54 protein-coding genes (1 of these 54 running past the window's edge) are annotated in these 57671 nt (G+C 64.6%); 31 read left to right on the top strand and 23 right to left on the bottom strand.

The window, feature by feature from the left end; all coding sequences use genetic code 11:
• The 3 genes from B2246_RS22035 to B2246_RS22025 form a co-directional block, all read left to right on the top strand.
• Positions 1–467, top strand: partial view of a hemolysin family protein gene (locus B2246_RS22035; RefSeq protein WP_286881060.1) — the 3' end only. The gene continues 847 nt to the left of window position 1, outside the view; only the last 467 of its 1314 coding nucleotides appear in the window; its start codon lies beyond the left edge, outside the window; the stop codon is at positions 465–467.
• Positions 468–866: 399 nt separating this feature from the next.
• Complete coding sequence (locus B2246_RS22030; RefSeq protein WP_286881059.1) at positions 867–2204, top strand: EAL domain-containing protein; 1338 nt, start codon at positions 867–869, stop codon at positions 2202–2204.
• A 144-nt stretch (positions 2205–2348) separates the two neighbouring features.
• Positions 2349–2477 carry an entericidin A/B family lipoprotein gene (locus tag B2246_RS22025; RefSeq protein ID WP_008651235.1) on the top strand — a complete coding sequence of 43 codons (129 nt, stop codon included), beginning with the start codon at positions 2349–2351 and terminating at the stop codon, positions 2475–2477.
• Between the two features lie 118 nt (positions 2478–2595).
• Here the strand turns inward: B2246_RS22025 and B2246_RS22020 are convergent, their stop codons facing one another.
• The 3 genes from B2246_RS22020 to B2246_RS22010 form a co-directional block, all read right to left on the bottom strand.
• On the bottom strand, positions 2596–3237 hold the full coding sequence (locus tag B2246_RS22020; protein ID WP_286881058.1) for a bifunctional 4-hydroxy-2-oxoglutarate aldolase/2-dehydro-3-deoxy-phosphogluconate aldolase: 642 nt from the start codon (positions 3235–3237) through the stop codon (positions 2596–2598).
• A 79-nt stretch (positions 3238–3316) separates the two neighbouring features.
• Positions 3317–4252 (bottom strand): sugar kinase, encoded by a 936-nt coding sequence (locus B2246_RS22015; protein ID WP_011519201.1) that lies wholly within the window; start codon positions 4250–4252, stop codon positions 3317–3319.
• 57 nt (positions 4253–4309) lie between these two features.
• A complete protein-coding gene (locus B2246_RS22010; RefSeq protein WP_286881056.1) occupies positions 4310–5581 on the bottom strand; it encodes an amino acid deaminase in 1272 nt (423 codons plus the stop codon).
• Between the two features lie 132 nt (positions 5582–5713).
• Here B2246_RS22010 and B2246_RS22005 point away from each other — a divergent pair, with 132 nt between their 5' ends.
• The 5 genes from B2246_RS22005 to B2246_RS21985 all read left to right on the top strand — a co-directional run bounded on the left by B2246_RS22005 (position 5714) and on the right by B2246_RS21985 (position 11359).
• Entirely contained in the window at positions 5714–6619 is a 906-nt protein-coding gene (locus tag B2246_RS22005; RefSeq protein WP_286881054.1) for a MurR/RpiR family transcriptional regulator, read from the top strand.
• A 2-nt stretch (positions 6620–6621) separates the two neighbouring features.
• On the top strand, positions 6622–8085 hold the full coding sequence (locus B2246_RS22000) for an N-acyl-D-amino-acid deacylase family protein (RefSeq protein ID WP_286881052.1): 1464 nt from the start codon (positions 6622–6624) through the stop codon (positions 8083–8085).
• Between the two features lie 14 nt (positions 8086–8099).
• On the top strand, positions 8100–8492 hold the full coding sequence (locus tag B2246_RS21995; RefSeq protein ID WP_008651227.1) for a RidA family protein: 393 nt from the start codon (positions 8100–8102) through the stop codon (positions 8490–8492).
• 188 nt (positions 8493–8680) lie between these two features.
• The gene (locus B2246_RS21990) at positions 8681–10042 is read left to right on the top strand and encodes a GntP family permease (RefSeq protein WP_008651225.1); all 1362 of its coding nucleotides are present in this window, start codon (positions 8681–8683) and stop codon (positions 10040–10042) included.
• A gap of 135 nt (positions 10043–10177) precedes the next feature.
• Positions 10178–11359: an ABC transporter substrate-binding protein gene (locus B2246_RS21985; RefSeq protein WP_186425172.1), complete on the top strand. Its 1182-nt coding sequence runs from the start codon at positions 10178–10180 to the stop codon at positions 11357–11359.
• Positions 11360–11396: 37 nt separating this feature from the next.
• On the opposite strand, the gene B2246_RS21980 is transcribed toward B2246_RS21985, so the two are convergent.
• From B2246_RS21980 to B2246_RS21955, 6 genes are all read right to left on the bottom strand, one after another.
• Positions 11397–11864: a GNAT family N-acetyltransferase gene (locus B2246_RS21980; RefSeq protein WP_008651223.1), complete on the bottom strand. Its 468-nt coding sequence runs from the start codon at positions 11862–11864 to the stop codon at positions 11397–11399.
• Positions 11865–11967: 103 nt separating this feature from the next.
• On the bottom strand, positions 11968–12234 hold the full coding sequence (locus B2246_RS21975) for a hypothetical protein (protein WP_008651222.1): 267 nt from the start codon (positions 12232–12234) through the stop codon (positions 11968–11970).
• A gap of 234 nt (positions 12235–12468) precedes the next feature.
• Positions 12469–13170 (bottom strand): ABC transporter ATP-binding protein, encoded by a 702-nt coding sequence (locus tag B2246_RS21970; RefSeq protein WP_008651221.1) that lies wholly within the window; start codon positions 13168–13170, stop codon positions 12469–12471.
• On the bottom strand, positions 13163–13915 hold the full coding sequence (locus tag B2246_RS21965; RefSeq protein ID WP_008651213.1) for an ABC transporter ATP-binding protein: 753 nt from the start codon (positions 13913–13915) through the stop codon (positions 13163–13165). The genes B2246_RS21970 and B2246_RS21965 overlap by 8 nt, the downstream gene beginning before the upstream one ends.
• Positions 13912–14907 (bottom strand): branched-chain amino acid ABC transporter permease, encoded by a 996-nt coding sequence (locus B2246_RS21960; RefSeq protein ID WP_286881044.1) that lies wholly within the window; start codon positions 14905–14907, stop codon positions 13912–13914. The genes B2246_RS21965 and B2246_RS21960 overlap by 4 nt, the downstream gene beginning before the upstream one ends.
• Entirely contained in the window at positions 14904–15767 is an 864-nt protein-coding gene (locus B2246_RS21955) for a branched-chain amino acid ABC transporter permease (protein ID WP_411860109.1), read from the bottom strand. The genes B2246_RS21960 and B2246_RS21955 overlap by 4 nt, the downstream gene beginning before the upstream one ends.
• 171 nt (positions 15768–15938) lie before the next feature.
• On the opposite strand from B2246_RS21955, the gene B2246_RS21950 reads away from it, so the two are divergent.
• The 5 genes from B2246_RS21950 (at position 15939) to B2246_RS21930 (ending at position 21832) form a co-directional block, all read left to right on the top strand.
• Positions 15939–16862, top strand: a complete 924-nt coding sequence (locus B2246_RS21950) for an aldo/keto reductase (protein WP_286881040.1) — start codon at positions 15939–15941, stop codon at positions 16860–16862.
• 39 nt (positions 16863–16901) lie between these two features.
• Complete coding sequence (locus B2246_RS21945) at positions 16902–18263, top strand: NTP/NDP exchange transporter (protein WP_008651207.1); 1362 nt, start codon at positions 16902–16904, stop codon at positions 18261–18263.
• A gap of 110 nt (positions 18264–18373) precedes the next feature.
• On the top strand, positions 18374–19480 hold the full coding sequence (locus tag B2246_RS21940; RefSeq protein WP_008651206.1) for an S-(hydroxymethyl)glutathione dehydrogenase/class III alcohol dehydrogenase: 1107 nt from the start codon (positions 18374–18376) through the stop codon (positions 19478–19480).
• A gap of 11 nt (positions 19481–19491) precedes the next feature.
• Entirely contained in the window at positions 19492–20340 is an 849-nt protein-coding gene (fghA, locus tag B2246_RS21935; protein WP_286881037.1) for an S-formylglutathione hydrolase, read from the top strand.
• Between the two features lie 16 nt (positions 20341–20356).
• Complete coding sequence (locus B2246_RS21930; RefSeq protein WP_186425167.1) at positions 20357–21832, top strand: amidase; 1476 nt, start codon at positions 20357–20359, stop codon at positions 21830–21832.
• Between the two features lie 54 nt (positions 21833–21886).
• Here the strand turns inward: B2246_RS21930 and msuE are convergent, their stop codons facing one another.
• The 7 genes from msuE to B2246_RS21895 form a co-directional block, all read right to left on the bottom strand.
• Entirely contained in the window at positions 21887–22450 is a 564-nt protein-coding gene (gene msuE, locus B2246_RS21925) for an FMN reductase (RefSeq protein ID WP_008651203.1), read from the bottom strand.
• Positions 22451–22789: 339 nt separating this feature from the next.
• The gene (locus B2246_RS21920) at positions 22790–23602 is read right to left on the bottom strand and encodes a MetQ/NlpA family ABC transporter substrate-binding protein (protein ID WP_008651202.1); all 813 of its coding nucleotides are present in this window, start codon (positions 23600–23602) and stop codon (positions 22790–22792) included.
• 231 nt (positions 23603–23833) lie between these two features.
• Positions 23834–25324 (bottom strand): efflux transporter outer membrane subunit, encoded by a 1491-nt coding sequence (locus tag B2246_RS21915; RefSeq protein WP_008651201.1) that lies wholly within the window; start codon positions 25322–25324, stop codon positions 23834–23836.
• On the bottom strand, positions 25321–26307 hold the full coding sequence (locus B2246_RS21910) for an HlyD family secretion protein (protein ID WP_024569413.1): 987 nt from the start codon (positions 26305–26307) through the stop codon (positions 25321–25323). The genes B2246_RS21915 and B2246_RS21910 overlap by 4 nt, the downstream gene beginning before the upstream one ends.
• Positions 26304–26513 (bottom strand): DUF1656 domain-containing protein, encoded by a 210-nt coding sequence (locus tag B2246_RS21905; RefSeq protein ID WP_008651199.1) that lies wholly within the window; start codon positions 26511–26513, stop codon positions 26304–26306. The genes B2246_RS21910 and B2246_RS21905 overlap by 4 nt, the downstream gene beginning before the upstream one ends.
• Positions 26513–28492 carry an FUSC family protein gene (locus tag B2246_RS21900; protein WP_286881033.1) on the bottom strand — a complete coding sequence of 660 codons (1980 nt, stop codon included), beginning with the start codon at positions 28490–28492 and terminating at the stop codon, positions 26513–26515. Before B2246_RS21900 ends, B2246_RS21905 begins: the two co-directional genes overlap by 1 nt.
• Positions 28493–28497: 5 nt before the next feature.
• A complete protein-coding gene (locus tag B2246_RS21895; protein WP_008651197.1) occupies positions 28498–28956 on the bottom strand; it encodes a MarR family winged helix-turn-helix transcriptional regulator in 459 nt (152 codons plus the stop codon).
• Between the two features lie 271 nt (positions 28957–29227).
• Between B2246_RS21895 and B2246_RS21890 the strand changes: the two genes are divergently transcribed.
• Together B2246_RS21890 and B2246_RS21885 are read left to right on the top strand one after the other, a co-directional pair.
• The gene (locus tag B2246_RS21890; RefSeq protein ID WP_286881032.1) at positions 29228–29659 is read left to right on the top strand and encodes a type II secretion system protein G; all 432 of its coding nucleotides are present in this window, start codon (positions 29228–29230) and stop codon (positions 29657–29659) included.
• Positions 29660–30155: 496 nt separating this feature from the next.
• Positions 30156–30779 carry an N-acetyltransferase gene (locus tag B2246_RS21885; protein WP_286881031.1) on the top strand — a complete coding sequence of 208 codons (624 nt, stop codon included), beginning with the start codon at positions 30156–30158 and terminating at the stop codon, positions 30777–30779.
• A gap of 17 nt (positions 30780–30796) precedes the next feature.
• Here the strand turns inward: B2246_RS21885 and B2246_RS21880 are convergent, their stop codons facing one another.
• Together B2246_RS21880 and kbl are read right to left on the bottom strand one after the other, a co-directional pair.
• Entirely contained in the window at positions 30797–31801 is a 1005-nt protein-coding gene (locus B2246_RS21880) for an NAD-dependent epimerase/dehydratase family protein (RefSeq protein ID WP_008651186.1), read from the bottom strand.
• Complete coding sequence (gene kbl, locus B2246_RS21875) at positions 31798–33000, bottom strand: glycine C-acetyltransferase (protein WP_008651185.1); 1203 nt, start codon at positions 32998–33000, stop codon at positions 31798–31800. Before kbl ends, B2246_RS21880 begins: the two co-directional genes overlap by 4 nt.
• Before the next feature lie 99 nt (positions 33001–33099).
• Here kbl and B2246_RS21870 point away from each other — a divergent pair, with 99 nt between their 5' ends.
• Together B2246_RS21870 and B2246_RS21865 are read left to right on the top strand one after the other, a co-directional pair.
• Complete coding sequence (locus tag B2246_RS21870) at positions 33100–33705, top strand: helix-turn-helix domain-containing protein (RefSeq protein ID WP_029306362.1); 606 nt, start codon at positions 33100–33102, stop codon at positions 33703–33705.
• A 336-nt stretch (positions 33706–34041) separates the two neighbouring features.
• A complete protein-coding gene (locus B2246_RS21865; protein WP_008651183.1) occupies positions 34042–34275 on the top strand; it encodes a hypothetical protein in 234 nt (77 codons plus the stop codon).
• 36 nt (positions 34276–34311) lie between these two features.
• On the opposite strand, the gene B2246_RS21860 is transcribed toward B2246_RS21865, so the two are convergent.
• Entirely contained in the window at positions 34312–35679 is a 1368-nt protein-coding gene (locus B2246_RS21860) for a cytochrome-c peroxidase (RefSeq protein WP_008651182.1), read from the bottom strand.
• 240 nt (positions 35680–35919) lie between these two features.
• On the opposite strand from B2246_RS21860, the gene acpA reads away from it, so the two are divergent.
• The 4 genes from acpA (at position 35920) to B2246_RS21840 (ending at position 40391) form a co-directional block, all read left to right on the top strand.
• Positions 35920–38061, top strand: a complete 2142-nt coding sequence (gene acpA, locus B2246_RS21855; protein WP_286881029.1) for an acid phosphatase — start codon at positions 35920–35922, stop codon at positions 38059–38061.
• A gap of 158 nt (positions 38062–38219) precedes the next feature.
• Entirely contained in the window at positions 38220–39680 is a 1461-nt protein-coding gene (locus B2246_RS21850) for an MFS transporter (protein ID WP_411860103.1), read from the top strand.
• A gap of 121 nt (positions 39681–39801) precedes the next feature.
• Positions 39802–39993 (top strand): hypothetical protein, encoded by a 192-nt coding sequence (locus B2246_RS21845; RefSeq protein WP_008651177.1) that lies wholly within the window; start codon positions 39802–39804, stop codon positions 39991–39993.
• Positions 39990–40391 carry a PIN domain-containing protein gene (locus B2246_RS21840; RefSeq protein WP_035883700.1) on the top strand — a complete coding sequence of 134 codons (402 nt, stop codon included), beginning with the start codon at positions 39990–39992 and terminating at the stop codon, positions 40389–40391. Before B2246_RS21845 ends, B2246_RS21840 begins: the two co-directional genes overlap by 4 nt.
• A 208-nt stretch (positions 40392–40599) precedes the next feature.
• Here the strand turns inward: B2246_RS21840 and B2246_RS21835 are convergent, their stop codons facing one another.
• Complete coding sequence (locus B2246_RS21835; protein WP_286881028.1) at positions 40600–41319, bottom strand: SDR family NAD(P)-dependent oxidoreductase; 720 nt, start codon at positions 41317–41319, stop codon at positions 40600–40602.
• 242 nt (positions 41320–41561) lie between these two features.
• On the opposite strand from B2246_RS21835, the gene B2246_RS21830 reads away from it, so the two are divergent.
• Positions 41562–42365, top strand: a complete 804-nt coding sequence (locus tag B2246_RS21830; protein WP_224444937.1) for an EamA family transporter — start codon at positions 41562–41564, stop codon at positions 42363–42365.
• Here the strand turns inward: B2246_RS21830 and B2246_RS21825 are convergent.
• Positions 42362–42967 carry a GNAT family N-acetyltransferase gene (locus B2246_RS21825; RefSeq protein ID WP_286881027.1) on the bottom strand — a complete coding sequence of 202 codons (606 nt, stop codon included), beginning with the start codon at positions 42965–42967 and terminating at the stop codon, positions 42362–42364. The genes B2246_RS21830 and B2246_RS21825 overlap by 4 nt on opposite strands.
• A gap of 88 nt (positions 42968–43055) precedes the next feature.
• Between B2246_RS21825 and B2246_RS21820 the strand changes: the two genes are divergently transcribed.
• From B2246_RS21820 to B2246_RS21780, 9 genes are all read left to right on the top strand, one after another.
• A complete protein-coding gene (locus tag B2246_RS21820; RefSeq protein ID WP_008651171.1) occupies positions 43056–43526 on the top strand; it encodes a winged helix-turn-helix transcriptional regulator in 471 nt (156 codons plus the stop codon).
• 312 nt (positions 43527–43838) lie between these two features.
• Positions 43839–45164: an MFS transporter gene (locus tag B2246_RS21815; protein WP_008651168.1), complete on the top strand. Its 1326-nt coding sequence runs from the start codon at positions 43839–43841 to the stop codon at positions 45162–45164.
• 37 nt (positions 45165–45201) lie between these two features.
• Positions 45202–47763 carry a nitrite reductase large subunit NirB gene (nirB, locus tag B2246_RS21810; protein WP_286881026.1) on the top strand — a complete coding sequence of 854 codons (2562 nt, stop codon included), beginning with the start codon at positions 45202–45204 and terminating at the stop codon, positions 47761–47763.
• Positions 47764–47788: 25 nt separating this feature from the next.
• A complete protein-coding gene (nirD, locus tag B2246_RS21805) occupies positions 47789–48196 on the top strand; it encodes a nitrite reductase small subunit NirD (RefSeq protein ID WP_035883705.1) in 408 nt (135 codons plus the stop codon).
• 54 nt (positions 48197–48250) lie between these two features.
• Positions 48251–49492, top strand: coding sequence for an NAD(P)/FAD-dependent oxidoreductase (locus B2246_RS21800; RefSeq protein WP_051705462.1), 1242 nt, complete (start codon positions 48251–48253; stop codon positions 49490–49492).
• Positions 49493–49510: 18 nt separating this feature from the next.
• The gene (locus B2246_RS21795) at positions 49511–52258 is read left to right on the top strand and encodes a nitrate reductase (RefSeq protein WP_035883706.1); all 2748 of its coding nucleotides are present in this window, start codon (positions 49511–49513) and stop codon (positions 52256–52258) included.
• A gap of 131 nt (positions 52259–52389) precedes the next feature.
• Positions 52390–53016 (top strand): helix-turn-helix transcriptional regulator, encoded by a 627-nt coding sequence (locus B2246_RS21790; protein WP_035883708.1) that lies wholly within the window; start codon positions 52390–52392, stop codon positions 53014–53016.
• Positions 53006–53986, top strand: a complete 981-nt coding sequence (locus B2246_RS21785; RefSeq protein ID WP_286881024.1) for an ornithine cyclodeaminase family protein — start codon at positions 53006–53008, stop codon at positions 53984–53986. The genes B2246_RS21790 and B2246_RS21785 overlap by 11 nt, the downstream gene beginning before the upstream one ends.
• A 23-nt stretch (positions 53987–54009) precedes the next feature.
• Entirely contained in the window at positions 54010–54978 is a 969-nt protein-coding gene (locus B2246_RS21780) for a threo-3-hydroxy-L-aspartate ammonia-lyase (protein WP_186425151.1), read from the top strand.
• 66 nt (positions 54979–55044) lie between these two features.
• Here the strand turns inward: B2246_RS21780 and mdtD are convergent, their stop codons facing one another.
• Positions 55045–56499, bottom strand: a complete 1455-nt coding sequence (gene mdtD, locus B2246_RS21775; RefSeq protein WP_411860104.1) for a multidrug transporter subunit MdtD — start codon at positions 56497–56499, stop codon at positions 55045–55047.
• A 168-nt stretch (positions 56500–56667) separates the two neighbouring features.
• Positions 56668–57671: bifunctional UDP-4-keto-pentose/UDP-xylose synthase (locus tag B2246_RS21770; protein ID WP_286881759.1), on the bottom strand; the 1004-nt coding region annotated here is incomplete at its 5' end.

Raw genomic sequence — 57671 nt, 5'->3', positions numbered from 1 at the left:
CGGTGTTTGTGCCCGAAAGCGTGACCGGCATGGAACTGCTCGAGAACTTCCGCTCGTCCGGCGGGCAAGTTGCCTTCGTAATCGACGAGTACGGCGAAGTACTGGGCCTCGTCACGCTCCAGGATCTCGTGGAAGCGATCACCGGCGAGTTCAAGCCGGATGCGGCCGGCGACGAATGGGCCGTGCAGCGCGACGACGGCTCATGGCTGCTGGACGGACTGATCCCGATTCCCGAACTCAAGGACCGCATCGGCCTGCGGGCGGTGCCGGAAGAGGCCAAGGAGCGTTATCACACGCTATCAGGCATGCTCCTGCTGCTGCTGGGTCGACTGCCGCAAACCACCGACGCCGTGCAGTGGGAGGACTGGAAGTTCGAGATTGTCGACATGGACGGCAAGCGCATCGACAAGGTGCTGGCCTCTCGCGTACCGGCGGAGGACGGCCCCGAGCCCGACACCACCGGCTGATCGGCAATACTGATCGGCGATACCTGACCCGATCCGATCATTTCGATAGATCGATCAAAACGGACACTTCGGTGTCCGTTTTCTTTTGTTCCAAACCAAGTGTGTTAATCGCTCGCCACTGCCGTGTTCAAGATACGCGACAGCCGGGCAATCCCGATATTGCTCAAGATCAACTTTCGCTGCGACGATATGCCTGTGCCAGCATCGTCGAATTACGATCTCGCAGGTTCCTGCCGTATTATCTGACCAGCCGTGCATAGGTAGTGCGGCCGCGCACACCCAATAGACCCTGCCGCACCACCGGAGCGCGCCGGGCAAGAGAACATCAGGACGGAACGCAGTCGCGGTATCGCCGGCGGCTATTGCCTAACATGAACTTGCTGCCAGCAAACGTATTCGATGGACTCTGAAGCCAAAGACGCGCCTTGGGGGGACGACCACGACCGCGAGCCTGCGCTGTCCGAGTCCCAACCCGCCGCCTTTCTGGCAGCGCTTGCCGGGCATCGCGCCGAGATTGGAACCGCACACCCGCTGGCGATCGTGATCGTCCGCCTGGACCGTTTTCAGTTTGCCTGCGAAACGATCGGCAGCCGGCGCACCCGCCTGCTGCGGGCTGAGGTCAAATCCCGCATAGCCGGTGTCGGCGTCATGCCCGCCGTGATGCACTGGCTAAGTCCGGCCGACCTTGGCATCGCCTGCCTGCTGCCGGCAACCACTGAAGAGATGGCCGAACTGAGCCAAAGCATTGCGACGGCGCTGCGGCTCCCCTACTCGGTCGACGGATTCGAATTATTCCTCTCGTGCAGCATCGGCACTGCCATCGATAGCCCGGAAAGCGCCACCGAACGCAATCTGCAGCAGGCGTTCGATGCGATGCTACAGATCAACCGACGTGGCGGTGGTGGCATTGCCAATGCCAGTCAGCCCGTTACCCCGCGCATGGTGACTCTGCTGGCGGCCCTGCCCGAGGCCGTTTCACGCGGCGAGTTCAGCCTGCAGTTGCAGCCTCGTGCGCTATTCGACACAGCGGAGATTGCCGCCTATACAGTGCGTTTACGCTGGCATCACCCAGTGCTTGGGCGTATTTCGCCGCAGGACTTCCTGCCAGCCGTCGAAGCGCTCGGCATGATGCGCGAGGTCGGCCACTGGCTGGTGCAGCAACTGCTGCAATTGATCCAGGAATCCAAACATGTGGCAAAGGTCCAGTTCACGCTGCTGGCGTCCAGCCCGCAGCTCCTGGCCGACGATGCGATCACCATGCTGCAGCGCGCTGTGGAAACATCCGGTATCTCCCCGGACCGTCTCTGCGTGGAGGTGCCGGTCCAGTGCATCGGGGCAGTTGCCGATGCCACGCAGAAAGCCGCACGACTGCATGACTGCGGCATCCAGATTTCCCTCTCCGATTTCACGGATGACCAGGTCAGCCGGCACGCGCTGGCATTGGTCGCACCCGACATGGTGATGCTCGATGCACGGCATCTGGGTAGTTCGGCGCAGGCGCGCGATGCTGCCTCGTTGTTGCGCGCGGCATGTGTGTTCGCCAGGTCGCGGGGCGTGGCGGTCCATGCCCGGGGTGTGGAAACTCGCTCCCAGCTTGAGGCCGTACGCGATTGGGGTTGCGATGGCGTGCAAGGCTATCTGTTGGCGCAGCCCTTTCCCGCGCAATGGCTGGTGCAGACCCACGCAGCCGTGGCCGAGCGCGCTCGCCAGCTCCTTCGGCCAACCAATTTGGTCTAACCGGCATTGAGGTGTGGCGCAACGCGCGGATCACATCAATTGCAGTACAGATGGACTTACACTTTGGCACATATCCTGCATCGACAAGTATCGGCGCGGCGATAAAATGTGCCCGTTGATTACTATCCCTGAAAGGAGCCCCTCGTGAAGAAAGGATGGATCTGGTGCGTACTGGTCGCCACATTGCTGGCAGGCTGCAATACCATGGCAGGACTTGGCCAGGACATTCAGAAGGGCGGTCAGAAGCTTGAGAATTCGGCCGAGCGCAAGTAAGACGGCTGAGCGCTCAGGTTGTCCAACTGAAGCATGAAAAAGGGGCGCTCGTGCGCCCCTTTTCTTTTTCCTGTTGCGGCTTGCCAGTGCCGCATCCTTTCGACGACTGCCGTCAGGCTCAGACCTTCCGCAACTGGGCCGCCTCTTCGGCCAGCTTGCGGATTCGCCTCCAATCCTTCGCCGCAATCGCATCCTTCGGCACCACCCACGAACCGCCTACGCACACAACGTTGGGCAAGGCCAGATAGTTAGGCGCTTTCGCCAGATCGATACCTCCAGTCGGGCAGAACTTGAGCTGAGAGAACGGTCCGTGCAGCGATTTCAGCATCTGCACGCCCCCGGCTGCCTCCGCCGGGAAGAACTTCAGGAATGAGAAGCCCGCTTCGAGCGCGAACATCGCCTCGCTCGCCGTCGCCACGCCCGGCAGCAGCGAAATACCCGCATCCTGAGCGCCATCGGCCAGCTTCTGCGTCAGCCCAGGCGACACCGCGAACTGCGCGCCTGCATCACGCACGGCCTGGAGTTGGTCAGTCGTCAGCACGGTTCCAGCGCCAACCACGGCTTGCGGCAAGGCCTTGGCGACGGCTTCCATCGCCTGCAATGCCACCGGTGTGCGCAGCGTGATCTCAAGAAGCGGCAGGCCTCCGGCCACCAAGGCCTCGCTGATATGCAGCGCGTCGTCGACGGAGTGGTATTCGAGCACCGGAATCACCGGCACATTGGTCAGGCGTTCGAGCAGAGGGGAAGCTTGGATGGGCATGACGGATCTTCGATAAATTGGTGCGTTGGTGCAAGGGGCCGAATTGTCGTGAAATGGGACAAGGCTGTTGCCGAATGCATCAGGCAATAACTGTGACGCCCTGCTCCAGCCGGGCCCGCACGGTTTCGGCATGGGGGATGGGCGCCACGGCCCCGTAACCTGTGGTCGATAGTGCGGCGGCAATGTTGGCATAGCGTGCCGCATCGAACGGATCAGCGTCCGCAGCCAGCCGTGCGATGAAACTGCCGCCGAAGCAGTCGCCCGCGCCGGTGGCATCGACCGGACGTACGGGGAACGGCGCCACCAGCGCGCGCGACTCCTGCGTGGCGATGTAACTGCCCTCTTCTCCGAGCTTCAGCGCAACCAGTTCCACACCGCAACCCAGCAGGTAGTCGACGATCGCGTCGCGGTCATCGAGCCCGGTCAGGATCGTGATGTCGTCCCAGCTCGGCAGGCATATGTCGGTCAGTGAGAATGCCTCGCGCATGATGCCGCGCGCGCGGGCCAGCGACCAGAGCCGCAATCGCAGATTCGTGTCGAGCGATACTTTCGCCCCGGCCTTGCGCGCATGTTCCATCGCCGCCAGTCCTGCATCACAGGCGCTGGTGCTGATTGCCAGGCTGATACCGGAGAGATGCAGAAAGCGGGCCTGCGCGATGGTCGCCAGCGGCAACTGCTCATGGTGATAGCGGCTGGCCGCGGAACGCTCGCGCAGATAGTCGAAGCGATGGCCGTGGTTGTCGTGGGAGACGAAATAGACCCCGGTGGGCGCGGAGGCATTGACCACCACATGTCGGGTATCGACACGTTCCCGCGTCCACAACGCCAGCAACCGCTCGCCGAAGCTGTCGGCGCCTACGGCGGTGATGTAGCCCGTGGTCGCGCCCTGGCGCGCGGCGGCAATGCAGAAATTGGAGGTATCGCCGCCAAAGCCCTGCAGGTAACGCGACGGATCGTCGGGCTGCTGGTTGAACTCGATCAGCGGTTCGCCATAGGCAAGGATATCGATACTCATCTCGGCTTCATCTCCTCTTCATTCCATTCGGTCTGGCCACGGGGACTGACACCGGGGTCAGAAGAACGTCTGAACAATGTCGATGACCTGGAACTGGCTGTCCAGCACAGGAATATGGCGCCACTTGTCGAAGGTCAGGCAAGGATGCGAGATATCGAAGGCAATCATATCGCCGACGCGGATGTCATCGCCAGCCTCGATTTCCAGATAGGCGTGCTGATCCATCATGCCCGTCACTTTCCAGCGCGCGGGCGTGGCAACAGGGCCGGCCGCACCCGGACGATACATCTGCGCCGGTATCGGCATGCCCGCATCGAACGCGGCATCCCGCTTGCCCATGCCGATGATGGCGCGGTTTGGCTCGGGAATCGACTGCACATAGGCCCAGAGCTGCAGCGCGGGCAACAGGCCCTCCCGCATCTTCTGCGCCACCGGATTACTCGCCAGGATGCGTTCCTGCGCCGCTCGATAGACGCCGACGTCGTGCGTCAGGTAGCACCCGGGACGCAGCACGATATCGATCGGCATCCCAATATCGGTGCGCGCGAACTCTTCGGCCACCACGTCGTACCATGCCGAGCCCGCGCCGGACATCACCACCGGGCTGCGTCCGAAACGCTCCGCCGCGGCCAGTTCGCGCGTTACGGCCACCGTGCGCTGCAGAAGCTTGCGGATATCGGCTTCCTGCTGCAACACGCCTTCATAGATCTCGACGCCAGCCAGCTTCAGGGCGTTCGGCCAGCGTGACAGCGCATCGAGCACGTCCGCCTGCTGCGCGGCATCGCGCACACCGGTCCGGCCGCCCTCGACACCCAGTTCCAGCAGCACCTGCAGCGTCTGACCACGCGCGTCGAAGAACGCGCCAAGCTGGTCGACGAGCGCGGCCGAATCGACCAGCGAGAAGAACTCGAATGACGGATCGGCTGCCAGCAGATCGGCAACGATCTCCATATTGCGCCGCCCCACAAGCTGATTGGCCATCAGCACGCGCTTGACGCCGTGCGCGGCTGCCGCCGCGGTCTGATGGGCGGTGGCCAGCGTGATGCCCCACGCGCCCTCGGCAAGCTGACGCGCGAACAGTTTCGGCGCCATCGTCGTTTTGCCATGCGGTGCCAGCTGCACGCCGTATGCGCCCATGAAATTGCGCATCCACTGCAGGTTGTGCGTCAGACGGTCTTCATAGAGCACTGCTGCCGGGAGACTGAGCTCTTCGGCCAGCAGACGCCAGCCCGGCTGACCCGCCTCGGACGGCGTGAGCGGCGCGTCCAGACGCCCCATCGCCTTGTTCAGCGGATCGATCATACCGGTCTGGTACTTTATTTCACGCATGACTGACATCACCCCGTCAAAATTCAATTGACGTAATGATAGCCTTGAAACTACGATATTTCATCCTTGTTAGAAAGTAACATGCTTCGTCGGCAGAGGTAACCGACGGGGCCCGCCCACCCACCGTACGCCATGACTGCGCCCTTCGATATCCTGACCCGCATCGCCGAGCGTGGCCCGTCATTGCGACTGGCCGAGCAGAAAGTGGCGCAGGTGATTCTTGAGGATCTTGCCGGGGCCGCGGCGGCCAGCATCAACGAACTGGCGCGCAAGGCGGCGGTCAGCGAGGCAAGTGTCACGCGCTTTGCAAAAGCCATCGGTTGCCGTGACGTCCGCGACCTGAAGCTGCGCCTGGCACAAGCCACGGCAGTGGGATCGCGTTTCCTGCAACCGGCGCCGGGCCCGGTCGATACCGACGCGCCGGCCGCCCTGGCCGAGCGCATCCACGGCGACGTTCTCACCACGCTCGAAGTCAACCGAAAGTTGATCGATCCCGAGCGGATCGACATTGCCGCGCGCCTGTTACTCAACGCACGCATGGTCTACGCTTTTGGCATGGGTGGAGGCTCGACCTTCATGGCCGACGAGGCGCGGTATCGGCTGGCGCGATTGGGGCACCCGGTGGCCACGTATCACGACGCACTGCTGCAGAAGATGGTCGCCGCAACGCTGACGCGCGATGACGTGGTACTGGCGTTCTCGGCCAGCGGCAGCGTGCCGGAGATACTCGCCAGTTGCGACATCGCGCGCGAGTATGGCGCGCGGCTGATTGCCGTGACCGCGCTTGGCTCGCCGCTGGCCGCGCGCGCCGACGTGCTCCTGCCCGTGCGGACGCTGGAAACGGATTTCATCTTCAAGCCGTCGGCCTCGCGCTACGCGATGCTGATGGTGCTGGACGTACTGGCCACCCGCTTTGCGCTGCTGCAACAGGAGCAAAGCAAGGAAAAGCTGCGCCGGCTGAAATACGTGCTGGATGCCCACCGTGGCATCAGCCAGGACAGTGACGGGCCGGACAGCCGCCAGCCGCTCGGAGACTGACGATGCCACACCTGTTCGATACCCTGATCCGCTGCGTGCTGCTGCTTGATGGCTCGGGCGCCGCGGCGCGCCTGGCCGACGTGGCAATTCGCGATGGCCGCATCGCCCGCATCGATGAGCCAGGCGCGATCGACCCCGATTCGGCGTCGAACGTCGTGGAGGGTCACGGTCTGGTGCTCTCCCCCGGGTTCATCGATGTCCATACGCACGACGACACCAATGTCGTGCGTGAGCCCGCGATGACCCCGAAGATCTCCCAAGGCGTGACCACCGTGGTCGTCGGAAACTGCGGCATCAGCGCCGCGCCCGTCACGCTGGCCGGTGATCCACCCGACCCGATGAACCTGCTGGGCCGCGCCGACGCCTTTCGCTACCCCGACTTCAAAACGTACGTGGCTGCCGTCAACGCCGCGCAACCAGCCGTGAACGTGGCCGCACTGGTCGGCCATACCGCGCTGCGCAGCAATCATATGGATCGGCTGGACAGGCCCGCGACCGAGGCCGAGACCGCCGCAATGCGCGGCCAGCTTCAGGAAGCCCTGGATCATGGTGCGCTTGGGCTTTCCACCGGCCTGGCATATGCCAACGCATTCCACGCTCCCACCGATGAAGTGCTGGCGCTGGCCGAACCGCTGGCCAAGGCAGGCGCGATCTACGCCACCCACTTGCGCAGCGAGTTCGCCGAGATTCTGGACGCGATGGACGAAGCCTTTCGCATCGGCCGCCACGCGCGCGTGCCGGTGGTGATCTCGCACCTGAAATGCGCGGGCGTGTCGAACTGGGGCCGTAGCGGCGAGGTGCTCGCCGCGCTCGAAGGCGCGGAACGTTGGCAACCGGTCGGCTGCGACTGCTACCCCTACACCGCCAGTTCGTCGACACTCGATCTCAAGCAGGTCACCAGCGACTTCGACATCCAGGTCACCTGGTCCGAGCCACATCCCACGATGGGTGGCCGGCTGCTGGCCGATATCGCCGCCGAATGGAACGTCGACCTGCTTGAGGCGGCACGCCGCCTGCAGCCCGCCGGCGCTGTCTATCACTGCATGGAGGATGCGGACGTCGATCGCATCCTGAGCCATCCGGCCACCGTAGTTGGATCCGACGGGCTACCCAACGATCCGCTGCCACATCCGCGCCTGTGGGGCGCATTTCCACGCGTGCTGGGCCACTACGCGCGCGATCGCGAACTGTTCCCGCTCGCGGTGGCCGTCAACAAGATGACGGGCATGTCGGCCGAGCGCTTCGGCCTGACCGGTCGCGGCTTCGTGCGCGAAGGCTACTGGGCCGATCTCGTTCTGTTCGACGCCGCCACGATCCGCGACGCGGCGAGCTTCACCGATCCACAGCAACCGGCCGAAGGCATTGCGGCCGTCTGGGTCAACGGCGAGTTGACATGGCGGCAACGCGCCGCCACCGGCGTACGCGCCGGCCGCTTCCTGCCGCGCGGCACCCAGCCACCACACTGAAAACAGGAGTTTCCATGGATATCAAACGATTCGGCGTCGAAGGTGGCACCGGCCAGGGCGGCTCGCACATGCCGTTCGCACGCGCCGTGCAAGCGGACGGCTGGCTCTACGTATCGGGCCAGGTACCGATGGTCAACGGCGAAGTCATCGACGGCGGCATCGTCGCGCAGAGCCACCAGGCCATTCAGAACGTCATGGCCATCCTGGCGGAAGCCGGCTACGGCCCGGAGCATGTGGTTCGCTGCGGCGTCTGGCTGGACGATGCCCGCGACTTCACGTCGTTCAACAAGATCTTCAAGGAATACTTCGGCGCCAATCCGCCGGCCCGGGCCTGCGTGCAATCGAGCATGGTGGTCGACTGCAAGGTCGAAGTGGACTGCATCGCTTACAAGAAGCCGGCGGCCTGAACCCGGCCGGCGTGGGCGTGGTCGGCGAGCCAGCCGAGCCAGGGCCACAGCTTCATAGCTTTTAGCTTCTTAGCTTTTCTGCTTTTTCAGCTTTCTCAACCCGCCGCTACGCGACACAAGGCATAGCGGCTTTTTCACACGCGGAAGCGGACCGTCCGGACCGACGGCACCCGCAAAAAGGAGACGACATGGGTGCCGTTACCGGAACCACGCTCTTGGTCTATGCGCTGATCGCCGTGATCGCGCTGGTGATCCTGATCGCCAAATTCAAACTGAACCCATTCATCACGCTCGTGGTGGTCTCGGTGGCCCTGGGCTTCGCCGTAGGGATGCCGATGGGCGACATCATCAAGTCGTTCGAAGCGGGTGTGGGCGGCACGCTCGGGCATATCGCGCTCGTGATCGGGCTCGGAACGATGCTTGGCAAGATGATGGCCGAATCGGGCGGCGCCGAGCGCATCGCGCTGACGCTGATCGACTTCTTCGGCGAGAAGAACGTGCACTGGGCGATGGTGGTCATCGCCTTCATCGTCGGCCTGCCAGTGTTCTTCGAGGTGGGCTTCGTGCTGCTCGTGCCGATCGCCTTCAACGTGGCCAAGCGCACCAATACCTCGATGGTGCTGGTTGGCATCCCGATGGTGGCCGGCCTCTCGGTGGTGCACGGGCTGATTCCGCCGCACCCTGCCGCGCTGCTGGCCGTGCAGGCCTACGGCGCTGACATGGGCAAGACGATCATGTACGCGCTGATCGTCGGTGTCCCGACAGCCGCCATCGCTGGCCCGCTGTTCGCCAAGCTGATCGACCGCCACGTGAAACTGCCCGAGGTCAACCCGCTGGCCGCGCAGTTCACCGAAGAAGCCGAGAACATCAAGGGCACGCGCCAATTGCCGGGCTTCGGCATCACCATCTTCACGATCCTGCTGCCGGTGATTCTGATGCTGATTGGTAGCTGGGCGGACCTGATTGCCACGCCAAAGACCTTCGCCAACGACTTCCTCAAGCTGATCGGCAACTCGGTCATGGCACTGCTGATCGCCGCGCTGGTCAGCTTCTATACCTTCGGCAAGGCCCGCGGCTTCGGTCGCGATGCAATCCTGAAGTTCACCAACGAGTGCGTGGCACCGACCGCCATCATCATCCTCGTGGTGGGTGCCGGCGGTGGCTTCGGCCGCATCCTGCGCGACTCCGGCATCTCCACCGCCATCGTCGACGTAGCCACCCACGCAAACGTCTCGGTGCTGGTACTCGGCTGGCTGGTGGCCGTGATGATCCGCATCGCCACCGGCTCGGCCACCGTGGCCATGACCACCGCCGCCGGCATCGTCGCCCCGATCGCCGCCAGCGTGCCGGGCACGCGCCCCGAACTGCTGGTGCTGACGACCGGCGCCGGTTCGCTGATCCTGTCGCACGTCAACGACGGCGGCTTCTGGCTGGTCAAGGAGTACTTCAACATGACAGTGACCCAGACCTTCAAGACCTGGTCGGTCGCCGAAACGATCATTTCGGTCGTGGCGTTGCTACTGACGCTGGGACTGGCGACGGTGACCTGAGGCTTCGCGGCGGTGTTTTCTCCCCCTGTTCCGCCCGGCGGCGGGGGAGAAAACCCGGGGTAGCACAAAGCCCCCACCCCTCCTACACTCCCTCTTCGATGCAGCCGTCCGATGCTGCACTTCCGGGAGACTCTCATGACGTTCAGTCCGATGCGGCGTGCCATCACGGCGTGCAGCGCCTTCGCCGTCCTCACGTATCCCCTCCTCACCCTTGCAGCCGATCCCGTGAAGATCGGCCTGATCGCCCCGTTTTCTGGCAGCTTTGCCGACTACGGCAAGCAGATGGAAGGCGGCATCAAGGCCTGGCAGAAGCTGAACGGCGACGTCGTGGCGGGCCGCAAGATCGAAGTGATCATGAAGGACACCACGGGTCCGGTTCCCGAGGTCGCCAAGCGGCTGGCGCAAGAGCTCGTGGTGCGCGACAAGGTCGATATCCTGGCAGGTTTCGGCCTGACGCCCGAGGCGCTGGCCGTTGCGCCGGTCGCCGAGCAGGCGAAGAAGCCGATGGTGATTTTCAATGCGGCGTCGTCGGTCATCACTACCAAGTCGAACTACATCACCCGCGTGTCGATGACGCTGCCGCAGATCTCGGCGCCGATGGCGACGTGGGCCGTTCGCAATAACATCCGCAAGGTCGTGACGCTGGTCGCAGACTACGCCCCTGGCATCGACGCCGAAACGGCCTTCAAGACCAACTTCCTGGGCGGTGGCGGCCAGATTGTCGAATCGATCCGCGTGCCGCTACGGAATCCCGAGTTCGCCCCATTCATCCAGCGCATCAAGGATGCCAAACCCGAGGCCGTGTTCCTGTTCCTGCCCGCAGGCGAACAGGGCGTGGCGTTCATGAAGGGCTTCCGCGAACGTGGGCTGGCCGATGCCGGTATCCGCGTCATCGCCACGGGCGACCTGACTGACGACCACGTGCTACCGGCCATGGGCGATGCCACGCTGGGCGTGATCACGTCGTTCCACTACTCGGCGGCGCATGATTCGAAGGAGAACAAGGCGTTCCTGAAGGCCTTTGCCGATGCCAACCCAGGGGCCGGACGCCCGAATTTCATGGCCGTGGCCGCATACGACGGCATGGCCGCCATCTACGATGCGCTGAAGAAGACCAACGGCGCGACGGACGGCGACAAGCTCGTTGGCGCGCTGAAGGGCATGAAACTGCAGAGCCCGCGCGGCGCCATCACGATTGACCCCGCCACCCGCGACGTGGTCCAGACGGTCTATATCCGGAAGGTAGAGAAGGTGAACGGCGAACTCTACAACGTCGAATTCGACAAGTTCGATGGCGTGAAGGACTCGGGAAAGTAGCCCCAGGGCGCTCGGCGTGGTTCCCGCGCCCGGGCCATCACGGCGCGGGTGGGGCAATCACCTTGGACATCTCCGAAGTCTGATTCCAGCCGCTCCGTTGATAGAGCGGTCGACCTGCCTCGGTAGCGTGGAGAATGGCAAACTCCACGCCGCGTCCCGCGAACTCCGCCTCGGCCAGCGCCATCAACTGCTGCGCCAGACCCCGGCGCCGGCGCGTCGGCTCCACATAGACGTTGAGGACATAGCCCCGGCGATCCTGCGTCGGATGCGCGGGATGCGGTGGCCAGTCGACCAGCATCAGGCCGATACCCGCTACAGGCTGCCCCACATCTATCAGCAGAAAGCCGAAGTAGCTGCCATCCGCCAGGCGTGGCCGCAGCCAGGCGCGAAAGTGGTCTGTCATCGTGCGCAACGTGCCCGGGGCAAAGCCTGCCTCCTGAAACATCGCCTCCCGATGCTGGCAAATCAGGTCGAGGTCATCGACACCGATGGTACGAACATCCATGGACAAGAATCCTGTTACCAATTGCGATCCAGGATTGGATCGGATGCACTGACGGGCATTGGCGGAGCGGATACCACAAGCCGTGAATCCGCCCCGGCGCCAATCAGTACGGCGACAGCTCCTCGAGAGCCCTGGCTGCCTCCTGCCTCAACATGCGCAGGATCAGCGCAGCCCCTTCATTCGAAAACTCCGGCGCGGCGGCGTGCTCGACTGCAACCGTCACCACACCCATTGCCCCTTCGACGCGCTGCAACTGCCGGAACGCCATCACATCCGGCGATGGAAAGCCCGCATTGGGTTGCCCTGGTGGCCCGGCCTGCCGCTTGCCGGCGGGCTTGCGCGAAGCGGCTCCGGGTACCGGCTTATCCATGCCCCGGCCTCCCCAGGGGGAGGGAGACCGGAACGGCAAGTAAGATGCAGACATCGTGGCGATGCATGGCGTGACTCCTTTCTTTCGACAAAGCGTTCAGGCGGGCGTGTGGCCCGCGTCGCCACCCTTGCAGCGACCCATGCATTGTCAAAGCCGGGAGACCACGCGGATATAAGACGATTCCGAAAACGTTCGGAATCGTCCGAGCGCTACTGCGAACGCCCCGCCCCTCGGCTATCGGACCGAAACCAGCCGATCCAGCAACGCCTTGTCGGCCAGCAGTGTGGCGCTATCCGACCGGTGCACCACTCGGCCCCGGTCCAGAACAATCGCCTGCCGGGTCATGCCCAAGGCCAACCGCGCGTGTTGCTCCACCACGATCACAGCCATCCCCGCATCTGCGATCAGCCCCGCGATCACGCGCTGCAACTCCTGCACGATGACCGGGGCCAGCCCTTCCATCGGCTCGTCCAGCAGCAACAAGGCGGGGTTGACCATCAGTGCCCGGCCAATGGCCAGCATCTGCTGCTCCCCGCCAGACAACTGGTTGCCGAGATTACGCCGGCGCTCACCCAACCTCGGAAAGGTCCGATACACACGCTGGACATCCCATGGCCCGGGCCGGGCCACCGCGCCGAGATGCTCCTCCACGGTCAGCGAGGGAAAGACCCAGCGCTCCTGCGGCACCCAACCGATGCCGCTCTGGGCACGGCGATGCGGCGGCACCCTGGCCAGATCCCGCCCTTGCCAGAGCAGCTTGCCCCCACGCAATCGCGTGAAGCCCATCAGCGTGGACAGCAACGTCGTCTTGCCCACACCGTTACGGCCCAGCAGCGCGAGGCTGTCGCCGGCGCCCAGCGCCAGATCAATCTGCTCGAGCACCGTCGCCTCGCCATACCCGGCGCTGACGGCCTCCAGCCGTAGCAGATCACTCATGGGCGGCCTCCCCAAGATAGACCTCACGCACTCTTGGGTCGGTGGAGACTTCAGCCGGCGTCCCTTCCATCAACACGCGCCCGGCCACCAGCACCGTGATGCGTTCTGCGAAGCGGAACACCAGATCCATATCGTGCTCGATGAAAACGATGGTGATGTCGCGGGGCAGCGCTGCAATCACCGCGAATAACTCGGCACTCTCACCGGTCGGAATGCCGGCGGCGGGCTCGTCGAGCAGCAGGATCGAAGGCCGCGTGGCCAGCGCGAGCGCCATCTCCAGCAGGCGCTGTTTGCCATAGGGCAATTGCCGGGTCTCGACATCGGCGTCGGCCTCGAGCCTGAGCATGGCCAGCACTGCCATCGCCTCGTCGACGAGTGCCGCCTGCGACGCCACCGTGCGCCTCCAGACGCGCCCCGCCCCCGTGCGTTCGGCGACCGCCAGCACTACCGATTCGAGCACCGTCAGCCCGGGGAACAGCGTGTTGATCTGGAATGTGCGCGTCATGCCCAGCTTCACGCGCGCGTGCTGCGGCAGCGTGGTGATGTCACGCTCGCCGAGCCAGATGCGTCCTGCCGACGGGGCCAGCGCCCCGGTCAGCAGGTTGACGAAGGTGGTCTTGCCCGCCCCATTGGGTCCGATCAGCGCATGGCGGGCACCCGGTTCGAACGTCAGCGCGATGTCGCTGTTCGCCGCGAACGGGCCCCACGATTTGCTCAGCCCTTCCGTGCGCAGGATCGCGGTCATGCGTCGGCCTCCTTTCGCGCAGGTACGGACGGATGCCTGCGCCGGCCTAGCGCCGACAGCGCCCCCATCACACCACCTCTCGCGAACAGCACGATGACCACCAGTAGCAACCCGATCCAGAATTGCCAGTACACGGGGTTGATACCAGCCAGGACGTCCTGCGCGATCATGAACAATGCCGCACCGACCAACGCGCCGTAAAGCCGCCCAGTGCCACCAAGCACCAGCATCACCAGCAATTCGGCCGAGCGCGGAAAGCCGAGCACATCCATGCCGACAAACTGCGTGGTCTGGGCCAGCAAGCCCCCCGCCACGCCGGCAATCGCCGCCGCCACCGTGAAGACCGCCCGAAGCCGTGCGGGCACGTCGGTCCCCAGCGCTGGCATTCGCCGCGCGCCCTCGCGAATGCCGCGCAGCGACAGACCGAATGGCGAGGCCACCAGCCTTCGCACCAGCAGGAAGATCACAAACAGCACCACCAGGCTGTAGACATAGGCGGTCTTGCCGAACAGGTCGAACTCGAACATGCCAAGGAGCTTGTTTATCGTCACGCCGGAGAGCCCGTCGACGCCACCCGTCAGAAGCGCCGCCTTGTTCGCCGCCTCGAACAGCATCAGACCGATGCCGAGCGTCACCATCAAGCGGGTCAGATCGCCGCCCCGGATTACGAGGAAGCTGCACAGCCATCCGGCCAGCGCCGCCACCGCTGCCGCGGCTAGCAAGCCCGTGAGTGGCTCACCCCAGCCATGCGCGCCAAGCAGACCGGCCATGTACGCGCCCAGGCCAAAGAACGCCGCATGGCCCAGCGACACGATGCCCGCATAGCCCAGGATCAGATCGAGCGATAGCGCGAAGAGTCCGACGATCAGGATCTGGCTGCCGAGGATCAGATAGTCGGGCAGCAAGAAGAACGCCATGACCGGCACCAGCCAGAACACGATCTCCGCCGGATGCCAGCGGCCATCGGGCAGACGATGCACACGGGTCTTCATGCGCGCCTCCCGTAGAGACCTGCCGGAAACGCTACCAGCAGCAGCACCATCATCGCGTAGATCACGAACGCGCCGATCTCGGGCACGTAGTACTTGCCTCCCACGTCCGCCACGCCCAACACGATCGCAGCGACCAGCGAGCCACGGATACTCCCGGCACCGCCAACGGCGACCACGAGCAGGAAATACACCATGTACTTGAGCGGGAACGTGGGATCGAGGCCCAGCACGTCGATGCCCAGCCCACCGCCAAGACCGGCCAGACCCGATCCCAGCGCGAAGGTCAGGCTGAACACGCGTTCGACGTCGATGCCAAGCCCGCGCGCCGCCTGCTGATGATCGACTGCCGCGCGCACCTGCGCGCCAAAGCGGGTACGCGCAACAAGCCACCCAAGCGCCAGCGTGATGACGATCACCACCGCGATCAGGAACAGGCGGTAGGCGCCGAGGTCGACCCCGCCCACGCGAATCTGCCCGATCAGGAAATCCGGCAATACCACGGGCTGCTGGCCCGGCCCGAATAGCCACGTCGCGCCCGCCATCGCCATGAACGTCAGGCCGATCGAGAACAGCACCTGGTCCAGGTGGCTGGCCCGGTACAGCCTGCGATAGAGCGTGCGCTCAAGCACCCAGCCGGCTGCCGCCGCGCCCAGAAACGCCAGCGGCAATGCTGCCAGGAACGGCACCCCGGCCCGGTTCATCAGCACCACCGCCACGTAGCCGCCAAGCATCGCGAACGCGCCATGCGCCAGGTTCACGAAGTTCATCAGCCCCATCGTCACGGACAGCCCGATGCTGATAAGGAACAGCAGGCTGCCGTATGCCACGCCATCGAACAGCACGCCAGGCAAGCTCGATATCACAATCCGGTCCTTTTTATGGATGACCGCGGGTTCGGGAAGGTTGGCGGCGATTGTTCCGGTCTCGCCGCATTTTTGCAATCGGGCGCGACCCGCGCAGCACCCGGCGCCGGTTTACTTCGCCCCCCACAAGCGCTAAGGTCGTTGCACCTGACAGCCGGGGACATCGCCATGTCGATTGACCGCCGCACCTTTCTGGGAATCTCCGCCTCGCTGGCCGCGCTGCCAGCCGGCCTCACGCTCGGCAACACCGCCAGCGCCGCAACCGTCGACGCGCCGATGCGGCGCAAGATTCCGGGCTCAACCGTGCAATTGCCCGTCATTGGCATGGGCACGGCCCGTACGTTCAACACCGGCAAGAGCAGCGAAGAACGCGCGCCCCTGACCGAAGTCATGTCCGTGCTGCTGCAACGCCTGCCAAGCGCCGTCGTCGATACCGCGCCGAGCTATGGCAGCGCCGAAGCGGTGACCGGCGACCTGCTACAAGCCGCCGACGCGCGGCGCCGCGTCTTCCTGGCCACCAAGATCTCAGCCAACGCAGCCAGTGCGCCAGCGCAGTTCGCCAGTTCGCTATCTGATCTGCATACGGATGCAGTCGATTTGCTGCAGGTGCACAACCTGATCGACTGGCGCGACAACCTGAAGCTGCTTCGGCAGTGGAAGGAACAGCGCAAGACGCGGTATATCGGCATCACCCACTATCGCGAAGACGCGCAGGATGCCGTCGCGCAGATCGTGCGGGCCGAGAGGCTCGACTTCGTCCAGATCAACTATTCACTGGGCGAACGTGGTGCCGAGCGCGTTTTGCTGCCGCTATGCCAGGAGCGCGGCGTGGCTGTGCTGATCAACCGCCCATTCCAGGACGGGCGCCTGTTTGCGGCCGTCAAGGGCAAGCCCGTGCCAGACTGGGCCGCCGAGGTTGACTGCGAGTCCTGGGGGCAACTCTTCCTGAAGTTCATCGTCAGTCATCCTGCCGTCACCGCCGCCATCCCGGCCACTTCCAATCCGCGCAATATGCTCGACAACGCTGGCGCCGCGTTCGGGCGGATGCCCGATACGCCCGAACGCGCCCGCATCGCAGCGGCGCTGGCCTGACTGCTGACCTGACTGCTGGCCTGACCGTCGGCCCTCGCCATGGACACTCCGGACCTGTCTCCCAATCCCGCCGGCCCCAGCGGACTGCTTGGCATTGATCGGAGCGAAACCCCGGCCGTGGTGGCGGCCTTCCTGTTCTTCTTCTGCCTGTTCGCGAGCTACTTCATGCTTCGGCCCGTGCGGGAGACGATGGGCATCGCTGGCGGCGTGCAGAATCTGCAGTGGCTGTTTACCGCGACGTTCGTGGTGATGCTCGTGGCCATTCCGTTCTACGGCGCATGTTGCAAGTGGCTGCCGCGCCGGCGCTTCGTGCCGTGGGTCTACGCATTCTTCATCGCCAACCTCGTGGCGTTCGCGCTGGTCACCCGCGCCCTGCCCGACAGCGTCTGGCTGGCCCGCGTGTTCTATGTCTGGATCTCGGTCTTCAACCTGTTTGTGGTATCGGTGGCGTGGAGCCTGATGGCCGATGTATTCCGGCCCGAACAGGCCAAGCGACTGTTCGCAATCATCGCGGCGGGTGCCAGCGCAGGCGGGCTCACCGGACCCGTGCTCGGCGGCTGGCTCGTGGGACACATCGGGTTGACTGGCCTGATGTTGCTGTCGGCCGCGTTGCTGGCCGCGACGCTGCCCGGGGTCGGCTACCTGTTCGCCTGGCGACGCAGGTATGGCGCGGGCGAGCCCGGCAGCGAGACGGCCTCGACGCCGGACCCCGCGCAACCGGTAGGCGGCGGACTTTGGGCGGGCCTGTCTCTGGTCCTCCGTTCCCGGTACCTCATCGGTATCAGCCTGTTCGTGATCCTGCTGGCCACATCGAGCACGTTCCTCTACTTCGAACAGGCACGACTGGTGGCGGCCACCTTCCACTCGCGCGCGCAGCAGACACAGGTATTCAGCGCGCTCGACGCCACCGTGCAGGCGCTGACGATCCTCGTGCAGATCTTCTTTTCAGGACGCGTGGCGCGGCGCTACGGCGTGACCGCCCTGCTGACCGCCGTGCCGCTGGCCGTGACCGGCGGCTTCCTGCTACTGGCGATGTGGCCCACGTTCGGCGTGCTGGCGGCCGCCATGATCGTGCGGCGCGTCGGGGAGTACGCGATGCTGCGCCCCGGCCGGGAGATGCTCTTTACGGTGGTCGACCCGGAAACGAAGTACAAGGCCAAGAATGTCATCGATACCGCGATCTATCGTGCCGGCGATGCCGTCAGCGCCTGGGTGAAAACGGCGATCGACGCCTTGTCCGGGCACCCCGCAGCCGTGGCGCTGGCGGGCGCGGTACTTGCCATCGTGTGGGGCTGGCTGGGCTGGTGGCTTGGCCGCCAGCACGAAGGTCAACTGACGGAACTGACGGTCGAGAAATCCTCACCGGCAGTCCTCGCCCGGGGCCAGACCGGCAGCCGATAATCGCCCGCCGGTCTGGCTCGTGTGCGCGGTTCGGCTTATAGTCGTGGCCTTGGTATTGGCCTGTCACGCGGACACGTGCCGCCTCAATTCATTCGCTCGGGAGTTGCTTCATGAAAACCAAAGCCGCCATCGCCTGGAAAGCCGGTGCACCACTCACCATCGAAGAGGTGAACCTCGACGGTCCGCGCGCGGGCGAAGTCCTCGTGGAGATCAAGGCCACCGGCATCTGCCATACGGACTACTACACGCTGTCCGGCGCGGACCCCGAAGGCATTTTCCCCGCCATCCTGGGTCATGAAGGCGCGGGCATCGTCACCGACGTCGGTCCGGGCGTCACGTCGCTCAAGCCGGGCGATCACGTGATTCCGCTCTACACGCCGGAATGCCGTCAGTGCAAGTTCTGCCTGTCGCGCAAGACCAACCTGTGCCAGGCCATCCGCGCCACGCAGGGCAAGGGCCTGATGCCGGATGGCACCTCGCGCTTCTCGATCGATGGCAAGCCGATCTTCCACTACATGGGCACGTCGACGTTCGCGAACCATATCGTGGTGCCGGAGATCGCGCTTGCCAAGATCCGCCCCGACGCACCGTTCGACAAGGTCTGCTACATCGGATGCGGCGTGACCACGGGCGTGGGCGCGGTGATCTTCACGGCCAAGGTGGAAGCCGGCGCGAACGTGGTGGTGTTCGGCCTGGGCGGCATCGGCCTGAACGTGATCCAGGGCGCAAAGATGGTGGGCGCCGACAAGATCATCGGCGTGGACCTCAATCCCGCCCGCGAGGCAATGGCGCGCAAGTTTGGCATGACCCACTTCGTGAATCCGAAGGATGTCGACAACGTGGTGGACCACATCGTCCAGCTGACCGACGGCGGCGCCGACTACTCGTTCGAGTGCATTGGCAACACGCAGGTCATGCGTCAGGCGCTGGAGTGCTGCCACAAGGGCTGGGGCAAGTCGATCATCATCGGCGTGGCCGAAGCGGGCGCTGAAATCTCCACCCGTCCGTTCCAGCTCGTCACGGGCCGCGAATGGAAGGGCTCGGCCTTCGGCGGCGCGCGCGGGCGCACCGATGTGCCCAAGATCGTCGACTGGTACATGGACGGCAAGCTCAACATCGACGACCTGATCACGCATACGCTGCCGCTCGACCGCATCAACGAAGGCTTCGACCTGATGAAGCGCGGCGAGTCGATCCGCTCGGTGGTCCTGTACTGAGGTCGCGATCCATGGAACTGCTGTCAGAACACGGCTGCCACGGCGGCGTCCAGCGCTTCTACCAGCACCAGTCGGTGGCCATCGGGCTGCCGATGCGGTTCTCAGTCTATCTCCCGCCGCAGGCGCTGCAACCTGGCGCGAAACCGCTGCCAGCCCTGTTCTATCTGGCCGGCCTGACCTGCACCGAGGAAACCTTCGCGATCAAGGCCAACGCGCAGCGCTTTGCCGCCGAGCACGGCCTGATCCTGGTGGGCCCGGACACGAGTCCGCGCGGCGCGCGCGTGCCCGGCGAGGCCGATGCGTGGGACTTCGGCGTGGGCGCCGGCTTCTACGTGGATGCGGTCGAAACGCCATGGCGCATGCACTGGCGCATGGAGAGCTACGTTGCGGATGAGCTGTTCCATCTGGTGACCCGCGAGCTTCCCGCCGATGCGGCACGGGTAGGGATCTTTGGGCATTCCATGGGCGGACATGGCGCGCTGGTGCTGGCCCAGCGCTACCCGCAGCGGTTCCGTTCGGTATCGGCGTTTGCGCCAATCGCCGCGCCGTCGGACTGCCCGTGGGGCGTGAAGGCGTTCACCGGCTACCTCGGCGAGGATCGCAGCCGCTGGGCCCAGCACGATGCCAGCGCCCTGATGCGCGCGCAGTCGTCGGCCCCCTTCCCGGCCGGCATCCTGATCGATCAGGGGCTCGCCGACAAATTCCTGGCCGAGCAACTGCATCCGGAAGTGTTCGAGGCCGCCTGTGAAAAGGCCGGGCAGCCCCTGACACTACGTCGGCACGACGGGTACGACCACGGGTACTACTTCATCTCGACGTTCATTGCCGACCACGTGCGGCATCACGCAGAGCGGCTTTAAGCACTCACCTCCCGCCATGACTTCCTACCGCCCCCACCCCATCGTCATGCTGTCTGCCCGACAGCTTTCCGAGGCCATTCACAAGAAGGAGGTATCGAGCCGGGAAGTCATGACGGCCTATCTGGCGCACATCGCCCGAGTCAACCCGGGCAGCAACGCCATCGTCGCCATGCAGGACGAGGAAGCGCTGATGCGCGAGGCATTGGCGGCCGACGAAGCGCTGGCGGCGGGCAAGTCTTCCGGCTGGATGCATGGCTTCCCGCAGGCGCCGAAGGATCTGGCGATGACGCGCGGCATTCGCACAACGTACGGATCGCCGATCTTTCGCGACAATATCCCCGCCAGTGATTCGGTCATCGTGGAGCGTATGCGACGTGCCGGCTCGATCCTGATCGGCAAGACCAACACGCCTGAGTTCGGGCTGGGGTCGCACACGTTCAATCCCGTCTATGGCGCCACGCTGAATCCCTACGATCCCACGCGGTCGGCTGGCGGCTCCAGTGGCGGTGCAGCGGCCGCGCTGGCGCTGCGTATGCTACCGGTTGCCGACGGCAGCGACTTTGGCGGATCGCTGCGCAATCCCGCTGCGTTCTGCAATGTCTATGGGTTCCGGCCTTCAGCGGGACGCGTGCCTTACGGCCCGACGCCGGAGTTGTTTCTGCCCCAACTGGGCAGCGAAGGGCCGATGGCACGCAATGTCGAGGATCTCGCGCTGCTGCTGGCCACGCAATCCGGCCCCGACGCACGCACGCCGCAGGCGCTGCCACACGATCCGACGGTGGCCTCGCTGGCGCCAGCGAACGTCGCGGACATACTGAAGACGGATCTCACTGGCAAGCGTGTTGCATGGCTGGGCGACTGGGGTGGTTACCTGCCGATGGAAGACGGCATCCTGTCGCTCTGCGAGCAGGCGCTGCGTTTCTTCCCGGATTTCGGCGTGGACGTCGAGGCCATCAAAGCACCCTACCCGCCCGAGAAAATCTGGCAAACCTGGCTCGTCTATCGCCATTTCCTGACCGGCAATTCGCGTCTGGGGCTGTACACCAATCCGTCCACGCGTGCGCAGCTCAAGTCCGAGGCGATCTGGGAAATCGAAGGCTCGCTGGACCTCAAGGCCAGCGATCTGTACGCCGCCAGCACCGATCGCAGTGCGTGGTACCAGGCGCTGCAACGGACGTTCACCCAGTTCGACTACATTGCCGTGCCCACCGCACAGGTGTTTCCGTTCGACGTCACGCAACACTGGCCGAAGCAAATCGCCGACAGGCAGATGGACACGTACCATCGCTGGATGGAAGTGGTGGTTGCGTGGACGCTATCGGGCTGTCCGGTGATCAGCGTGCCAGTGGGATTCAACGCGGTCGGATTGCCAATGGGGATGCAACTGATCGGCAGGCCGCGCGACGATCTGGGTGTGCTGCAACTGGCAGCGGCCTATGAGAAGGTGCGCGACTGGGTCAATGATCGCCTGCCGCCGGCTATCGAAGGCTGAGGGTCCTGCTCCCCTCTCACGTCGTGCAGGGAGGGGAGAAAGCAATACGGTACTTCAGGCCACCCGCCGCAACTGCCTCGCTGCATTGGCAAACAACGGCGCGGCACGTTCGACCGCGAGGGTGATCCTGTCGGCCAGCGACTTGCTGCCCACCTGATACCCATCGAAATCCGCCGTGGACGCGTACACACCGATTGGCAACGTCAGCGCCTGCAGGAAGCTGAACAGCGGACGCAGTTGGTGCTCGAGCACCAGTGCATGGCGGTCACTGCCACCGGTGGCTGCCAGCAGTACCGGCTTGCCTGCCAGCGCATCCATGCCCACCAGGTCAAACAGATGCTTGAAGTGGCCGGGGAACGAGCCGCGATACACCGGCGCCGCGGCAATCACGAGATCAGCCGATTCGATCGCGGCCAGTTGTGCCTCGATGTCGGGCGGCAGTTCGTCGCGGGTCAGCGACGCGCCGAGCGGTCGGGCGATCTCGCTGAGGTCGACAATCTGCGTATCCAGCACGAGCCGTTGATCCAGTTCGGCCAGCAGTGCCTGCACCAGTACCAGGGTGCGGGACGGTTGATGAGCACTGCCATTGACGGCAACGACTTTGAGCGGGGTTGACACGGTAAGTCTCCGGGGCGGGAATCGGTCCCCTACCTTAGCGCCCCGTCCGTGCGGTGCGAACGAAGCAATTCGACTATGGATAGATGCAAAAACGGCGACCATTGGCCGCCGTTCCGCATCAAGCCAAGGTAATGGGACCTTGCTGCTTGGAAGCTGCTTCAAAATGAAGCGAAGCGGTTCTGGCTAGGGTGAAGCAGGGATTTCGGCTCGCATGCGAGCCGCCTGCGGAACGGCATGTGCCTGCAAGCACATGCGCGCCCTGCAAGGGCGGGGCCGCAGACAGTACAAGTAGTACGGCAAGGCCCCGCAACGACGCCAGAATCTTTTTGAAGCGGCTTCTTAGAAGGACGGCACCATGGCGCCCTTGTACTGGGCCTTCATGAACTGGCGTACTTCTTCCGACTGATAGGCGGCCACGAGCTTCTTCACCCACGGCTTGTCCTTGTCCTGCGTGCGCACGACGATGATGTTGGCGTAGGGGCTGTGGATGTCTTCCAGCGCGATCGCGTCCTTCGTCGGCTGCAGGCCGGCGGCCAGTGCGTAGTTGGTATTGATCACGGCGGCGGCCACGTCAGGCAGCGCGCGGGCAAGCTGGGCAGCGTCGAGTTCCACGATTTTCAGTTTCTTCGGGTTCTCGGCCACGTCGAGCGGCGTGGCGTTGACGCCATTCGTGCCCACACCCGGCTTGAGCTTGATCGCGCCCTGGGCGGCCAGCAGCAGCAATGCGCGGTTCTCGTTCGACGGGTCGTTCGGCACGGCCACCTTGGCGCCCTGCGGCAGATCCTTCGACGATTTCAGGTTCTTCGAATAGATGCCCAGCGGCGAGATATAGGTGTAGCCGACGCTGGTCATCTTGTAGCCACGCTGCTTGATCTGGCTGTCCAGATACGGCTGGTGCTGGAAGCTGTTGGCGTCGAGGTCGCCCGCGTCGAGCGCGGCGTTCGGCTGCACGTAGTCGTTGAATTCGACCACCTTCACGTTCAGGCCGTTCTTCTTGGCCACCTTCTGCACCACTTGCCAGACTTCGGCGTCGGGGCCACTGACGGTGCCCACGCGGATCGTCTGTTCCTGAGCCGCCGCGTTGCCGGCGGCTACGATACCCAGCGCCACGGTTGCGGCAGCCAGGGTCTTTGAAATCGAGAGCATTTTCATAGGTCTTGTTTTCCTGGGAATCGAGGAGCCGCCAAGAGCAGATGTCATGGCGGTCGGGCCTCGCCGGGTAAGCGGCGCTATCAAACTGAAGCGAAGCGGCTCTGGCTTGGCGCCTGGCCGCAGCCAGAGCAAATCGTGCGGCGAAGCCGCGCAACGACGCCGGAATCAGTTCGATAGTGCAGCCAAGGCGTGGCCGAGGCCGAAGCTTACCTTATTGTTCCTCGGCGCTCCTCAGTGCTCCTCGGTGTGTTCCGTGGCCTGTCCGGGCTCCTTGCCCACCGGATGGCTGGCAATGGCCGGCGCATTCTGCCATCCACCACCAAGCGCCAGGAACAGGTTGATCTGATCCATCGCAACCTGCGCGTCGGATGCGGCCAGCGCGGCATCGGTATTGGCCAGCGTGCGGTCGGCATCCAGGCTCTGCAGATACGGCGATCGGCCTGCCTGCCACAGCAGCCGGTTCTGGCGAGCTGCCTCATTGGCCTTGTCGCGCGCCGAGCGCAGCGACGCGTTCCGGTCCAGTTCGTGTGTATAGGCCGACAGCGCCGTCTGCGTCTCCCGCAGCGCCTTCAGCACCACACCGTCGAAATGAGCCAGCGCCCCTTCGGCCCCGTACTCCATGTTGTGGATGCGCGCGCGCGTGCCGCTGGTCGGGATCGTCCACGAAATCGCGGGGCCCCAGCCCCAGTGCGCGGTCGGCGCCTGACCAAGGTGGTCGAGAATACCGGTGAAACCGGCCGATGCACCGATGCGAATCTGCGGGAACAGGTCCGCGGTAGCCACGCCGATCTTGGCCGTTGCCGATGCCAGCTCGCGCTCGGCCTGGCGAACGTCCGGTCGGCGCTTGAGCAACGCCATGCCATCGCCAACGGGCAGCGCCTGCTTCAACGCCGGTACGTGCTCGCACGCCACGCTGCTGACATCGAGCGCAGTCGGCGGCTTGCCCAGCATTACCGCCAGGCGGTATGCCGCGCCTTCCTGCTCCGCACGATACTTCGGCAGTGCCGAACGCAGGGTGTCGGCTTGCGCCTCGGCGCGCAGCAGATCGGTCGGCTGACCTCGGCCAGCATCGACCAGTTTCTGCGCCAGCTTCACGCCGCGTTCCTGCAGGTCGAGCTGATGCGCGGCCACATGTAGTTCGTGCGTGGCTGTGCATCCTTGCACATACGCACGCACGGTCTCCGCCACCACGCCCACGCGGGCTTGGTCCAGCGCCGCATGGCTGGCCTGCGCCGATGCCAAGGCGGCTTCGTCGGCACGCTTGAGCTTGCCCCAGAAGTCAATCAGGTACGAAACATTGAGACCAATGTCGCCGAAGTTCATCACCGGAATCTTCTCTTCGTGCAGCAGCGGTTCGCCAGCGATCTGGCCGCGCTCCGCACTGGCCCGGAACTTCGTTTCCGGCAGATTCTCGGCTTCCACCTCGTGATACACGGCGATCGAGCGCTTCAGATTGGCGGCGGCTACGCGCAGGTCGGTGTTGGCCACCAGTGCCTGCTGCACCAGCTCGTCGATGCGAGGATCGTCGTACAGACGCCACCAGTCGTTCGGGACGTCGCCGATCGACACCGCATCGCTGTCGGTGCCGGCAAACGGTCCATTGGCGGCCGATGACTTCACGACCGCATCGTCGGGCACCTTGTGATCAGGGCCGACGGTCATGCAAGCGGCCAGCGCAAGCGGCAACATCGCCGCCAGCGAGGCACGGGCAAAGCGTTTCACTGCACTGCTCCGGTTGAGGGCGCGCGCTTGCCGGCCAGCGCAACCTTGTCCTGCGAGGCACTACGGCCGGCCGCCGGCGCGGTCGGCTTGTCTTCCGTTTCCCCGATGTTCTTCTCGTCATCGGCCTTCACCGATACGGTGGCCGTGCGTCCTGCCACCAGGCGCACATCCTCGGGCATCTGGTCGAACTGGATGCGCACCGGCACGCGTTGCGCCAGACGCACCCAGTTGAACGTCGGGTTCACGTTCGGCAGCAGGTTCGAGCCATTGGTGCGATCACGGTCTTCGATACCGGCTGCGATGCTCTGCACATGGCCGTGCAGCACGCGCTTCTCGCCCATGACGCGGATATCGACGGGGCTGCCGATATGGATACCCTTCAGCTTGGTTTCCTCGAAGTAGCCTTCCACGTGGAACGAGTTCGAATCGACCATCGACAGCACCGGCTTGCCGGTCACGACGTAATCCCCGAGACGCGGCAGGCGGTCGTTGACGTAGCCTTCCACCGGGCTCACCACGTGGGTGCGCTCCAGATTCAGCTTCGCCACGCCGATCGCGGCCTCGGCCTGTGCCAGCTGGGCCTCGCCCTGCTGCACCTTGGCCAGCCCCTCTTCGACGATTTCCTTCGAGACCACCTCGGAAAGCGTCTGGCTGCGCTTCGCCTCGCGGCGTGCCTGGGCCAGATTGGCGCGCACCGCCGCCGCCGTGGCTTCCGCCTGACGCAGCGCCAGCGCATAGCGTTCGTGGTCGATCTCGAACAGGACGTCGCCGGCCTTCACATGCTGGTTGTCCTTGACCGCGATCCGCGTGACCAGCCCGGAGACATCAGGCGCCACCTGCACCACCTCGGCGCGGATGTGGCCGTCGCGCGTCCACGGCGCCACGGTGTAGTAGTCCCACAGGTGTTTGACGACGACCGCGCCAACGGCGGTGACGGCCAGCGTCAGCACGACTGGCCCGAGCGAGGAGAGTCTCAGTTTCATGATTGCAGCGAGGGCACCAACGCAACCACCCCACCGAGGACGATCGCATACAGCGCCAGATTGAAGAGGGAACGGTGCCATACGAGCTTGTAAAAGCCGACACGCGTCAGCACCGCCCGCGCGGCGCTCGTAATGACGAAGGCGGCAAGCATCCACACCAGCAAGCTGGGGATGTACACGCCATAGATACTGATTTCACCGGGCATCATGCATTTCCGGAAACGGTTGCCGGCACCAGGACCGGCGGATACAGGGCAACCTGAAGGTCCACGAGAGCCGCCAGCGCGATACGCGAACGCACCTTCTGCTGAGCCTTGCCCAGCCGCGTCAGCAATGCCGGCGGCGGCGCATCGATGGCACCTTTCAAACGTGACTGGTAATAGCCGGACACGCTGCGCAGCACGCGATTCACGGCATGTTGCTCATCAGCTTCCAGCCCGGCCATCTCGCGTTGCAGCGCCAGCGTGCAGAGTTCCACACGCACTTCGCTGAAGCCGTCGGCAGACACTTCGCTTTCGCTGGCAGCCAGCCGGGGCACGAGTTGCGCCAGACGATCGAGCATCCGCGCGCGCAGCGTCGAATGAGACTCCGGACGCGTGCTCACCGCGTTCTCGGCGATGTCGCTCCAGCCGGAGCGCACCAGCCGGTGTGTTGCGGCTCGCGTGCCGAAAGGCCGCACCGCGAGCGTCCAGACCAGGGCGAACGCAATCCCGGCGATACCTGCCAGGTTGCTGTTGAAGAAACTCTGGAAGTTCGCGCTGTAGGCGCCCGAGATACCGATGTCGTTTGCCGTGACCACGGCCAGCGGCATCCCGATCATCGCCAGGCGCGGCTGCGCCACCAGCAGGCCGATGATCAGGTACGGCACCGCGAACATCAGCACCAGCATCTCGAAATCGTGCGCAACCGGCAGAACCGCGAACAGCATCACCATCGAGATCAGCAAGCAGACCACGTTCCAGTTGAAGAACGACTGGATCATCGGCGCGGGCTCGTCGAGCGCGGCGAAGAAACAGCACGAGATTGCACCAAGCGCCACAGCACCGGCGCCATCGGCCCAGCCTGTCTGAATCCAGATCATGCCCATCGCGAAGATGGCCAGCGCCACCGTCACGGTCGAGAACAGCAGCATGCCGTGGTCGTAGTGGCGGGCGCGGCCGACATCCCAGCGCAGGAATTCCGGCAGCCATTCGCCTTCGATGTGCTTTTCACCAAGGCGCCGACACAGCGAGACGCAGTCGTGCCACAAGGCCGCCATCTGTTGCAGACGGTCTTCGGCCGCTGCGACCAAGGCGGCGTCCCAGCCCGCCTGAACGGGCGTGGACGTCAGTTCGGGACGCTCCCCTTCCGCGGCGCCAGCCTGAATCCAGGCCTTCACCGCCCGCATCTGCGCGGCCAGGGGTTCCGGCACGCCGCCGGCCGACTGCAACGATTCGACGACGGTCGCCAGCGACGACATCACGGGCAGCAGCATCGTCATGCGGCCACGCAGTTCACGTGCGGCACGCACGCGCTGGGCGCTTTCGGCGTCGTAGCTCAGTTGGCTGATGAGTTGGTCCAGCGCCAGGATATCGGCGGCCAGACGATGGCGACTATGGTGGCGCGACACCTGCTTGCCGGGGCTTGCCGACAACATGTCGCTCGCCCACAGCGTGGCATCGGCCATCCATTGGCGAGACTTGTCGCGCAGCACATTGGCTACGCTAGCCGGAAACACGACCGCGCCAACCACGCTGGCGCACAGGATGCCCAGGCAGATTTCCTCGGACCGCGCGACGGCAAGATCGAAGATACCGGCAGGATTGTCGACCGAAGGCAGCGCGACGAGCGGCAGCGTATAGGCCGCCAACATGAAGACATAGCTGCGCGGCGTGCGATGCAGCAGCGCCACGTACAAGAGACAGGCGGTCCAGATCGCCACAGCGCCCATCAGCAGAGGCGGCGCGTTGACCAGTGGCGGGACCATCAGAATGCCAGCGGCGGCGCCCAGCAGCGTGCCCAGCACGCGATACAGCGCCTTGGAACGCGTGGCCCCGGTCAGCGGATGCGCCACGATATAGACGGAGCCCATCGCCCAGTAGGGGCGCGGCAGGCCGAGATACATCGCAATCCACAATGCCAGCATCGCTGCGACGAAGGCCTTGATGGAAAAGACCCAATCTCTCGCGGACGGCCAACTACCCATGTTGCTCAGGACTCCTGCTTGCCCGATGTAGATGCGGCCGCGCGCGCCAGGGCATCGAACACACGCAACGTGGCCGCCATGTCCGATTCGCTGATATCGGCGAACACCTCGGTCCGCAATTGTTTCAGCGCCACCTCGATCAACTCCGCCATGCGCTCGCCCTCTTCCGTCAGGGATAGCACATTGGCCCGGCGATCACTCGAATCCACCTCGCGACGCACCAGCCCAGCGGCGCTGAGCTGGTCGACCAGACGCACCAGCGTCGCGCCTTCCACGCCCACGTAGTCGGCCAGGGTCACCTGGCGCACACCACCGCCCAGGCGGCGAATGAACAGCAGCGGCGCGGCGGCCGCGGCGGAAATCCCGTGCGCGGTCACTGCGGCCTGGCTGATCTGCCGCCACTGGCGCCCGGCCAGCATCAACTGGCCGGTGAAGGCGAAAAGAAGGGCATCGATCTTTGGCATGGGCAGAATGATAGATGTGAATCTATTAGGATGCAAATGATTTCTTTGCGAACTAGTTCATGTGCTTTATGAGGAATCCCATGCCGCGCGGAAATGTAGAGATGGGACGCAATCGTCGCCCCGGCACCGCTGCAATCGCCTCAGGAATATCTGAAAACACCCATCGGCAGCAACCTTACGGGCACTTCCGCAGATCGGCGATATCCGCCTCAACTTCATGGAAATACAGTCCCTCAATCAGGCCCGCATGGCCTGCCCACGAGGACCGACGATGACAATCACCATGGCGACCGCCCGGCGCCGAGCAGGGGTCACGCTGGCGACGCTGCTCGCGGCGCTGCTCGGGATTGGGCTGATAGCGCTGATGGCGCTGATGACACCCCACCACACCGCAGAGGCAGAGCCCTCCCAGGAAGTGGCGCTGCGTTACAACCTGCAGGCAATGAGAGAGGCGATCGCCCGATTCCACATAGACCATGGCCACTATCCGCAGTCCCTCGACATCCTCGTGCAACGCGCCTATTTGCACAGGATTCCGCGGGACCCAATCACCCATACTGCGGACAACTGGGAAATCATACCGCCACCAATCGACCCACAATCACCATCGATGCTGGAAGACCGCGCGATTGCGGGCGTGTTCGATGTCCGCAGCGGAGCGCTCGGCGTAACGCATGAAGGCACACCGTATCGCGAGCTTTAGGCTCTTCAAACTCCGCGAGGACCCGTCCCATCCAGAGATCGCAAGCAGCACCGGGCAACCGGGCTGGACTTTCCCCGGGCAATATGGCATAAGACCCATTGCCCCATAACGCCTGACGCCGGCTGACTACCAGTCGAGCGCCCCCGATTAGAAAGCCAATGCCCCGCTTCCAGCGCCTCGCCGCAGTTTCCCGCCGTGCTCCGCATGGCAGGACTGCGTGCGCCCGCGGAATGCAGGCTGGCATTGCCGCCACACACCTGACCGCCCCGGTCCCGCGCGCCGTGCTTTTCCTGGCCGTGCGGGCAACTCGGGACACCGGCATCCGGACCTGAGCTTTCCCGCACGGCACTTTGCATTTGGACGCCATCCCTGGCGCTGCAATTCATTGTGCATCCTGGAGAAAGCCATGACCCCCATCTACCAAAAGACCATCTGCGCCATCGTGGCCGTCGCCGCGCTCTACGTCCTGATCAATAGCTGACGGAAGAGGCGCCTCATGACACTCACGCTTGCAATGCCCTCCTGGGGGCAGGTACTGGCACGCATACTCGAGCTGCGCATCGACGTCAGTCTGTCGCCCGGCGAAGTGGAGCGCGAACTCGACACGCTGCACGACCGCATCCGCCAGCCCGGTGACAAGCTGCACGATATGCCTGTGGTGCCAACCGCTCTGCCGGGCGTGCGCCTGCGTTATCGCGAAGCCGATGGCGAGTATTACGTGTATGTCGAAGACACGCGATATGGACGCATCGCCGGCTATACGGTGTTCAATCGTCTGATCGAGGTCAGCCGACGCACGGACCGAGTGGTACGCGCGCCCCACACGAAGCTCGGTCCGGCCTATCAGCGCTGCGGCCTGGCCACGTCCATCTACGGCTGGGCGCTGGACGGCGGTCTTTGCCTGATCAGCGGCGCGCGGCAGTCTGCCGGCGCCAATGCCTTGTGGGGGACGCTGGCCAGGCGTCACACCCGCGGCTACGTGGATCTACGCGACAAGTCGATGACCTATCTCGGCGAGTCCGTCAGCGAGACCGTGCAAGCCGATCTGCACACTCGCATGATCCTGCTGGGTCAGGGCTGGACACTCTCATCGTTCGCCAACGCCACCGGTATGCATTGATCCCTGCGACGGCGGCTTCAGACCGCCGTCGCTACCGGAGCTACCGGAGCCGGCTCGACGGCGAGGCTCTTGCGCAGATTGTCGAGCATATCGTCGACCATCTCCTGCAGGCCGAACCGTGGCTGCCAGCCCCAGTCCGCACGCGCCGCGCTGTCGTCGATCGAATCAGGCCAGCCCTGTGCAATCGCCTGACGGTAGTCTGGCGCGTAGCGGACTTCAAATTCAGGCACGCGTAGCCGGATCGCCGCCGCAATCTCGGCCGGTGTGAAACTCACGGCGGCCAGGTTGTAGCTGCCACGTTCGCGCACCTGTTCGCGCGGGGCCTCCATCAGTTCCAGCGTGGCCCGGATGGCATCAGGCATGTACATCATCGGTAGCCGCTCGTCTTCCTCCAGGAAGCAGGTGTAGGGCTCGCCGCGCACCGCATGGTGGAAGATGTCGACGGCATAGTCGGTCGTGCCGCCGCCCGGCGGGGTCTTGTGCGAGATCAGCCCGGGATAGCGCACGCTGCGAACGTCGACGCCATGGTTCTCGAAGTACCAGCGACACCAGCCCTCGCCGGCCTGTTTCGAGATGCCGTACACGGTGGTCGGCTCCATGACCGTCTTTTGCGGCGTGTCGATGCTCGGCGTGGTGGGCCCAAACGCGGCAATCGAACTGGGCCAGAACACCCGCTCGATGCCATGATGCCGCGCGGCTTCCAGCACGTTCAGCAGACCTGTCATATTCAGGTTCCAGGCCCATTGGGGCGCCTTCTCCCCCGTCGCCGACAGCGCGGCCGCCAGCAGATAGATCTGCGTGATGCCGTGCCGCTCGATCACAGTCGTCAGTTCACCGCGATCCGTCACGTTAAGCATCTCGTGCGCGATATGGACGTGGCGGCCGGTCGGCACCACGTCCGACGTCACCACCTGCTCACGCCCATGACGTTCCGCCAATGCCAGAGCCAGCTCCGATCCAAGTTGCCCGTTTGCGCCGATGATCAGGATTTTCGGCACGGCTGTTGCGGTGGCTGCTGTCATGGAATCAGCCCCAATTCACGGCCCGCCTGGCCGAAGGCATCGAGAGCGGACTGCAGCGTCACCGCATCGTGCACGGCGCTCATTTGCACGCGGATACGCGCCTGCCCCTTCGGGACCACGGGATAGAAGAAACCAACGACGTACACACCGAGTTCCAGCAGTCTGTCAGCCAGCTTCTGCGCCTTTTCGGCGTCATAGACCATAATCGGCACGATCGGATGATCGCCGGGCTTGATGTCGAAGCCAAGCTTCGCGATGCCCTCGCGGAAGAACCGCGTGTTCTGCTCCAGCCGGTCCCGCAGCTCGGTACTGCCTTCCAGGATATCGAGCACGGCAATGCTGCCGCCAACAATGGCCGGCGCCACGGTGTTCGAAAAAAGATAAGGTCGGGAACGCTGGCGCAAGAGCTCGACGACTTCCTTGCGCCCGGAAGTAAAGCCGCCCGACGCGCCACCGAGCGCCTTGCCCAGCGTGCCCGTGATGATGTCGATCTTGCCGAACACCCCACGCGCCTCATGCGTGCCTCGCCCGCGTGCGCCCATGAAGCCCGTGGCGTGGCATTCGTCAATGCCGAGCAGCGCGCCATGCTCGTCGCAAATCTTCCGGATCTCGTCCAGCCGCGCAACGGTGCCGTCCATCGAGAACACGCCATCGCTAAAGACAAGCTTGAAGCGTGCGCCATCCGCATCGGCCTGCCGCAATTGGGCGCGCAGGTCGTCCAGATCGTTGTGCCGATAGCGAAGGCGCCGTGCCTTGGACAGGCGGATGCCGTCGATGATCGATGCGTGGTTCAGTTCATCGCTGATCACGGCGTCTTCGGGGCCGAGGATGGTCTCGAACAGCCCCCCGTTCGCATCGAAGGCCGAGCCATAGAGGATGGTGTCCTCGGTGCCCAGGAACCGGGCCAGACGCCCTTCCAGCTCCTTGTGCAGATCCTGCGTGCCGCAGATAAAGCGTACAGACGACAGTCCGTAGCCATGCGTGCGCAGCGCCTCGTGCGCGGCTTCGATAACCTTGGGGTGCGACGACAGCCCAAGGTAGTTGTTGGCGCACAGGTTGATCACCTCGCGACCGTCCGCTGTGCGGATCCTGGCGCCCTGCGGCGTGGCGATGACGCGCTCGCGCTTGTACAGGCCCGCGGCGCGGATCGAATCCAGCTCCGCGCGGATGGATGCATAAAAGGCCTCGGCACTCGACATGGCCAGACTCCCGGTGGTAGTGTCTCGGAACGCTCAATTCGATAAATCGAACGTGTTCTGTATAACGAACGTGTCGTGCACTATAACGAACAGATGACGATGTCGCAACCCTCCCCCGCCAAAACGCCGATGACGGCCGAGGGGCCGCCAGCCGTAGGCAGCGCGCTGCAGGCGCTTCGGCAGAGCCAGCAACTGTCCCTGGACGAGCTGTCGCGCCGCGCCGGTGTCTCCAAGTCTATGCTTTCGCAGATCGAACGAAACCTGGCGAACCCGACCGTGGCGGTGCTGTGGCGGCTGGCCAACGCACTCGGCGTCAGCCTGACGGACTTCCTGGCACAAGGGACTGCTGCGCCACAGGCGCCCGCCATCACAGTGGTGCCACCCCATGCCACACCGGCGCTCAAGAGCCCCGATACCCGCTGCGAACTGCGCATCCTCGGTCCGATCGACATGGCGGGGCGCTTCGAATGGTATGAGCTGTCGATCCAGCCGGGCGGCGTGCTGGCGTCGGAGCCACATGAAGCAGGCACGCAGGAGCATCTGTCGGTGCTGACCGGGTCGATGACCGTCCGGTCAGGTGGCGACGAGAAGAAGCTGAAGCACGGCGATACCGCACGCTACGGCGCGGATGTGGCGCATGCCATCGGCAATCCGGGTAAAAGCGTGGCAACGGCCTTGCTGGTCGTGGTCCACCCGGGGACCTGATCCGGACATCGCGCTCGCCGCGTATGTCCCTGCGCCGGCTGAGGTTTTTTGATCGGCCGTATGATCATCCGCATGCGACGGATACGCGCCTGATGGGCACTCAACAAGCGCGTATCACATGAGTACCCGCTGAAACGTTTTGACATGTATCTGTCGTGTATCGGCCGGAACCCGTAGCGGGCGGTCCCGTCCAACCCCTTGACTGTCGACCGGCCATCACGATGCGATGCAGCGTGAACGGTTCGTGAAGATGGCTCAACATCCCGCCGAGGGCGTGCACTACAGATGCGTCCCCGAGTCCCCAGCAACCGCTCCCCTCTCGCCAAGGAGATGACTGTGCTGAGTCCACATGAGTTGGCCACGCTGATGCTGATCGGCAATGGCCCCCACACCCGCGACGACACCGCCGCGACCCACGCACGGGAAATCGATCCCGTGGATCTTGACGCCCTGATCACCCAACGGCTCGTCGTGCTGGAGTCCATCCAGGACGATAGCGGGCAGATGGCCTGCCCGCAAATCACCGCGCACGGCATGTCGATGCTCAAAGCCGTAGGACGTCTGAACTAACGCTTCAACCGCAGCCCCCGGGTACCTGGGCCGGCATCATCGCACCGACGCTGCTGCCGGCACCTTGTATCCATCCGTCAACGTGTTCAGGAACGCGATCACGTCGCGCATTTCCCCTTCAGTCATCAAGGGCTTGTCGCCAGGCTTGCCGCCGAACGGGGCTTCCATGTTGACGTTGGCCTGATACGGCTCGGGCAGGTCATCGAACTTCCACACCTTGCCGTCCTTGCCGCGCGGGTACCACTTCTGCGGCTTCACATCGCGTTCGGCGTAGAAGTGCAGCACTTCGTCCAGAGAGTGGAAGACGCCATTGTGAAAAAACGCATGACGCAGTGCAACGTTCCGCAGTGACGGCGTCCGGAACAGGCCGCAGTAGTCGGCACGATCCTTGAGATCGGTGCGATCCGGGCCGCAGAGCCCCAAATCGTGGAATTCTGGATCGGCGTTGCCTGCAAGCTTGCGATTGCGTGGCGCACCCACGGCGATGAATCCGAAATCCGAGAAAGCCGGGAATGCGCCCTCGCGAATATCGCCCGGATGGCACGCGGCGCAGTTGCCCTTGTTCGGATCGTTGAAGACGCGCAGGCCGCGTGCCTCCTGGGGAGTCAGCTTTGCCTGCCCGCGCAGCACGGCGTCGTACTTGCTGGTATAGGGATAGAACTCCGACGGCGTCTCCTGGAATACCTCCAGGGCCATCAGCACTGCATTGAACGCGGTATCGTCGTCATCCAGCACATCCTGCCCCAGCACCTTGCGGAAGGTTTCCCCATGGGGCCCCTTCCGGATCTTCTCGACCACCACGCGCGGCTCGCCATTGGCCATCTCGTGCGGCGACAGCAACGGGATGCGCGCCTGCTCGTGTGCGGAATTCGCGCGACCATCCCAGTTGTGCCCACCGGTCGGACCCTGATCCTCGGCGTCGTTGCCGTCGTTCTCGTGATAGTGGTCGGTATAGGCCGGCACGTTCTGCACGTACCGCAGCGACGGCGCGGCACGCACGCCCGTGCGGCTCATATCGACGCCGCCGAGCTGCACGGACAGATCATTCGGCGGCCCGTAGGCGTGATCGGGGCTATGGCAACTCGCGCACGACTGCTTGCCTGACGCCGAGAGCGCCGGATCGAAGAAGAGCGTCTTGCCGAGGGCCGTCAGGGCCGGAATGTTGGGCCGACGCTCGGCCATCATCGCGTAGAACGGCTTCGGACTAGCGGGCTTCGGCGCGCGAGCCGCGCTGACAACTGCCACCGGTTGCGCTGCGGCGGCCGGCGTGCCCGCGGCCGCCTCCTGCTTGCCACAGCCCGAGGCCAGGCTGACCAGAAGCGCGATCAACAGACCGCCGGCGGCGCGCAGCCACGTGATCGGCGAGGGAAACGCGGCATTCCAAAGCAGCGGCGGCAGGGTCATGACGGAACGATGACGGCAAGGATGAGGATTGAATGGCGCAGCGAGGCTACGCCAAATCCGTGACACACACGTGTCAGGTCATCGAAATGACATCGCGCCACACCACTCACGTCGGCCGCCACCGTCCGTTTCCGCCTCATCATCAACTTGACACATGCCGCATACACACTCGCGGCGCACCCAGTAGTACCCCTCTGCTTTCCAAGCATTGAATACCCACACATAAGAAAGAGGAAAACCATGAGCCGTCTCACTCGTCTGTGGCCATTGGCCGCAATCGCCGCCGCATCGCTGACCGCCTGCGGTGGCAGCGATTCCGGCAACGCCGACAGCACCGCCAACACCCCCGCCGCCGCCACCTCCGGCGTTGTGACTGGCAGCTACTTCGAGCACGCGAAAGTCTGTATCGACGCCAACGCCAATGCCCAGTGCGATAGCGGCGAAGCATCGACCTATACCGATGCCAAGGGCGCTTTCACGCTGACGGGCCAGGGCGCCGTGGTGGCCGAGATCGGCACGGATGCCTTCCGCAACGACGACACGGGCGCCCATAACGCCGTGACGCGCAAGCTCGTGTTCCGCGCCCCGGCCGGCGCCAATGCCGTGGTAAGCGCGATCTCGACCGAACTGGCCGCGCTGATGGACAGCAACGGCGGCAAGCTCGACGACGCACGCAATCAACTGGCCACCCGCCTGGGCATCGCCGCCGACAAGCTGCTGGAAGACCACAACAAGGAAACCGACAGCAACATCAAGGCCACGCTGCAGGCCGAGATCGAGCAGGCGATCGACCTGATCGCCACGGCCGTGGCATCGGGCGGCGACATCGGCGCCGCGATCCGTGATGGCGTGACCAAGCGCATCGCGCTGCAGAACATCAAGAACGTCGTGGTGATCTACGCCGAGAACCGCGGCTTCGACAACCTCTACGGCCTGTTCCCGGGCGCCAACGGCATCCCGGGCGTGAACCCGACGGCCGTGGGTTCCGTGGAACCGCAGAAGGACTTTGACGGCTCGGCGCTGGCCTCGCTGCCCCCGACCTGGGGCGGCTTCACCGCCAGCGGCCAGACCGTCACGCTCCCGCAGGCCAGCACCGTGGGCTGGGCCAACAAGCCGTTCCGCATCGACGACCCGGCCGGCGTGAACGGCACGGGCGTGGTGGTGGGCCAGAACGTGATCACACGTGACCTGGTGCACCGCTTCTATAACAACCAGATGCAGATCAACGGCGGCAAGAACGACAAGTTCACGGCGTTCTCCGACGCCGGCGGCCTGGTCATGGGTTACTACGACGGCAGCGCCATGTCGATGTGGAAGCTCGCCCAGCAGTACACGCTGGCCGACAACTTCTTCATGGGCGCGTTCGGCGGCTCGTTCCTGAACCACCAGTACCTGGTCTGCGCCTGCGCACCGGTCTACCCGAACGCCGAAACGTCGGTGGCCTCGGGTTCGATCTCGGTCGTCGACACGGACGCCAATGGCAACTTCAAGAGCCTGTCGCTCAAGCCGACGAGCCCCGCCAGCATCCAGACCGGCACCGCCCAGTACGTGAACGACAGCACGCTGACCGCCAAGGACGGCACCGGCGTCTATTACGCGGTCAACACGATGCAGCCGCCGTACCAGCCGAGCGGCAACGCACCTGCGTCGACAGACTCGACCAAGCTGCTGGCCGACCCGACCAAGGCCACCACGCTGCCTGCCCAGACCCAGGACACGATCGCCTCGCTGCTGGATCGCCGCGGCATCAGCTGGGCCTGGTACTCGGGCGCATGGAGCGCAGTGACCGCCAACAGCGCGCTGATCTACAACAACACCACGCCGAACTTCCAGCCGCACCACCAGCCGTTCAATTACTACTCGGCCTTCAGCCCGGTCGATCACGCCGACTACCGCACCGCTCACCTGAAGGACTTCGACTCGTCGTTCCTGGCTGATGCGGCAGCTGGCAAGCTGCCGGCCGTCTCGTTCTACAAGCCGCAAGGCAACCTGAACCAGCACGCCGGCTATGCCAACGTGACCGACGGCGATGCCCACATCGCCAACGTGATCGCCCAGCTCCAGAAGAGCCCGCAGTGGAACAACATGCTGATCGTGGTGACGTACGACGAGAACGGTGGCTTCTATGACCACGCACCGGTGCCGAAGGCCGACCGCTGGGGCCCGGGTACCCGTATCCCTGCCATCGTGATCTCGCCGTTCGCGAAGCGCGGCTTCGTCGATCACACGCAGTACGACACCGCTTCGGTGCTGCGCTTCATCACGCACCGCTTCGCGCTGCCGACGCTGCCTGGCCTGAAGCTGCGCGACGACTCGCTGATCGCCAACGGCAAGCCGGCGATGGGCGACCTGAGCAACGCGCTGACCTTCCCGGCGCAGTAAGCAGGGCCCGAAGGCATTGCCTTCGCGCTGACAAGGGGGCGGCTCCGCGAGGGGCCGCCCCCTTGTCTATTGGATGGTCGAAAGTCCGGTCGCGCCCCTTTTTCCGATCGCAGGAACCTGCCCGGCAGGAAGAGGATCCGCACGCAAGGCACTATAGTGTGCAAGACACCCCCGGAAAGGAGCCCTCCATCCCCGGCCGGCAATCCGACATTCCCGCACGCCTCGATCGCCTGCCATGGTCCGCCTGGCACTGGCGCGTCGCGATCGCGTTAGGCATCGCCTGGGTGCTGGACGGCCTCGAAGTCACGCTGGTCGGCTCGGTCGGCGCGGTGCTCGAGCGGCCGGACACTCTTGCGCTCACTGCCACGCAGGTCGGCTGGTCCGGTTCGCTTTACGTGCTCGGCGCCGTGGTCGGCGCGCTTGCCTTCGGCCGCATGGCTGACAGGCTCGGCCGCAAGAAGCTGTTCCTGGCCACGCTGTTCGTCTACATGGCGGCGACGCTGGCAACCGCGTTTTCCCCCAACTTCGCGTTCTTCGCGGCCTGCCGCTTCGTGACCGGGCTTGGCATCGGCGGCGAGTACGCAGCCATTAATTCGGCGATCGACGAACTGATTCCTGCCCGCGTGCGCGGCAGGGTCAATCTGGCGATCAACGGCAGCTTCTGGCTGGGTGCGGCACTCGGTGCCGGCCTGAGTCTGCTTCTTCTGGATCCACGGGTGCTGGGCCCCGTATGGGGCTGGCGCGCATGCTTCGCGCTGGGCGCGCTGCTGGCAGTGGCAATCGTGTTGATCCGGCGCCATGTGCCGGAAAGCCCGCGCTGGCTGGCCACGCACGGCCGCCATGCCGAAGCCGAGCAGGTGATCGCAGGTATCGAGGCAGCGATCACCCGACGGCACGGTCCGCTGCCCCCGGTCCATGACGCGGTGCTGGTCTACTACGGTGGCAAACCCGTGCCTCCCCTGCGCGACATCATGCGATTGCTGGTCGGTCGCTACCGGACACGCAGCGCCGTCACCTTCGCCCTGATGGTGGCGCAGGCCTTCTTCTACAACGCGATCTTCTTTACCTACGCCCTGGTGCTGACACGCTTCATGGGCGTACCGGAGGAACGCGTCGCGCTCTATATTTTTCCGTTCGCAATCGGCAACGCCCTGGGGCCGCTGTTGCTCGGCCCGCTGTTCGACCGCATCGGCCGACGCAAGATGATTGCGCTGACCTATGTGCTCTCCGGCATCGGGCTGGCCGCCACAGGATGGGCATTCATGTCCGGCTGGCTAGACGCCAGATCGCAAGCGCTGTGCTGGTCCGCCGTGTTCTTCCTGGCCTCGGCCGCGGCCAGTTCGGCATACCTGACCGCCAGCGAAGTGTTCCCGCTCGAAATGCGGGCGCTGGCGATCTCCGTGTTCTACGCGGTGGGCACGGGCGTCGGCGGGTTCATCGCGCCCGTGCTGTTCGGAGCGTTGATCGAAACGGGTAGCCGGGGCGCCGTGGCGGTGGGCTATGCCATCGGCGCAACCCTGGTCATCGTGGCGGGGGCGATGGCCCTGAAGTACGGGGTGGATGCCGAGCGAAAGCCGCTGGAGGAAGTCGCACCGCCATTGGGGACCGATGACGAGTGAGCGCGGCGGCAGAGCATGGCGTGGGCGGGCATTTTGAGAACCGTCCCATGTCGCGCAGGTTTCGCAGGCTCCAGACTGGAGAAGCCATGCAATTGGGCATGGGGATTACTGGAGCTACGCAATGAGATATTCCGGCCAGAACATACTTGAAACTGAAACCCCAGGACCGGTCATTGAGCGCGACGAAAGCTTGCTCGACAACGTCAAGGACATCTTTGACATGGCCGGTTGGTTTATCAATCCCACCAATGTTCCACTGACCATTGAGCGTATGAACGAGATCATCGCGGAAGCCGGAACATCTGCTCGATGATCGGACTCGACACGAATGTGCTGGTTCGATTCTTCGCTCAGGAAACTAGTGCTGAAGGACAGCTGGCACATGCGCTACTCCGTCAACTGACGCCAGAACACCCGGGCTTTGTTTCGCTGGTTGCGATTACGGAACTCGCCTGGGTACTGGCTCGCTCTTACCACGCCACGCGCCGGGAGATCCAGCGCGTGGTCGAATCCCTCCTCGGTTGGCCAGCTCTGCTGATAGAGGCACATGACATCGTGCAACGCGCGGCGCACCGGTTCGCGAAGGCTTCGTGCGATTTTGCCGACTGCCTGATTGAACGTGCGGGCAACGAATTCGGCTGCAGCGTCACTCTGACCTTTGACAAGGTGGCCGCCCGAGATCAAGGGTTCGTGTTGCTATCAGCAAGATAAAGGGAAGTCCGAACTGCTCTATCCTGATCGATCATTGATGAGCGATGCCTTTGGCTAAGAAGCAGTTTCAAAATGAAGCGAGGCGGTTCTGGCTAGGCGGAGGCAGCAGACAGCACAAGTAGTAAGGCAAGGCCCCGCAACGACGCCAGAATCTTTTTGAAACGGCTTCTAACTGCCCTATTCCGAGTGACATCGTCCGAGACCCAGATCAACTCAACCCATCCAGCACCATATGCTGCCCATGAACCGCTTCTGCCGCGTCAGAGGCCAGGAACGCCACTGCCCGTGCCGCGGCGCCGGTCGATACCCAGCGCGTATGGTCCGCCGAGGGCATGGCCTGACGATTGGCCGGGGTGTCGAGGATACTCGGGGCAACGCTGTTGACGTTGATGCCTGCCCCCCTTACCTCATGCGACAGGCTTTCCACGAGCCGTTGCAGCGCGCTCTTGGATGCCGCATAGGCCGCCATCGTCGCCGCGCCGGCCATGGCACCACGCGCCGACACCGCAACGACCTTGCCGTGCCTCTGGAACAGCATGGCCGGAATGAAGTGACTGGTGACCGCAACGAACGACCACGCATTCAGGTCCATCATCCGCATCCACGACTCCCGGCTCATGGCGTGAGTGGCCTCGCCCATTTCAAAGCCGCCGGCCACATGCACCAGGACGTCCACCGTGCCGAAGGCGTCGAGGATTGCCGCCGCAACCGGTGCCATCGCGGTGTCCGACGTGACATCGGCCGCGTGAAGCAGCGTGCCGCCGTGATCGGGCTCGGGATGAGCGAATACGCTTTGCAAGTGCTGCAGGTCCCGGTCGATCAGCGCCAATCTGGCACCCTCGGCGGCAAAGCGGCTGGCCACTGCACGGCCTAGCGCGCCGGCGGCTCCGGTGATGACGACATGACGACGGGCAGCGGTCGAGTCCATGAAACGCTCCAGGGTGAGGGTTCTTAAACGATAGCCCTCTGCCGCCCGTCTCGCAAAAATACTACGTCGCAAGAGAAACTGTACAGCGCGTGCAACCGTCATCTGTGTATGGCACCTGACGTAGCGCTCAGGCATGATGCCGCACCGCCCCAATTGGGGACTGATTCCCTGGACAAGAATTGCCTCTCTCGCGCATAAAACAAAGCGACAGCCTGCTGGCCGTGCTGGCCCTGATCGGCTCCATGGCGTCGCTCTGCATCGGCACATCATTTGCCAAAAGCCTGTTTGCGTCGATCGGCGCACAGGGCACCACCGCGCTGCGGGTGAGCTTTGCGGCGGTGATCCTGATCTGCGTCTGGCGCCCCTGGCGTTTTCCGCTCTCCGGCAAGAACGCCCGCGCCATCGCCCTTTATGGCGCCGCACTGGGCGGGACCAACCTGCTGTTCTACATGTCGTTGCGGACGATCCCGCTCGGGTTGGCGATTGCCATCGAATTCACCGGTCCATTGGCGGTTGCCGTGCTTTCGTCACGCCGCGCGATCGACTTTCTGTGGATTGGCTGCGCGGTCACCGGACTGATCCTGCTGCTGCCGCTTGGCGAAGCCGCCACGCACCTCGATCCCGTAGGCATTGGCTTCGCGCTCGCCGCAGGGGTGGGCTGGGCGCTGTATATCGTGTTCGGACAGATGGCGGGCAACGCCCATGGCGGCCAGGCGACGTCCCTGGGAATGACCATGGCGGCATTGGTGGCCCTGCCATTCGGACTCGGCCACGCCGGATTGGAGATGTTCAGTCCGGCTCTTCTGCTTTCCGGCCTGGCGGTCGGCATTCTTTCCAGCGCGATCCCGTATTCGCTGGAAATGGTAGCCCTCAAGCGGCTCCCCCGGCGCACATTCGGCATCTTGTTGAGTCTGGAGCCAGCCATGGGCGCTCTGGCGGGCCTGGCATTCCTGAACGAACAACTGACGCCGATTCAGTGGGTAGCGATTGCCGCAATCATCGTCGCGTCGATTGGTTGTACGGCTACGTCGAGAAGCAAACGTTAATGGGCGGCGAACCAGTCGCGCGGCATCCGCTGATCGCGCGCTGACGCCCTCGCCTCTGCAAGGGTCAGGCTGACCTCATGCAGAAAGTTGTCCTCGGGGTTGCGGCGCGCCGAGAATCCGCAGTCCCGCATGATCGCCAACATCCGGCGGTTCTCGCTGAGAACGTCACCCCGCATTCCATGCAGTTGCCCCGATCTCGCCAGCTGCTGGAGCCGCTGTATCAACCGGCGACCCAGTCCCTGGCCCTGCCACGCATCGGCAACCACAACGGCCAGTTCGGCAACATCCTCTTCGTTCACCACATATTCGGCATTGGCGACGATGGTTTCGGCGCCATCCGCTTCGCGATACGTCACCACAAGTGCCACGTCCTCGGCTTTCCGATGGCTCACGAAGCCTTGAACGATCTCGTCGGTCACGCGCCCACCAGTCAGGAAGCGGAAGTAGCGGCTTTCGCGTGACAAGCTGTCGACAAACATCCGCAGCCCGGCCTGATCCGCCCCGCGCGCGGGCCGAAGCGTCAACCGAGCGCCGCTGCGGCCGGTCCAGTTTTCTTCACTGATCGGTGTCGCCACCTGATTGGCGTCTTCGACACGGCCCATGGTCCGCTCCTGACTACGTTTTGTATAGTCAGGACTATAGTCGAAACCCTAACTTTTGCAAATGAAGTTAGGGTGCTATTCTCAAAGCATGACCACGCCACCGCCCGTCGACCTCACGAACTGCTCGATAGCCGCCACGCTCTCGTTGATTGGCGAGAAGTGGACGATTCTTATCTTGCGCGATGTGTTCTCCGGGGTACGCCGCTTCGATGACTTCCTCGAGCGCCTGCAATGCTCGCCGGCCGTACTGTCGGCGCGGCTCAAGACGTTGACCGAGGCGGGATTGCTGCGCAAGGTCAGCTACAAGGAGCCTGGCGAGCGGGAACGCTTTGCCTACCATCCGACGCGGGCTGCGGTCGATCTGCTTCCCGTCCTGGTCGGACTGATGCAATGGGGAGACGCCCATATGGCCGCCGACGGTGGCGGCCCGGCCGAAGTCCGCTCCAAGCTCTCCGGACTCAAGGTGCGTGCCGCGTTGATCGACGAGGCTGGGGAAGCTGTCTCACCTTCGGACATGCAACTGCTGGCCGTCCCCGCCTCCACCGACGCGGCCGCCTGAGCCAACGCACCGCTTGCACACATTGCACCGCACCATTCCCGTGCGAACGCCCAATACTGGCGCTGCACCATGTCGCGTCAATGTGCGCGCTCTTCCACCCGATGATCGGGCCACGCCCCGATAAACCTCCAAAGCGGCATTCGCGCACGCTGGCACGACGCTTGCGTTACTAAGCGCGGGCCGGTCAACGGCGATCCGCCCACCCCACACAGCCGCGGCTCCCTTTGAGAGCCGCAGGCAGGACAACGGCGTCCCCAGAACTGGCCCATCGGGTCGGACTCGCGGGACGCCTTTTGTTTTTGGAGCAAGAGGATGAACGGCAAAGCCACCCGGATCGATCTGCTGAGTTTCAGGACGCCGCAGATGCGCGCCTTCCACCTGACCTGGATGGCCTTCTTCGTCTGTTTCTTTGCGTGGTTTGCCTGCGCGCCGCTCATGCCGGTGCTCAAAGGCGAATTCGGCCTGACGCCAAATCAGATCGCCAATATCAATATCGCCGCCGTCGCCGTGACCATCCTGGTGCGACTGGTGATCGGCCCCCTGTGCGACCGCTTTGGCCCGCGCAAGACCTACACCGGCCTGCTGGCGATTGGCGCCCTGCCCGTGCTCGGCGTGGCCTTCGCCCAGAACTACGAGACCTTCCTGTTCTTTCGCCTGCTGATCGGCGCGGTCGGCGCCAGCTTCGTGATCACGCAGTACCACACGTCGGTGATGTTCGCGCCGAACGTGGTGGGCACCGCCAATGCGGCATCCGCTGGCTGGGGCAACGCTGGTGGCGGCGCCGCGCAAGGCCTGATGCCGCTGCTGCTGGCCGCGATCCTGTTTCTCGGCGTCGATCACACCATGGGCTGGCGCGTGGCGCTGCTGGTGCCTGGCATCCTGATGCTGGTCATGGCCGTCGTCTACTGGCGCTTCACGCAGGACTGCCCCGAAGGCAACTTCTCTGACCTGCGTGCCCGTGGCATCGCCATTAGCGGTGGCAAAGACGGTGGCAAGGGCGGTGGCGGCTGGGCCAGCTTTCGCGCCGCCAGCGCCAACTACCGCGTCTGGATGCTGTTCATCACGTACGGTGCCTGCTTCGGCGTGGAGATCTTCATTCACAACGTGGCCGCCACGTTCTACGTCGATCGCTTCGGCCTGTCGCTTTCGGCCGCCGGCATGGCCGCCGCCAGCTTCGGTCTGCTGGCCCTGTTTGCCCGCGCGCTGGGCGGCTACGTATCGGACAAGCTGGCCATGCGTCGCGGCCTCGACGCCCGCTCCCTGATCCTGTTCGTCTTCATCCTCGGCGAGGGCCTGGGCCTGCTCGGTTTCGCTCACGCCTCCACGGCCACCACTGCGGTCGCAGCGATGCTGGTTTTCGGACTGTTCACGCACATGGCCTGCGGTGCGACGTACGCGCTGGTGCCGTTCATCGATCGCAAGGCGCTTGGCGGCGTGGCCGGCATCATCGGCGCCGGCGGCAATGTGGGTGCAGTAGCGGCGGGCTTCCTGATGAAGGGCCTCGGCGACCTGCAGCAGACCCTGACGTGGCTCGGCGTGGCCGCCACGCTGGCAGCCCTGTGCGCGATTGCGGTGCGCTTCAGTGCCGAGCACAAGGCCCAGGAACAGGCGCTCTACGACAGCGCGCTCGCCAACTGAATTCCACAAGACATTCCCTTCGGACAAGGAAAGCATCATGAAGATCATCATCGTCGGGCATGGCATGGTCGGCCACAAGTTCCTGGAATGCCTCGCGGATGCCGGCGCGCAGGACCTCGAGGTGACGGTGCTTTGCGAGGAGCCCCGCCCCGCCTACGATCGCGTCCACCTGTCCGAGTTCTTCGCCGGCAAGTCCGCCGAGGATCTGTCGCTGGTGCCTGAAGGCTTCTTCGCCCAGCACAACAACATGCTGCTGCGCCTGAACGCGAAGGCCACGGCCATCGACACAGCCGCGAAGACCGTCACCACCTCCACCGGCGAGACGCTTGGCTACGACAAGCTCGTGCTCGCCACCGGCTCCTATCCGTTTGTGCCTCCGCTGCCCGGCAAGGATCGCAAGGACACTTTCGTCTACCGCACGATCGAGGACCTCGAGGCGATGCTCGAATGCGGCCAGCGCGCGACGTCGGGCGTGGTGATCGGCGGCGGCCTGCTTGGCCTGGAGTGCGCCAAGGCGCTGCGCGACATGGGTCTGCAGACCCACGTTGTGGAGTTCGCCCCGCGCCTGATGGCGGTGCAGGTCGATGATGGCGGTGGCCGGATGCTGCGCCAGAAGATCGAGGAACTGGGCGTGACGGCGCACACCGGCAAGAACACGCTGGAGATCGTCGATGGCACCGAAGGCACGCATCGCATGAACTTCGCCGATGGCACGCACCTGGACACTGACATGATCGTGTTCTCGGCCGGCATCCGCCCGCGCGACGAGCTGGCACGCGCCAGCGGCCTGACGATCGGCGCGCGCGGCGGCATCGTGATCGACAACAACTGCCTGACGTCGGACCCGCACGTCTACGCCATCGGCGAGTGCGCGCTGTGGGACGGCAAGATCTATGGCCTGGTGGCCCCGGGCTACGACATGGCCCGCGTAGCCGCCCGGCATCTGCGCGGCGAAGCCTCGGAGTTCGCTGGCGCCGACATGAGCACCAAACTCAAGCTGATGGGCGTGGACGTGGCCAGCATCGGTGACCCGCACGGCAACGAACCGGGTAGCCGCTCATACCAGTTCACCGACGAACGCAAGCAGATCTACAAGAAGCTGGTGGTATCCGAGTGCGGCAAGTTCCTGCTCGGCGGCGTGCTGGTTGGCGATGCCGCCGAATACGGCACGCTGCTGCAGATGATGTTGAACCGGATCGAGCTGCCGGAATCTCCGGAGTTCCTGATCCTTCCTGCCTCCGACGGCAAGGCCCGCCCCGCGCTCGGCGCCGACGCGCTGCCGGATACCGCCCAGATCTGCTCGTGCAACAACGTCAGCAAGGGCGAGATCTGCGGCGCCGTGTGCGATGGCGCCACCACCATCGGCGCGCTGAAATCGTGCACCAAGGCCGGCACCGCGTGCGGTGGCTGCGTGCCGCTGGTCACGCAGATCATGAAGGCGGAAATGAAAAAGCAGGGCATGGCCGTGAACAACCATGTCTGCGAGCACTTTCCGTACTCGCGCCAGGAGCTCTACCACCTGGTGCGCGTCGGCAAGTTCAAGTCCTTCGACGACCTGCTGGCCGCGCACGGCTCCGGGCTGGGCTGCGACATCTGCAAGCCGACCGTCGGCAGCATCCTGGCGTCGTGCTGGAACGAATTCGTGCTCAAGGAAGAGCACGCCAGCCTGCAGGATTCGAACGACTACTTCCTGGCCAACATTCAGAAGGACGGCACCTACTCGGTGGTCCCGCGCATGCCCGGCGGCGAAGTCACGCCCGACGGCCTGATCGCAGTCGGCCAGATCGCGAAGAAGTACGGCCTCTACACCAAGATCACCGGCGGCGCGCGGGTCGACATGTTCGGCGCGCGGCTGGAGGAACTGCCGCTGATCTGGGAAGAACTGATTGCGGCCGGCTTCGAATCGGGCCATGCCTATGGCAAATCGCTGCGCACGGTGAAATCGTGCGTGGGCTCCACGTGGTGCCGCTATGGCGTGGACGACTCCGTCGGCCTGGCCATCGACATCGAGAACCGCTACAAGGGCCTGCGCGCGCCGCACAAGATCAAGTTCGGCGTCTCGGGCTGCACGCGCGAATGCGCCGAGGCGCAAGGCAAGGACGTTGGCATCATCGCCACGGAGCGCGGCTGGAACCTCTACGTGTGCGGCAACGGCGGCATGAAGCCACGCCATGCCGAACTGCTGGCGGGCGATCTGGACCGCGCAACGCTGATCCGCTACGTCGACCGCTTCCTGATGTTCTACGTGCGCACGGCGGACCGCCTGCAACGCACCAGCACGTGGCGCGACAACCTCGAAGGCGGCCTGGATTACCTGAAGTCCGTGATCATCGACGACAAGCTCGGCATCGGCGCCGAACTCGAAGCCGAGATGCAGCACGTGGTGGATACGTACGAAGACGAATGGAAGCGCGCCGTCACCGACCCCGAGACGCGCAAGCGCTTCCGCCACTTCGTCAACAGCGACCTGCGCGACGACAACCTCATGTTCCTGGAGGAGCGCGGCCAGGTTCGCCCAGCCACGCAGGAGGAACGAAACTTGCAACGTTCCCGCCTGAGCCACATCCCCGTGGTTGCCGTGCCCGCAAAAGCAGCGTGAAGCCCCCGATTTCGAGGAGAACGTGATGAGCCAAGCCCACCACCCCGAGACCTGGACCGCGATTTGCACCTTGCGCGATATCGTGCCCAATACTGGTGTCTGCGCCCTGGTCGACAGAAAGCAGGTCGCCGTCTTCCGCATCGGCCGCGGCGAGGAGGTCTACGCGCTGGCCAACTTCGACCCGAACGCACAGGCGAACGTGCTGTCGCGGGGTCTGGTCGGCAACCTTGGCCCGCGCACCGTGGTGGCATCGCCGATCTACAAGCACCACTTCGATCTGCGCACCGGCGAATGCCTCGAAGCGCCCGAGCACTCGGTGGATGCTTACACCGCGCGGGTCTACGACGGCAAGGTCTGGGTGGCCACCGCGGCCATGGCCCGCGAGGTGGGCGTAGAGGTAGAGGCGGAGGCCGAGGAAGAGCTGGCCGCCTGACCCTCGATCGACACCCCCTCGCCCACGCCAACAGCCAGAATCAGGAAGACGCTCATGACGCCCCCCGTCTCGTCCCACGCCAAGCCGCGACTGGTCGTCGTCGGCAATGGCATGGCCGGAATGCGCACGGTCGAGGAACTGCTGAAGCTGGCGCCGGACCTGTATGACATCACAGTGTTCGGCGCCGAGCCGCACGGCAACTACAACCGCATTCTGCTGTCCCCGGTGCTCGCCGGCGAGAAGACCGTCGACGACATCATGCTGAATACCCGCGCCTGGTATGGCCAGCATGGCATCGAGTTGCTGGCCGGCGATCCGGTCGTTGCAATCGACCGGCCGCGCCGGCTGGTGCGTTCCGCGTCCGGCAAGGAAGTCCGCTATGACCGCCTGCTGCTGGCCACCGGCTCCAAGCCGTTCATCATCCCCGTCCCCGGCCACACGCTCGACGGCGTGATCGCTTTCCGCGATATCCAGGACGTGGAAACAATGCTCCACGCCGCTCGCAATCATCGCCATGCGGTGGTGATCGGCGGCGGCCTGCTTGGCCTCGAAGCGGCCAACGGGCTGATGCGTCAGGGCATGGACGTCACCGTGGTGCACCTGGCCGACAGCCTGATGGAACGCCAACTCGACAAACCTGCCGCCGAGCTGCTCAAGGCAGCGCTGGAACGCAAGGGTCTGCGCTTCCTGCTCAGCGCGCAGACCGCCGCCGTGCTCGGCAGCGAGCGGGTCACGGGCGTGCTGTTCAAGGACGGCACGCAGATCCCGGCGGACCTTGTGGTGATGACCGCCGGGGTGCGCCCCAACATCGAACTGGCCACTAGCGCGGGGCTGCGCTGCGAGCGCGCGATCGTCGTTGACGACACGCTGCAGACCTTCGACCCGCGCATCTACGCCGTGGGCGAATGCGTGCAGCACCGCCAGGCCACGTTCGGGCTGGTGGCGCCGATCTGGGATCAGGCACGGGTGTGCGCCGCCCACCTGGCAGGTGCCGGCCACCGCCGCTATGTCCAGCAAGCCACGGCTACCAAGCTCAAGGTCACGGGCGTGGACCTGTACTCGGCCGGTGACTTCATCGGCGGCGAAAGCAGCGAAGACCTCGTGCTGCGCGATCCGCGCCGAGGCATCTACAAGCGTCTGGTGCTGCAGGGTGGCCGGCTTGTCGGTGCCGTGCTCTATGGCGACGTCCAGGACGGCCCGTGGTATTTCGACCTGATCCAGACCGGTCAGCCGGTAGCCGCATTGCGTCAGCGCCTGCTGTTCGGCAAGGCGCAATGCGAGGCCCTTGCGGCATAGCTTTTCCGGGACATCGACGTGAACCTGTCAGATATCGCGGTGGTCGCCACCACCCCCACCAAGACAATCTCCACGACCTGCCCCTATTGCGGCGTAGGCTGCGGCGTGCGCGCCACCGTGCGTGCCGATGGCCTGGTCGACATTGCCGGCGATGCCGATCATGCTTCCAACGCCGGGCGGCTCTGCGTCAAGGGCTCCGCGCTGGGCGAAACGCTCGACCTGAACGGGCGGCTGCTGCATCCGCAAGTGCGCGATGCCGATGGCTCGCTGCGCCGCGTGGACTGGGACGAAGCCCTCGACAAGGTCGCCCGTGGCTTCACGGAGATCATCGCCAGGCACGGTCCCGACGCCGTCGCGCTCTACGTGTCGGGCCAGCTGCTGACCGAGGACTACTACGTCGCCAACAAGCTCATGAAGGGCTTCATCGGCACGGCGAACATCGACACCAACTCGCGCCTGTGCATGTCGTCGGCGGTAGCCGGCCACAAGCGCGCGTTTGGCGAGGACCTTGTTCCGTGCAGCTACGAGGACCTCGAACTGGCCGATCTCGTCATCCTGGTGGGCTCCAATACCGCGTGGTGCCACCCGATCCTGTTCCAGCGCCTGACCCGCGCCAAGGAAGCGCGGCCCGAGATGAAAATCGTCGCGATCGACCCGCGTCGAACCGCCACCTGCGAACTGGCCGACCTGCACCTGCCGCTGCGCGCCGGTACCGATGTGCGGCTGTTCAATGGGTTGTTGAGCTACCTCGCGCGTCACGGTCATGGCGATGACGTCTTCGTGGCGGACCATACCGCTGGCCTTGACGATGCGCTGGCCGTGGCCGACGCCGACGGCGCTGATATCGCCGCCGTGGCACGCGCGTGCAAGCTTGCCCCGCAGGATGTGCAGGCGTTCTACGAACTGTTCGCCGCCACGACGAAGGTCGTCACTGCGTTCTCGATGGGCGTGAACCAATCGTCGGCCGGCACGGACAAGGTCAACAGCATCATCAATTGCCACCTGCTGACCGGCCGGATCGGCCGTCCCGGCATGGGGCCCTTCTCGCTCACGGGCCAGCCCAACGCCATGGGCGGACGCGAAGTCGGCGGACTGGCGAATATGCTCGCGGCTCACATGGAACTGGGCGACCCGCGCCATCGCGACATCGTGCAGGACTTCTGGCACTCGCCAGCCATGGCGGACAAACCCGGCCTGAAGGCGGTGGACCTGTTCCAGGCCATCGAACAAGGCAAGGTCAAGGCCGTGTGGGTGATCGCCACCAATCCCGTGGTCAGCCTGCCGGACGCCGATCAGGCCCGGCGCGCGCTGGCCCGCTGCGAACTCGTGGTGACGTCGGACATCGTCACGCGCACGGACACCAACGACGCCGCGCATATCCTGCTGCCCGCGCTGGGCTGGGGCGAAAAAGACGGCACGGTCACCAACTCCGAGCGCCGCATCTCGCGCCAGCGTGCGTTCCTATCCGCTCCCGGCGAAGCCCGCGCGGACTGGGACATCCTCTGCGACGTGGCACGCCGCATGGGGTTCGCCGGCTTCGACTACGCCGGCCAGCATGAGATCTTCGACGAGCACGCGCGTCTCAGCGCCTGGCGCAATGGCAGCGGTGGCGGCGATGATGCGGCGCACGCACCGCGCATGTTCGACATCGGCGGCCTCGCCGGCATGGACCAGTCCGCATACGACGCCATGCTGCCCGTGCAATGGCCACTGCCCGCCAAGGCTTCATCAGGCAAGCAACGCCTGTTCGAGAATGCCCGCTTTGCCTTCGCCGATGGCCGGGCACGCTTCGTCGCCACGGCGGCGCGCGCGCCCGTCCATGCCACCGACGATGAGTTTCCGCTGATCCTGAACACCGGCCGCGTGCGCGATCAATGGCACACGATGACCCGGACGGGCAAAGCCGCCCGCCTGTCGGACCACCTGCCCGAGCCATTCGTCGACATGCATCCGCAAGACGCACTGCTCTGCGGTGTGGCCGAAGGCAAGCTCGCACGGGTAACCAGCCGTTGGGGGGTGATGATCGGCCGAGTCCGTTTTAGCGGAGGCATTCCGCGCGGCAGCGTCTTCGTGCCAATCCACTGGAACGACCAGTTCAGCTCCGACGCACGCGTTGGCGCGGTGGTCAATCCGGCCGTCGATCCGGTGTCGGGCGAGCCCGAGTTCAAGCACACGCCCGTGCGAGTGGAGGAATTCCGCGTGTCGTGGCACGGCTTCGTGCTGAGCCGCAAGGTGCTTCCCGCTGACGCGCTGACCTGGTGGACACGCATCCAGGGCAAGCATTTCCATCGCCACGAGTTCGCGGGCCGCGATGTCATCACGGATCGTGCCGCATGGGCACGTGAACGACTGGGAGCACAGGCGCCCGACGCGGACTGGCTCGAGTTCGAGGATCGGGCCGCGGGCGTCTATCACGCTGGCTACGTCGTCGATGACCGGCTTGAGGCTTGCCTCTATCTCTCGACCCGGCCCGACCTACCGTCGCGGGCGTGGCTGTCTCAGCTTTTCGGTCAGGCACGCCTGGAAGACAGCGATCGCATCGGCCTGCTACTGGGCCAGCCACTCGAAAAGACAGCCGATGCAGGCCCCACGGTCTGCTCGTGCTTCGGCGTGGGCCGCAACACGATCTGCGACGCAGTACGCCAGCACGACCTCAAGACACCAGCAGAAATCACGGCTTGCGTGAAGGCCGGCGGCAATTGCGGGTCCTGCGTGCCAGAGTTGCGCAAGCTGCTGGTGGAAATCCGCGTGGTGGAAGCGGCTTAGCAGATACGCAGACGACAAAGGCGCGGCGGGCCATGTGCCCTCCGCGCCTTTTTCCGTCCATTTCTTGACATTTATTCCATCTCTATACAAAATGTCCACAATCATGGCTTCATACACCGGGACCGCCTGACATGGTCAAACGCACCGCCGAGCAGCGTGTCCTGCTCGACCAGATCAAGCAGATTGCCGATGGCCTCGGCCAGACGCTCGCGCCGTTCTGCGAGGTCGTGGTTCATGACCTGCTGGAGCCCGAGCAGTCGATCCTGGCCATCCACAACAACCTGTCCGGCCGCGCTGTTGGCGATCCGACCACCGAGCTTGGTCAGGCACGCATCACCGATCCCGACTACCCGCAGGTTCTGGCCAATTACGCGAACCAGTTCGCGGACGGCCGTCAGGCAAAAAGCACGTCGATCGGCATCAAGGACGCCAGCGGCAACTACATCGCCGCGCTGTGCATGAATGTCGACCTGACGCTGTTCCGCAGCCTGCAGATGGCCATGGGCCAGTTCGTCCAGACCGCCACGGACGGTCCGAAGGAAACACTCGATCCTGCGGGCACCGACGCGCTGCGCGACCGCATCGACGCCTTCGCCGCGCGGCTGGCCACCACGCCGCGCGCCTTGAAAACCGAGGAACGGCGCGCGCTGCTGGGTGAGCTGAAGGCATCGGGGCTGCTCGATGTCCGACGCGCCATGGAAACCGTCGCGGCCCATCTGGGTGTATCGCGCGCAGCCGCCTACAGCTATGTCCGCTAATCAACGATCCGCAGAACTGCTTCTGCTCGACAAGCACGCCGTGGAAGCGGCGCTGCTACCCAACGACGTACTGGCCGCCGTGCGCGAGGCATTCGTGCTGCACAGCCAGCGTGAGGGACGCGTCTTCCCCGTGGTGCGGGAGAAGCTGGCGACAGGCGGAGTGTTCGGCATCAAGGCCGGCGACGTGGGCAGCCAGAACCTGCTTGGCTTCAAGGCTGCCGGGTTCTGGCCCTGCAACCGCCAGTTGGGCGGAGACACCCACCAGGCCACAATCGTCCTGATCGACCCCGCCACGGGGCGGCCCCTTTGCATCGTCGACGGCAACGCCATCACCACGGCACGCACCGGCGCCGCCGGCGGCATCGGCCTGCAACAACTGGCCCGGCCCGACAGCACGCGCCTCTGCGTCTTTGGCACCGGCGTCCAGGCTCGCGTTCAGCTCGAATTTGCCTTGCGCTTGATGCCCACCTTGCAAACGGTGCGCTATGTTTCGAGCAGTGGCCAGCGCCATGCGGCGTTTGAGGCAGCCTTCCAGGACCGGTGTGAAATCCAACTGGCGACGGACCGCGATGACGCCGTGGCCAACAGCGACGTGGTAATCACCGCCACCCCGGGCGGCGGCCCCTTGTTCGACGCCCAGGCCGTGCGGCCGGGCACACACCTGACCTGCGTCGGCGCCGATACCACCGGCAAGCGCGAACTGCCTGCGGGCGTGCTGGAACGCGCGCGCATCGTCGTGGATGACAGCGAACAGGCGCGCCGCATCGGCGAATGCCAATGGGCCCCCGATCTCCCATGCATCGAGATTGGCGACCTGCTGACCGGCAAGGCCACGATCACGCGCGAGCCCGCCGATATCACCGTATTCGACATGACCGGACTGGCCCTGCAGGACCTGACGGTCGCCCGCTTCCTGGACCAACGCGCCCGGGCCGATGGCACCGGCACGCGCCTGGCCTGGCCCTGGTAACAACTCCTCTCTCCCTGCCCATCATGACGACCCTGCAACTGCCCACCTACGCCGACGTCGAAGCCGCCGCCAAACGGATCGAAGGCTTTGCCAACCGCACGCCGGTCAACACGTCGCGCACGCTCAACGAAATGCTCGGCGCAGAAGTCTTCTTCAAGTGCGAGAACTTCCAGCGCATGGGCGCGTTCAAGTTCCGTGGCGCGTTCAACGCGCTGGCGAAATTCACCCCCGAACAACGCCGTGGCGGCGTGGTCGCCTTCTCGTCCGGCAATCACGCGCAGGGCATCGCGCTGTCCGCGAAGCTGCTGAACATGCCTGCCACGATCGTGATGCCCCACGACGCACCGGCCTTGAAGGTAGCGGCGACGCGGGGGTATGGCGCGACCGTGGTGAGCTATGACCGCTACAAGGAAGACCGTGAAGCCATCGGCCGCGACCTGGCCGAAAAGCACGGCATGACGCTGATCCCGCCGTATGACCATCCGGATGTGCTGACGGGCCAAGGCACCGCCGCCAAGGAACTGTTCGAGGAAGTGGGCGCGCTGGACGCCATCTTCACCCCGCTGGGCGGCGGCGGACTGCTCTCCGGCACCGCATTGACCACGCGCGCGCTGGCGCCACAGTGCCAGATCTACGGCGTGGAGCCGGAGGCGGGAAACGACGGCCAGCAATCGTTCCGCAGCGGTTCGATCGTCCATATCGACACCCCGCAGACCATCGCCGACGGCGCCCAGACACAGCACCTGGGGCACTACACGTTCAGCATCATCAAGCGCGACGTGACTGACATCCTGACCGCGACTGACGCGCAACTGGTCGAGGCCATGCGCTTCTATGCCGAACGGATGAAGATGATCGTCGAGCCGACCGGCTGCCTGGGCCTGGCAGCGGTCATGCAGATGAAGGACGCGCTCAAGGGCAAGCGCGTGGGCGTGGTGATCAGCGGCGGCAACGTCGATCTGGAGCGTTTCTGCTCGCTGCTGTCGGCCTGATCCTTCCGCGCATCAAACCGAACATCGAATCGAACCCCGGGCCGGGAATTGCATCCCCGGCCTGCCTCAAACCTCCCCGCCCTGCTTCACGTCTTCCCTAGCCTTGTGCCGCTCCGCCTTCTCGGGCGAAAGCTGCATGAAGATCCACGCCGATGCCGACGTAATCAGCCCGACGCAGACGAACGTCGCGTGAAACGCCGGCAGGACGTCGAGGTGATGCTCGCCGATACCCTCCTGGAACGTCGCCAGCAATGCGCCAGCGGATGTCACCGCCAGACTCATCGACAACATCTGCACCATCGACAACATGCTGTTGCCGCTGCTCGCCCGAGTGCCACTCAGATCCTTGAGCGTCACGGTGTTCATCGCGGTGAACTGGATCGAATTGACCGCGCCAAAAATCGCCAGTAGCACCACGATGAGCGCCAATGGGCGCGTCGGCGTGATCAGCGCGAACGACGCCATGACAAGTCCAACCACGAATGTGTTCGTCACCAGCACGCGGCGATAGCCGTGCCGTTCGATCAGCCACGTGGCCAGACGCTTCGACGCCATGCCGGCGGCCGTGACAGGCAGCATCATCAGGCCGGCATCGAACGGGGAATAGCCGAGGCTGACCTGCAGGGTCAGTGGAATCAGGAACGGCATGGCGCCATTGCCGATACGCGCGAACAGGTTGCCGAGCAGGCCCACGCTGAACGAATGAATCCGGAACAGCCTCAGCGGAAACAGCGGCTGCTTGCGCTTGTTGGCGTGGAGCACGTACGCGCTGAGCGCGGCCATGCTGGCGATCAGCAGCATCAGCACCGTGGCGTGCTGGAAGCCCATCTCCGCGAGTCCATCGAGCGAGAACGATAGCGTCACCATGGCAATTGCCAGGAACGCATAGCCAACCGCATCGAACGTGCCGATGCCGGGCAGGCGCGAGTTCGGCATATAGCGGATGGTGGCCAGCACGCCCAGCAGGCCGACCGGCACATTGATCAGGAAGATCCAGTGCCAGGAGAACGTCTGGGTAATCCATCCACCCAGCGTCGGGCCGATGAGCGGACCGATCATGCCCGGGATGGCCACGAAACTCAGCGCCTGCAGATACTGCTCGCGCGGAAACGTACGCAGTACGGAGAGTCGCCCCACGGGCAGCAGCATCGCCCCGCCCGCCCCCTGCACCACGCGGGCGACGGTCAGGAACGGCAGCGAAGGCGCCGCGGCGCAAAGCAGCGATCCGGCCACGAACAACACGATCGCGATCTGGAAGATGGTTCTTGTGCCGAATTTGTCCGCCAGCCAGCCCGAAGCGGGAATGATGACCGCCATGGTCAGCGAGTAGGCGATGATCACCGACTGCATCCGCAGCGGGCTCTCGCCAAGGCTGTGCGCCATCGAAGGTAAGGCGGTGTTGACGATCGTCGAGTCGAGCGTCTGCATGAAGAAGCCCACCGCCACCACCCACAGCATGAAGCGCAGGCGGCGGTCGATGGGCATCGTGGACGGGTGGTCGGCAGGCGTGGCTGTGGACATGGGCTGGAGGCGGTGCGTGCGCCCTACTGCGCACGGGACGAACCGCAACCATAGGCTCGCACGGCCGCGCTGGCAAGTCCACAAGCCGTGCGGGCGGCGCCGCCATCCTGAAAACCGGGGGCCGGGAGCCATCTTCGATGGCCTGCCGCGCCCCGTCCGGGGCGACGCTCAGTTGTCGGCGTCGACCAGCGTGCGTGCCTCGACCACCTTGTCGCGATACGCCTCGAAGATCCGGCGCAGCGCCTGCTCCATCGACACCTCCGGCTTCCAGCCCAGTTCCGCGATCGTGTTGTCGATCTTCGGCACGCGGTGCTGCACGTCCTGGTAGCCCTTGCCGTAGAAGTCGCCCGACGACGTCTCCACGATCTTCGTCTTGCGCGCTTCCTCGGCGTACTCCGGATACTCGGCCGCCATCTTCAGCATCATCTCCGCCAGCTCGCGCACCGAGTGGATGTTGCCCGGGTTGCCGATGTTGAAGATCTTGCCGTTGGCCACGCCGTCCTTGTTCTCGATGATGCGCATCAGCGCCGAGATGCCGTCCGAAATATCGGCGAACGCACGCTGCTGCGCGCCACCGTCCACCAGCTTGATCGGCTCGCCACGCACGATATGGCCCAGGAACTGCGTGACCACCCGCGACGAACCTTCCTTCGATTCGAAAATCGAGTCCAGCCCCGCGCCGATCCAGTTGAACGGACGGAACAGCGTGTAGTTCAGCCCTTCCTGCATCCCGTAGGCGTGGATCACGCGGTCCATCAGCTGCTTGGAGCAGGCGTAGATCCAGCGCGGCTTGTTGATCGGACCGTAGATCAGCGGCGAGGCTTCCGGGTCGAACTCTTCGTCGGCGCACATGCCGTACACCTCCGAGGTCGACGGGAACACCAGGTGCTTGCCGTACTTCACCGCGGCGCGCACGATCGGCAGGTTGGCCTCGAAGTCCAGTTCGAACACGCGCAGCGGCTCACGCACGTACGTGGCCGGCGTGGCGATGGCCACCAGCGGCAGCACCACATCGCACTTGCGGATGTTGTACTCGATCCACTCCTTGTTGATGGTGATGTCACCCTCGAAGAAGTGCATGCGCGGGTGGTTCACCAGATCGCCCAGGCGGTCCGACGACATATCCATGCCGTAGACCTCCCATTGCGTCGTTTCCAGGATGCGGCGCGTCA

Origin of the sequence: Cupriavidus sp. UBA2010 (assembly GCF_002335265.1) — a bacterium.
Classification (GTDB): Bacteria; Pseudomonadota; Gammaproteobacteria; order Burkholderiales; family Burkholderiaceae; genus Cupriavidus; species Cupriavidus metallidurans.
Note: the sequence above shows the minus strand (reverse complement) of the source record. Positions and strands in the feature narration are given on the sequence as shown.

Coding starts and splice junctions, on each gene's coding strand:
- B2246_RS22030 (WP_286881059.1), top strand. CDS start 867: ATGGACTCTGAAGCCAAAGACGCGCCTTGGGGGGACGACCACGACCGC.
- B2246_RS22020 (WP_286881058.1), bottom strand. CDS start 3,237: ATGCCCATCCAAGCTTCCCCTCTGCTCGAACGCCTGACCAATGTGCCG.
- B2246_RS22015 (WP_011519201.1), bottom strand. CDS start 4,252: ATGAGTATCGATATCCTTGCCTATGGCGAACCGCTGATCGAGTTCAAC.
- B2246_RS22010 (WP_286881056.1), bottom strand. CDS start 5,581: ATGCGTGAAATAAAGTACCAGACCGGTATGATCGATCCGCTGAACAAG.
- B2246_RS22005 (WP_286881054.1), top strand. CDS start 5,714: ATGACTGCGCCCTTCGATATCCTGACCCGCATCGCCGAGCGTGGCCCG.
- B2246_RS22000 (WP_286881052.1), top strand. CDS start 6,622: ATGCCACACCTGTTCGATACCCTGATCCGCTGCGTGCTGCTGCTTGAT.
- B2246_RS21995 (WP_008651227.1), top strand. CDS start 8,100: ATGGATATCAAACGATTCGGCGTCGAAGGTGGCACCGGCCAGGGCGGC.
- B2246_RS21990 (WP_008651225.1), top strand. CDS start 8,681: ATGGGTGCCGTTACCGGAACCACGCTCTTGGTCTATGCGCTGATCGCC.
- B2246_RS21985 (WP_186425172.1), top strand. CDS start 10,178: ATGACGTTCAGTCCGATGCGGCGTGCCATCACGGCGTGCAGCGCCTTC.
- B2246_RS21980 (WP_008651223.1), bottom strand. CDS start 11,864: ATGGATGTTCGTACCATCGGTGTCGATGACCTCGACCTGATTTGCCAG.
- B2246_RS21975 (WP_008651222.1), bottom strand. CDS start 12,234: ATGGATAAGCCGGTACCCGGAGCCGCTTCGCGCAAGCCCGCCGGCAAG.
- B2246_RS21970 (WP_008651221.1), bottom strand. CDS start 13,170: ATGAGTGATCTGCTACGGCTGGAGGCCGTCAGCGCCGGGTATGGCGAG.
- B2246_RS21965 (WP_008651213.1), bottom strand. CDS start 13,915: ATGACCGCGATCCTGCGCACGGAAGGGCTGAGCAAATCGTGGGGCCCG.
- B2246_RS21960 (WP_286881044.1), bottom strand. CDS start 14,907: ATGAAGACCCGTGTGCATCGTCTGCCCGATGGCCGCTGGCATCCGGCG.
- B2246_RS21950 (WP_286881040.1), top strand. CDS start 15,939: ATGTCGATTGACCGCCGCACCTTTCTGGGAATCTCCGCCTCGCTGGCC.
- B2246_RS21945 (WP_008651207.1), top strand. CDS start 16,902: ATGGACACTCCGGACCTGTCTCCCAATCCCGCCGGCCCCAGCGGACTG.
- B2246_RS21940 (WP_008651206.1), top strand. CDS start 18,374: ATGAAAACCAAAGCCGCCATCGCCTGGAAAGCCGGTGCACCACTCACC.
- fghA (WP_286881037.1), top strand. CDS start 19,492: ATGGAACTGCTGTCAGAACACGGCTGCCACGGCGGCGTCCAGCGCTTC.
- B2246_RS21930 (WP_186425167.1), top strand. CDS start 20,357: ATGACTTCCTACCGCCCCCACCCCATCGTCATGCTGTCTGCCCGACAG.
- B2246_RS21920 (WP_008651202.1), bottom strand. CDS start 23,602: ATGAAAATGCTCTCGATTTCAAAGACCCTGGCTGCCGCAACCGTGGCG.
- B2246_RS21910 (WP_024569413.1), bottom strand. CDS start 26,307: ATGAAACTGAGACTCTCCTCGCTCGGGCCAGTCGTGCTGACGCTGGCC.
- B2246_RS21905 (WP_008651199.1), bottom strand. CDS start 26,513: ATGCCCGGTGAAATCAGTATCTATGGCGTGTACATCCCCAGCTTGCTG.
- B2246_RS21900 (WP_286881033.1), bottom strand. CDS start 28,492: ATGGGTAGTTGGCCGTCCGCGAGAGATTGGGTCTTTTCCATCAAGGCC.
- B2246_RS21895 (WP_008651197.1), bottom strand. CDS start 28,956: ATGCCAAAGATCGATGCCCTTCTTTTCGCCTTCACCGGCCAGTTGATG.
- B2246_RS21890 (WP_286881032.1), top strand. CDS start 29,228: ATGACAATCACCATGGCGACCGCCCGGCGCCGAGCAGGGGTCACGCTG.
- B2246_RS21885 (WP_286881031.1), top strand. CDS start 30,156: ATGACACTCACGCTTGCAATGCCCTCCTGGGGGCAGGTACTGGCACGC.
- B2246_RS21880 (WP_008651186.1), bottom strand. CDS start 31,801: ATGACAGCAGCCACCGCAACAGCCGTGCCGAAAATCCTGATCATCGGC.
- kbl (WP_008651185.1), bottom strand. CDS start 33,000: ATGTCGAGTGCCGAGGCCTTTTATGCATCCATCCGCGCGGAGCTGGAT.
- B2246_RS21870 (WP_029306362.1), top strand. CDS start 33,100: ATGTCGCAACCCTCCCCCGCCAAAACGCCGATGACGGCCGAGGGGCCG.
- B2246_RS21860 (WP_008651182.1), bottom strand. CDS start 35,679: ATGACCCTGCCGCCGCTGCTTTGGAATGCCGCGTTTCCCTCGCCGATC.
- acpA (WP_286881029.1), top strand. CDS start 35,920: ATGAGCCGTCTCACTCGTCTGTGGCCATTGGCCGCAATCGCCGCCGCA.
- B2246_RS21845 (WP_008651177.1), top strand. CDS start 39,802: ATGAGATATTCCGGCCAGAACATACTTGAAACTGAAACCCCAGGACCG.
- B2246_RS21840 (WP_035883700.1), top strand. CDS start 39,990: ATGATCGGACTCGACACGAATGTGCTGGTTCGATTCTTCGCTCAGGAA.
- B2246_RS21835 (WP_286881028.1), bottom strand. CDS start 41,319: ATGGACTCGACCGCTGCCCGTCGTCATGTCGTCATCACCGGAGCCGCC.
- B2246_RS21830 (WP_224444937.1), top strand. CDS start 41,562: ATGGCGTCGCTCTGCATCGGCACATCATTTGCCAAAAGCCTGTTTGCG.
- B2246_RS21825 (WP_286881027.1), bottom strand. CDS start 42,967: ATGGGCCGTGTCGAAGACGCCAATCAGGTGGCGACACCGATCAGTGAA.
- B2246_RS21820 (WP_008651171.1), top strand. CDS start 43,056: ATGACCACGCCACCGCCCGTCGACCTCACGAACTGCTCGATAGCCGCC.
- B2246_RS21815 (WP_008651168.1), top strand. CDS start 43,839: ATGAACGGCAAAGCCACCCGGATCGATCTGCTGAGTTTCAGGACGCCG.
- nirB (WP_286881026.1), top strand. CDS start 45,202: ATGAAGATCATCATCGTCGGGCATGGCATGGTCGGCCACAAGTTCCTG.
- nirD (WP_035883705.1), top strand. CDS start 47,789: ATGAGCCAAGCCCACCACCCCGAGACCTGGACCGCGATTTGCACCTTG.
- B2246_RS21800 (WP_051705462.1), top strand. CDS start 48,251: ATGACGCCCCCCGTCTCGTCCCACGCCAAGCCGCGACTGGTCGTCGTC.
- B2246_RS21790 (WP_035883708.1), top strand. CDS start 52,390: ATGGTCAAACGCACCGCCGAGCAGCGTGTCCTGCTCGACCAGATCAAG.
- B2246_RS21785 (WP_286881024.1), top strand. CDS start 53,006: ATGTCCGCTAATCAACGATCCGCAGAACTGCTTCTGCTCGACAAGCAC.
- B2246_RS21780 (WP_186425151.1), top strand. CDS start 54,010: ATGACGACCCTGCAACTGCCCACCTACGCCGACGTCGAAGCCGCCGCC.
- mdtD (WP_411860104.1), bottom strand. CDS start 56,499: ATGTCCACAGCCACGCCTGCCGACCACCCGTCCACGATGCCCATCGAC.